At 43.9% G+C, this 56,856-nt stretch carries 55 protein-coding genes and 1 pseudogene (1 of these 56 running past the window's edge); 26 read left to right on the top strand and 30 right to left on the bottom strand.

The genetic code is table 11. The features are described 5' to 3' along the window. The first annotated feature begins 100 nt into the window (after positions 1 to 100). Complete coding sequence (locus NIES593_RS01300) at positions 101 to 1,921, top strand: ABC transporter ATP-binding protein (RefSeq protein ID WP_073597848.1); 1,821 nt, start codon at positions 101 to 103, stop codon at positions 1,919 to 1,921. 633 nt (positions 1,922 to 2,554) lie between these two features. Then, a complete protein-coding gene (locus tag NIES593_RS01295; RefSeq protein ID WP_073597847.1) occupies positions 2,555 to 3,511 on the top strand; it encodes an RNA polymerase sigma factor, RpoD/SigA family in 957 nt (318 codons plus the stop codon). 99 nt (positions 3,512 to 3,610) lie between these two features. On the opposite strand, the gene NIES593_RS01290 is transcribed toward NIES593_RS01295, so the two are convergent. Further along, entirely contained in the window at positions 3,611 to 3,904 is a 294-nt protein-coding gene (locus tag NIES593_RS01290) for a hypothetical protein (protein WP_073597846.1), read from the bottom strand. A 325-nt stretch (positions 3,905 to 4,229) separates the two neighbouring features. Between NIES593_RS01290 and NIES593_RS01285 the strand changes: the two genes are divergently transcribed. Together NIES593_RS01285 and NIES593_RS01280 are read left to right on the top strand one after the other, a co-directional pair. Further along, positions 4,230 to 4,493: a ParB N-terminal domain-containing protein gene (locus tag NIES593_RS01285; protein WP_015145996.1), complete on the top strand. Its 264-nt coding sequence runs from the start codon at positions 4,230 to 4,232 to the stop codon at positions 4,491 to 4,493. A gap of 39 nt (positions 4,494 to 4,532) precedes the next feature. Then, positions 4,533 to 5,219 (top strand): helix-turn-helix domain-containing protein, encoded by a 687-nt coding sequence (locus tag NIES593_RS01280; protein WP_073597845.1) that lies wholly within the window; start codon positions 4,533 to 4,535, stop codon positions 5,217 to 5,219. A 148-nt stretch (positions 5,220 to 5,367) separates the two neighbouring features. Here the strand turns inward: NIES593_RS01280 and NIES593_RS01275 are convergent, their stop codons facing one another. Next, the gene (locus NIES593_RS01275) at positions 5,368 to 6,144 is read right to left on the bottom strand and encodes a DUF1350 family protein (protein ID WP_073597844.1); all 777 of its coding nucleotides are present in this window, start codon (positions 6,142 to 6,144) and stop codon (positions 5,368 to 5,370) included. Between the two features lie 161 nt (positions 6,145 to 6,305). On the opposite strand from NIES593_RS01275, the gene NIES593_RS01270 reads away from it, so the two are divergent. Continuing rightward, positions 6,306 to 7,403, top strand: a complete 1,098-nt coding sequence (locus NIES593_RS01270; RefSeq protein ID WP_073597843.1) for a SpoIID/LytB domain-containing protein — start codon at positions 6,306 to 6,308, stop codon at positions 7,401 to 7,403. Here NIES593_RS01270 and NIES593_RS01265 read toward each other — a convergent pair. The 3 genes from NIES593_RS01265 to NIES593_RS01255 all read right to left on the bottom strand — a co-directional run bounded on the left by NIES593_RS01265 (position 7,387) and on the right by NIES593_RS01255 (position 11,916). Further along, positions 7,387 to 8,052, bottom strand: a complete 666-nt coding sequence (locus NIES593_RS01265; protein WP_073597842.1) for a globin family protein — start codon at positions 8,050 to 8,052, stop codon at positions 7,387 to 7,389. The two genes, NIES593_RS01270 and NIES593_RS01265, sit on opposite strands and share 17 nt — an antisense overlap. A 673-nt stretch (positions 8,053 to 8,725) precedes the next feature. Next, on the bottom strand, positions 8,726 to 10,441 hold the full coding sequence (gene pckA, locus NIES593_RS01260) for a phosphoenolpyruvate carboxykinase (ATP) (RefSeq protein ID WP_217651778.1): 1,716 nt from the start codon (positions 10,439 to 10,441) through the stop codon (positions 8,726 to 8,728). Between the two features lie 554 nt (positions 10,442 to 10,995). Then, positions 10,996 to 11,916, bottom strand: coding sequence for a ribonuclease D (locus tag NIES593_RS01255; protein ID WP_073597841.1), 921 nt, complete (start codon positions 11,914 to 11,916; stop codon positions 10,996 to 10,998). Positions 11,917 to 12,045: 129 nt separating this feature from the next. Between NIES593_RS01255 and NIES593_RS01250 the strand changes: the two genes are divergently transcribed. Further along, positions 12,046 to 12,690: an LON peptidase substrate-binding domain-containing protein gene (locus tag NIES593_RS01250; RefSeq protein ID WP_073597840.1), complete on the top strand. Its 645-nt coding sequence runs from the start codon at positions 12,046 to 12,048 to the stop codon at positions 12,688 to 12,690. A gap of 4 nt (positions 12,691 to 12,694) precedes the next feature. Here NIES593_RS01250 and pheA read toward each other — a convergent pair whose 3' ends face one another. Beyond that, a complete protein-coding gene (gene pheA, locus NIES593_RS01245) occupies positions 12,695 to 13,543 on the bottom strand; it encodes a prephenate dehydratase (RefSeq protein WP_073597839.1) in 849 nt (282 codons plus the stop codon). Between the two features lie 239 nt (positions 13,544 to 13,782). On the opposite strand from pheA, the gene NIES593_RS01240 reads away from it, so the two are divergent. Continuing rightward, positions 13,783 to 14,379, top strand: coding sequence for a DUF1997 domain-containing protein (locus NIES593_RS01240; protein WP_073597838.1), 597 nt, complete (start codon positions 13,783 to 13,785; stop codon positions 14,377 to 14,379). A gap of 23 nt (positions 14,380 to 14,402) precedes the next feature. Here NIES593_RS01240 and NIES593_RS01235 read toward each other — a convergent pair whose 3' ends face one another. The 3 genes from NIES593_RS01235 to NIES593_RS01225 all read right to left on the bottom strand — a co-directional run bounded on the left by NIES593_RS01235 (position 14,403) and on the right by NIES593_RS01225 (position 18,612). Beyond that, positions 14,403 to 15,020: a ribonuclease HII gene (locus NIES593_RS01235; RefSeq protein ID WP_073597837.1), complete on the bottom strand. Its 618-nt coding sequence runs from the start codon at positions 15,018 to 15,020 to the stop codon at positions 14,403 to 14,405. Between the two features lie 95 nt (positions 15,021 to 15,115). Beyond that, positions 15,116 to 17,017, bottom strand: a complete 1,902-nt coding sequence (gene rne, locus NIES593_RS01230) for a ribonuclease E (protein WP_073597836.1) — start codon at positions 17,015 to 17,017, stop codon at positions 15,116 to 15,118. A gap of 593 nt (positions 17,018 to 17,610) precedes the next feature. Next, the gene (locus NIES593_RS01225) at positions 17,611 to 18,612 is read right to left on the bottom strand and encodes a Gfo/Idh/MocA family protein (RefSeq protein WP_073597835.1); all 1,002 of its coding nucleotides are present in this window, start codon (positions 18,610 to 18,612) and stop codon (positions 17,611 to 17,613) included. Positions 18,613 to 19,024: 412 nt separating this feature from the next. On the opposite strand from NIES593_RS01225, the gene NIES593_RS01220 reads away from it, so the two are divergent. After that, a complete protein-coding gene (locus NIES593_RS01220) occupies positions 19,025 to 19,318 on the top strand; it encodes a ferredoxin (protein ID WP_015145983.1) in 294 nt (97 codons plus the stop codon). A gap of 109 nt (positions 19,319 to 19,427) precedes the next feature. Here the strand turns inward: NIES593_RS01220 and NIES593_RS01215 are convergent, their stop codons facing one another. Genes NIES593_RS01215 through NIES593_RS01205 form a run of 3 tightly spaced genes read right to left on the bottom strand, consistent with a single transcriptional unit; the run spans position 19,428 to position 21,874 of the window. Beyond that, entirely contained in the window at positions 19,428 to 20,354 is a 927-nt protein-coding gene (locus NIES593_RS01215; RefSeq protein ID WP_073597834.1) for an ATP adenylyltransferase family protein, read from the bottom strand. 18 nt (positions 20,355 to 20,372) lie between these two features. After that, positions 20,373 to 21,029, bottom strand: a complete 657-nt coding sequence (locus NIES593_RS01210; RefSeq protein ID WP_073597833.1) for a hypothetical protein — start codon at positions 21,027 to 21,029, stop codon at positions 20,373 to 20,375. Positions 21,030 to 21,058: 29 nt separating this feature from the next. Beyond that, entirely contained in the window at positions 21,059 to 21,874 is an 816-nt protein-coding gene (locus tag NIES593_RS01205) for a Tab2/Atab2 family RNA-binding protein (RefSeq protein WP_073598044.1), read from the bottom strand. A 345-nt stretch (positions 21,875 to 22,219) separates the two neighbouring features. On the opposite strand from NIES593_RS01205, the gene rimM reads away from it, so the two are divergent. Next, positions 22,220 to 22,843 carry a ribosome maturation factor RimM gene (rimM, locus tag NIES593_RS01200; RefSeq protein ID WP_073597832.1) on the top strand — a complete coding sequence of 208 codons (624 nt, stop codon included), beginning with the start codon at positions 22,220 to 22,222 and terminating at the stop codon, positions 22,841 to 22,843. Positions 22,844 to 23,002: 159 nt separating this feature from the next. On the opposite strand, the gene NIES593_RS01195 is transcribed toward rimM, so the two are convergent. Then, positions 23,003 to 24,664 (bottom strand): aminotransferase class I/II-fold pyridoxal phosphate-dependent enzyme, encoded by a 1,662-nt coding sequence (locus tag NIES593_RS01195; protein WP_073597831.1) that lies wholly within the window; start codon positions 24,662 to 24,664, stop codon positions 23,003 to 23,005. A gap of 427 nt (positions 24,665 to 25,091) precedes the next feature. Here NIES593_RS01195 and NIES593_RS25420 point away from each other — a divergent pair. From NIES593_RS25420 to NIES593_RS01150, 10 genes and pseudogenes are all read left to right on the top strand, one after another. Then, positions 25,092 to 25,319, top strand: a pseudogene (locus NIES593_RS25420) (transposase); the annotation flags it as partial. Continuing rightward, positions 25,316 to 26,911: a hypothetical protein gene (locus tag NIES593_RS01185; protein ID WP_073597830.1), complete on the top strand. Its 1,596-nt coding sequence runs from the start codon at positions 25,316 to 25,318 to the stop codon at positions 26,909 to 26,911. The pseudogene NIES593_RS25420 and the gene NIES593_RS01185, both read left to right, overlap by 4 nt. Then, the gene (locus NIES593_RS01180) at positions 26,908 to 27,543 is read left to right on the top strand and encodes a GNAT family N-acetyltransferase (protein WP_217651777.1); all 636 of its coding nucleotides are present in this window, start codon (positions 26,908 to 26,910) and stop codon (positions 27,541 to 27,543) included. The genes NIES593_RS01185 and NIES593_RS01180 overlap by 4 nt, the downstream gene beginning before the upstream one ends. 161 nt (positions 27,544 to 27,704) lie before the next feature. Then, on the top strand, positions 27,705 to 28,649 hold the full coding sequence (locus tag NIES593_RS01175; protein ID WP_073597829.1) for a lysylphosphatidylglycerol synthase transmembrane domain-containing protein: 945 nt from the start codon (positions 27,705 to 27,707) through the stop codon (positions 28,647 to 28,649). A gap of 112 nt (positions 28,650 to 28,761) precedes the next feature. Next, the gene (locus tag NIES593_RS01170; protein WP_073597828.1) at positions 28,762 to 29,592 is read left to right on the top strand and encodes a glycosyltransferase family 25 protein; all 831 of its coding nucleotides are present in this window, start codon (positions 28,762 to 28,764) and stop codon (positions 29,590 to 29,592) included. A 112-nt stretch (positions 29,593 to 29,704) separates the two neighbouring features. Next, positions 29,705 to 29,848 (top strand): hypothetical protein, encoded by a 144-nt coding sequence (locus tag NIES593_RS23840; RefSeq protein ID WP_175560999.1) that lies wholly within the window; start codon positions 29,705 to 29,707, stop codon positions 29,846 to 29,848. Between the two features lie 97 nt (positions 29,849 to 29,945). Further along, positions 29,946 to 30,419, top strand: coding sequence for a GNAT family N-acetyltransferase (locus NIES593_RS01165; RefSeq protein ID WP_073598042.1), 474 nt, complete (start codon positions 29,946 to 29,948; stop codon positions 30,417 to 30,419). Positions 30,420 to 30,503: 84 nt separating this feature from the next. Next, positions 30,504 to 31,262, top strand: coding sequence for a HEAT repeat domain-containing protein (locus NIES593_RS01160; protein ID WP_073597827.1), 759 nt, complete (start codon positions 30,504 to 30,506; stop codon positions 31,260 to 31,262). Positions 31,263 to 31,265: 3 nt separating this feature from the next. Beyond that, on the top strand, positions 31,266 to 31,907 hold the full coding sequence (locus NIES593_RS01155) for a flavin prenyltransferase UbiX (RefSeq protein ID WP_217651776.1): 642 nt from the start codon (positions 31,266 to 31,268) through the stop codon (positions 31,905 to 31,907). 101 nt (positions 31,908 to 32,008) lie between these two features. Continuing rightward, on the top strand, positions 32,009 to 32,776 hold the full coding sequence (locus NIES593_RS01150) for a LapA family protein (protein ID WP_073597826.1): 768 nt from the start codon (positions 32,009 to 32,011) through the stop codon (positions 32,774 to 32,776). Between the two features lie 69 nt (positions 32,777 to 32,845). Here NIES593_RS01150 and NIES593_RS01145 read toward each other — a convergent pair whose 3' ends face one another. The 5 genes from NIES593_RS01145 to typA form a co-directional block, all read right to left on the bottom strand. Beyond that, positions 32,846 to 33,031 (bottom strand): PCP reductase family protein, encoded by a 186-nt coding sequence (locus tag NIES593_RS01145; protein ID WP_073597825.1) that lies wholly within the window; start codon positions 33,029 to 33,031, stop codon positions 32,846 to 32,848. Between the two features lie 316 nt (positions 33,032 to 33,347). Then, positions 33,348 to 34,163 carry an inositol monophosphatase family protein gene (locus NIES593_RS01140; protein WP_073597824.1) on the bottom strand — a complete coding sequence of 272 codons (816 nt, stop codon included), beginning with the start codon at positions 34,161 to 34,163 and terminating at the stop codon, positions 33,348 to 33,350. A 3-nt stretch (positions 34,164 to 34,166) separates the two neighbouring features. Next, positions 34,167 to 35,213, bottom strand: coding sequence for a histidinol-phosphate transaminase (gene hisC / locus NIES593_RS01135; protein ID WP_073597823.1), 1,047 nt, complete (start codon positions 35,211 to 35,213; stop codon positions 34,167 to 34,169). 582 nt (positions 35,214 to 35,795) lie between these two features. Further along, complete coding sequence (locus NIES593_RS01130; RefSeq protein ID WP_073597822.1) at positions 35,796 to 36,059, bottom strand: hypothetical protein; 264 nt, start codon at positions 36,057 to 36,059, stop codon at positions 35,796 to 35,798. 308 nt (positions 36,060 to 36,367) lie between these two features. Next, complete coding sequence (typA, locus tag NIES593_RS01125) at positions 36,368 to 38,161, bottom strand: translational GTPase TypA (protein WP_073597821.1); 1,794 nt, start codon at positions 38,159 to 38,161, stop codon at positions 36,368 to 36,370. Positions 38,162 to 38,395: 234 nt separating this feature from the next. Between typA and NIES593_RS01120 the strand changes: the two genes are divergently transcribed. After that, positions 38,396 to 38,746 (top strand): hypothetical protein, encoded by a 351-nt coding sequence (locus NIES593_RS01120; protein WP_073597820.1) that lies wholly within the window; start codon positions 38,396 to 38,398, stop codon positions 38,744 to 38,746. A gap of 94 nt (positions 38,747 to 38,840) precedes the next feature. On the opposite strand, the gene NIES593_RS01115 is transcribed toward NIES593_RS01120, so the two are convergent. From NIES593_RS01115 to NIES593_RS01100, 4 genes are all read right to left on the bottom strand, one after another. After that, the gene (locus NIES593_RS01115; protein ID WP_073597819.1) at positions 38,841 to 39,083 is read right to left on the bottom strand and encodes a DUF4327 family protein; all 243 of its coding nucleotides are present in this window, start codon (positions 39,081 to 39,083) and stop codon (positions 38,841 to 38,843) included. Between the two features lie 271 nt (positions 39,084 to 39,354). After that, positions 39,355 to 39,597 (bottom strand): DUF4327 family protein, encoded by a 243-nt coding sequence (locus NIES593_RS01110; RefSeq protein ID WP_073598040.1) that lies wholly within the window; start codon positions 39,595 to 39,597, stop codon positions 39,355 to 39,357. Between the two features lie 244 nt (positions 39,598 to 39,841). Then, entirely contained in the window at positions 39,842 to 42,055 is a 2,214-nt protein-coding gene (locus NIES593_RS01105; RefSeq protein ID WP_073597818.1) for a pentapeptide repeat-containing protein, read from the bottom strand. Between the two features lie 183 nt (positions 42,056 to 42,238). Next, positions 42,239 to 42,562, bottom strand: a complete 324-nt coding sequence (locus NIES593_RS01100) for a hypothetical protein (RefSeq protein ID WP_139253597.1) — start codon at positions 42,560 to 42,562, stop codon at positions 42,239 to 42,241. 342 nt (positions 42,563 to 42,904) lie between these two features. On the opposite strand from NIES593_RS01100, the gene NIES593_RS01095 reads away from it, so the two are divergent. Both NIES593_RS01095 and NIES593_RS01090 read left to right on the top strand, forming a co-directional pair. Next, complete coding sequence (locus tag NIES593_RS01095; protein ID WP_073597816.1) at positions 42,905 to 44,224, top strand: MFS transporter; 1,320 nt, start codon at positions 42,905 to 42,907, stop codon at positions 44,222 to 44,224. 40 nt (positions 44,225 to 44,264) lie between these two features. Beyond that, positions 44,265 to 45,545, top strand: coding sequence for a glycosyltransferase (locus tag NIES593_RS01090; RefSeq protein WP_073597815.1), 1,281 nt, complete (start codon positions 44,265 to 44,267; stop codon positions 45,543 to 45,545). Positions 45,546 to 45,965: 420 nt separating this feature from the next. On the opposite strand, the gene lspA is transcribed toward NIES593_RS01090, so the two are convergent. The 3 genes from lspA to NIES593_RS01075 all read right to left on the bottom strand — a co-directional run bounded on the left by lspA (position 45,966) and on the right by NIES593_RS01075 (position 48,110). Continuing rightward, a complete protein-coding gene (gene lspA, locus NIES593_RS01085) occupies positions 45,966 to 46,421 on the bottom strand; it encodes a signal peptidase II (protein ID WP_015145956.1) in 456 nt (151 codons plus the stop codon). Positions 46,422 to 46,496: 75 nt separating this feature from the next. Further along, positions 46,497 to 47,156 carry a biotin transporter BioY gene (locus tag NIES593_RS01080; protein WP_083602260.1) on the bottom strand — a complete coding sequence of 220 codons (660 nt, stop codon included), beginning with the start codon at positions 47,154 to 47,156 and terminating at the stop codon, positions 46,497 to 46,499. Between the two features lie 294 nt (positions 47,157 to 47,450). Next, positions 47,451 to 48,110, bottom strand: a complete 660-nt coding sequence (locus NIES593_RS01075) for an SDR family oxidoreductase (protein ID WP_073597814.1) — start codon at positions 48,108 to 48,110, stop codon at positions 47,451 to 47,453. A 151-nt stretch (positions 48,111 to 48,261) separates the two neighbouring features. Here NIES593_RS01075 and NIES593_RS01070 point away from each other — a divergent pair, with 151 nt between their 5' ends. Then, positions 48,262 to 49,023: a DUF1997 domain-containing protein gene (locus NIES593_RS01070; RefSeq protein ID WP_073597813.1), complete on the top strand. Its 762-nt coding sequence runs from the start codon at positions 48,262 to 48,264 to the stop codon at positions 49,021 to 49,023. A 392-nt stretch (positions 49,024 to 49,415) separates the two neighbouring features. Here NIES593_RS01070 and NIES593_RS01065 read toward each other — a convergent pair whose 3' ends face one another. The 4 genes from NIES593_RS01065 to sufB all read right to left on the bottom strand — a co-directional run bounded on the left by NIES593_RS01065 (position 49,416) and on the right by sufB (position 54,458). Then, complete coding sequence (locus NIES593_RS01065) at positions 49,416 to 50,678, bottom strand: SufS family cysteine desulfurase (protein WP_073597812.1); 1,263 nt, start codon at positions 50,676 to 50,678, stop codon at positions 49,416 to 49,418. 76 nt (positions 50,679 to 50,754) lie between these two features. After that, positions 50,755 to 52,104, bottom strand: coding sequence for a Fe-S cluster assembly protein SufD (gene sufD, locus NIES593_RS01060; protein WP_073597811.1), 1,350 nt, complete (start codon positions 52,102 to 52,104; stop codon positions 50,755 to 50,757). Positions 52,105 to 52,131: 27 nt separating this feature from the next. Continuing rightward, complete coding sequence (sufC, locus tag NIES593_RS01055) at positions 52,132 to 52,920, bottom strand: Fe-S cluster assembly ATPase SufC (RefSeq protein WP_073597810.1); 789 nt, start codon at positions 52,918 to 52,920, stop codon at positions 52,132 to 52,134. Between the two features lie 95 nt (positions 52,921 to 53,015). Continuing rightward, on the bottom strand, positions 53,016 to 54,458 hold the full coding sequence (gene sufB, locus NIES593_RS01050; RefSeq protein WP_073597809.1) for a Fe-S cluster assembly protein SufB: 1,443 nt from the start codon (positions 54,456 to 54,458) through the stop codon (positions 53,016 to 53,018). A gap of 256 nt (positions 54,459 to 54,714) precedes the next feature. On the opposite strand from sufB, the gene sufR reads away from it, so the two are divergent. From sufR to NIES593_RS01035, 3 genes are read left to right on the top strand one after another with little or no spacing between them, the layout of a single operon-like run. Further along, a complete protein-coding gene (sufR, locus tag NIES593_RS01045; RefSeq protein ID WP_073597808.1) occupies positions 54,715 to 55,383 on the top strand; it encodes an iron-sulfur cluster biosynthesis transcriptional regulator SufR in 669 nt (222 codons plus the stop codon). Positions 55,384 to 55,400: 17 nt separating this feature from the next. Beyond that, the gene (locus tag NIES593_RS01040) at positions 55,401 to 55,643 is read left to right on the top strand and encodes a hypothetical protein (protein ID WP_073598038.1); all 243 of its coding nucleotides are present in this window, start codon (positions 55,401 to 55,403) and stop codon (positions 55,641 to 55,643) included. A gap of 33 nt (positions 55,644 to 55,676) precedes the next feature. After that, positions 55,677 to 55,871: a heavy-metal-associated domain-containing protein gene (locus NIES593_RS01035; RefSeq protein WP_073597807.1), complete on the top strand. Its 195-nt coding sequence runs from the start codon at positions 55,677 to 55,679 to the stop codon at positions 55,869 to 55,871. 34 nt (positions 55,872 to 55,905) lie between these two features. Here the strand turns inward: NIES593_RS01035 and NIES593_RS01030 are convergent, their stop codons facing one another. After that, a protein-coding gene (locus NIES593_RS01030; RefSeq protein WP_073597806.1) for an ABC transporter ATP-binding protein crosses the window boundary here: on the bottom strand, positions 55,906 to 56,856 show its 3' portion. Its footprint extends 132 nt past the window's final position; 951 of the gene's 1,083 nt are visible here — the last part of the coding sequence; its start codon lies beyond the right edge, outside the window; the stop codon is at positions 55,906 to 55,908.

Raw genomic sequence — 56,856 nt, 5'->3', positions numbered from 1 at the left:
GCAACCAGTTAACGCCGTGAGATGGCAGGATCTGCGGCAGCATAGGCTACATTTAAAGAATGTGCGTTATCTTATCTATCGCATTACCTAACAATTTTTAATGGCAGATTCCTCCCCTTTAGCAGAACCACAGCTTAGACGTAGACCCCGCGAAAACGATTGGCGGCTGTTGCTGAGGCTAATTCCCTATGCTCGTCGCAACCGGACTCTACTAATAATTTCTATTATTTTACTAATTCCTGTCTCAATTGCGGGAGCAGTTCAACCGCTGATTGTCGGTCAGGCAATTTCTTTGTTGCAGCAAGAACCAACTTGGTCTTTTTTGATAAATGTTTCTCTGGCACAAGGATTAAATATTCTCATCGTCCTACTATTGATGACGATTGTCGTTCGCTTAATTTTTGCCTCGGCCCAAGGATATTTGGTACAAAAAGTCGGACAGGAAATCACGGCAGCAGTACGGGATGATTTATTCACCCACGTAACATCCCTATCGACCCAATTTTTTGAACGCACGCCTGTAGGACGCTTGGTCACTCGCATCACTAGCGATGTGGAGGCATTAGGAGATGTTTTTGCCAGCGGCGCGATCGGCGTTATTAGCGATTTTATTTATATATTAACGATTGTCGTCGTCATTTTCCTGCGTCAATGGCAGTTAGCATCGATATTGGTGTTGATGCTGATTCCAGTGACGGCTTTGATTATTTACTTCCAGCGGCAGTATCGCAAGGCAAATTATCAAGCGAGAGAGGAACTTGCAAAATTAAACTCCATGTTGCAGGAGAATATCGCTGGAATCAATGTGGTGCAGTTATTTCGTCGAGAACGTTTCAATAGTGAAATGTTCCGATCGATCAATCTACGCTATCGCAAAGAAGTCGATCGCACGATTTTCCACGATTCCGCCGTTTCTGCAACTTTGGAATGGATTTCTTTAATTGCGATCGCAGGCGTTCTCTGGTTGGGTGGCATTTTGGTGCTCAACAAAACTATCGATCTGGGAACTTTATCTGCCTTTATTCTTTTTGCCCAGAAATTGTTCAATCCGCTGCGACAATTTGCAGAAAAATTTACGATTTTTCAATCGGGTTTCACCGCGATCGAACGCATTAGCGAATTGATGAGCGAACCAATAGAAATTCGCGATCGAAAATCGTCTTTAGCAAAGGACAAAAGACAAAAGACAAATTACACAGGAGAAATTCGCTTTGAAAATGTTTGGTTTGCCTACCAAGAAAATGATTATATTCTAACTAATTTAAACTTTACAATCCGTCCAGGAGAAAAGATTGCTTTAGTAGGACCGACAGGTGCGGGAAAAAGTTCGATTATTCGGCTTTTATGTCGCCTTTACGAACCGACTAAAGGACGAATTTTAGTCGATGGGGTTGATATTCGAGATATTCCTCAAGCTCAATTACGCCGCTATATCGGAGTTATTCTTCAGGATAGCTTTCTCTTCACTGGCGATATTAAGCGCAATATTACTTTAGGAGAAAATTATTCTCTAGAACAGATAAAAGCAGCAGCTAGACTGACCAATGTCGATCGCTTTATCGAAGAATTCCCTCAAGGCTATAACACTCAATTGCGCGAGAGAGGAACAAATTTATCGGGAGGACAAAAACAGCTTTTAGCCTTCGCTCGCGTTGCTATTCGCAATCCTCACATTTTAGTCCTAGACGAAGCGACTTCTAGTTTAGATGTAGGGACAGAAGCATTAATTCAAGACGCTTTATATCGTCTATTGGAAAATCGAACGGCAATTATTATTGCTCATCGCTTATCAACTATTCGTAATGTTGATAGGATTTTAGTGCTTAAAAAAGGCCGATTGGTTGAAACGGGCACTCATGACGAGTTACTCGAACAAAATGGATTGTATGCCAGCTTGTATCGATTACAAATGTTAGGATAAATCAAATCCCTTTTGACTAAGTTAACCCGACCTAAGATTATTTCTCTAAGATATATCTTTTGGTAGATGGCAATGTTTTCTATATTACCATTCTGAGCGAGAATCTACTCTAAACTCTCAAAGCAGTAAAAAAAACAGAATAGTTTTCCTAGCCTAGAAGTCGTAGTCTTAGCAGTAAAAAATAATTTTTTAATTTTGTTTCTTAGGATGCATACATTTAACTTTAATGTGGGTACCTTGATACTATAAGCGCTTTATCTTTAAACTTTACGCGATCGCAACTGCGATCTCCAAGCCATTGACCCCGACATCAAAAGTTTGCCAGATTCTCACAGAAACTTTACAAAGCTTAACAGATAAGCTAAGATTGTTAAGCAACATTTAGAACATGCCCACCAAAAAATCAAACGGTTTCATCTCGGCATGCGCTTACCAAGCGCCTGTAGGATAAGGATTTTTATCCGCACACACCTCTTTATCCCCCTACCGTCTTCACAATTCACTGGCTCCTTTGAGTTACAAAACTATAAGTAAAGATTATTTTTAGCTCGATCTTTTCAGTCATTCAATCGACCAACTGTCCTACAAATCTCATCTTATTAGCTCAGATCAACCCCTACTCGACCTTTACTTATGAGAACCGACAAGAACTTTACCGACCCAGTCCGCGCCTATTTAAGGGAAATTGGTCGCGTTCCCTTGCTCACTCACGAAGAGGAAATTCACTATGCCAAACGAGTACAACGATTAGTTGTCTTAGAAAACCTAAAAGAATCTCTGAGGCAAAAACTTGGCAAAGAACCAACTGATTCCGAGTGGGCAGCCGCCGCTGAGTTAACAGAAGCCGAACTGCACAACCTCATTGCAGCCGGAGATGCGGCTAAACGTAAAATGGTTGAAGCCAATTTACGCCTGGTTGTATCGGTTGCCAAAAAATACCTCAAGCGCAATCTCGACTTACTCGATTTAATCCAGGAAGGTACTCTCGGAATGCAGCGAGGCGTGGAGAAGTTCGATCCGACTAAAGGCTATCGCTTTTCTACCTATGCATATTGGTGGATTCGACAAGCTATTACCCGCGCTATTGCCGAAAAAAGCCGTACTATCCGCCTGCCCATCCACATCACAGAAAAACTTAATAAAATCAAGAAAGCCCAGCGTCAGTTGGCTCAGGAGAACGGACGAGCTGCTACCATAGCAGAATTGGCTCAAGAGCTGGAATTAACTCCCAAACAAGTTCGAGATTATCTCGAACGCGCCCGCCAACCTCTGTCGCTAGATTTGCGGGTAGGAGACAATCACGATACAGAATTGGGAGAACTTCTGGAGGATACGGGACCTTTGCCAGAGGATTATGCTATCCATTCCTCGCTCCAGTTAGATTTAGAGAAATTGATGGCGGATTTGACCCCGCAACAGCGAGAGGTTTTAGCGCTGCGGTTCGGATTGACCGACGGAAAGCCTCTAACGCTAGCTAAAATCGGCATTCGTCTCAATATCAGTCGGGAACGAGTCAGACAGATCGAACGGGAAGCGCTCTCGAAATTGCGCCAGCGCAAAGGAAGTATTCGAGAATATTTGGCTAGTTAAACACTAATCGGATAGCAATTAACGGGCAGTCAGAAAGTTTCTGGCTGCCTGTTTTATGTGGAGTAAAAAACGTCGCCCGTCTGCGGGCGACACCAGTTATTAGAAAAGAGACTTCAAGACAGAGATTCCAACACCGCGAGCAATATCTAGCGGATCGACTTTTTTGCTGTGGTGCTTGTCGTATTGTCCGACATCTGGCTGCCAATATCGCGAGCCTGGAGCGCCTTTAATTCGTCCAATACATCTGCCACTTTGGTCATAGCATTTATAACGTTGCCCATGTTTATTGCTTTTTGTTTCTACGTGAACTGTACTTGGTGCATTTTGAGCAATCAGACTTTGTACTTCCTGCGGCAAATGAGGAAATCTATTATTAGAAACTTCGTCGTTCATACTGGTTTTCGTAGTTAGCTAAAAATTCTCAGAGTTACACTCTAAGAATTCCCTCAAAATTCATACAAATTAACAGAGACAAAAAGATATTCATGCACCCATCTGCCCCCAAGGGGTCTAGGGACATCCCGTCCCCAGTAAATCAAGTTATACCATTTCTAAAAAAGAACGCTACAAATGCTCGATGAACAAGCCTTACACCCAGAACTGTTGACTAATTGCGAACTGATAATTGCGAATTGGTATTAGGAATGCGCTTGCAGATCAAAGTCATAACGAGTATGATTTATAGAGTAAGAAAAATATACAATCGAGCGAACTCAAGATGATTAGGATCGAAGAAATTCCCGTATCCCAAATTCGTCGTCCCTTACCGCGACAAACCAATCCTGAAAAAGTGGCGATGCTAATGGAGTCAATTGCTCAAGAGGGTTTAAGAGAACCCATTGACGTATTAGAAGTCGATGGGCAATACTATGGCTTTTCTGGTTGCCATCGCTACGAGGCTCACCAGCGCCTCGGAAAAGAGACAATCAAATGTAGAGTGCGTCGCGCTCCTCGCGCAGTCCTGCAAAAACATTTAGCATAGTTTTTAGATCTTCCTCTCTCCCCTTCTCTCATTCGCTCTATGTCCGCCGATCGATCTATCTACCTCAAAAATCATCAACTCCTGCTTCAACTGATGGAGCGGTTAGGGATTGCTAGCTTGAGCGAACTAAGTCAACGGTCAGGGATTGCCGAACTGCAATTAATACGTCTCCAATACGGCTTGATGCCCAAAATGCCGATCGAAATTCTCCTGAAACTATCTCAAACTTTACAGGTTCCAGTCGATAAGTTACTGACGCTATTTTGCCCAGAAGATTTGCAGCCGAGCGATCTCAAACAAGAAGACGATTCAGCCACTAGAGACGCTCTTAGGCAGGAATACCAGCGGCTGCAACAACAACTAGAACAACAGCGAGAAACGATCGCGAGAGAATTTCAGCAAGCGAGCCTGCAACGATTGGAGCCTTGGCTATTACAATGGCCCACGGCTGCGTCAGTCGCACAGCAGAATCCTCAATTGCCAGCCGTGAAATTGCTGCCACTGATGAAACCCATACTGGATTTATTAGAATCTTGGGCAGTAGAAGCGATCGCGTCTGTTGGCGACAAAGTTCCCTACGATCCTCGATGGCATCAACTTATGGAAGGATCTGCCGAACCGGGCGAGATGGTTAAAGTCCGATATGTAGGCTATCGACAGGGAGAAAAGCTGCTCTATCGCGCTAAAGTCAGTCCAGCTAAGGAAGTAGAAGAGACGGGAGACTGAGAGTCTTCTGAGACTGGGAGAAACGGGAGTGTGGGGAGGGCGGGAGACAAGGGGGATAAGGGGACAAGGAAGAGTGGGGAGATGGGGAGACAATTAACGACTAACCACTAACCACTAACCACTAACAAAGGACTTTTGACCAATCCCCTCACTGGTAACTCATAACTGGATTGAGCCAGCGAAGAATTTCCTGTTTGAGAAGATTGAGATCGCGTGAAAATCCTTGTTTTACCCATTGTCCGATCGCGTCTATGGGGGTGAATATTTCTGATGGTTGCCAGTTAATCTCTTGTCCGAGTGGGGTTAGGTGGTTGCCAGGAAGCGTCAGCGAAGCAACCATGTTGGGAAAGCGGTCTTGCAGGACGGGGCTTAGAATCGTTGTTTGATCGATGTCATCATTAGTAAAACGGATCAAAAGATTGCGACGCACTTCATAATTTTTGGCAATCAACAGATTGGTTTCTTCTGGGGAAGGGGTAAATTCTAAATTTAAGGTAGCGTCGAGTTCTAACTGTTCGATAAAAGGAATAGCCCGACGAACGGGATAGTTATTAAAAGACATCAAAATGTTACCCGCCCGTTCGACAGAATAAAGGCTGCCGATCAGCAAATGTAGCTTGCATCCCATACTGTGTCCGACTCCATAGATAGGAAGATAGCTTTGACCGAGGGCATTAGTCGCCTGCAAACGCTCTAGAATATTCTCGAACCGATTGAGAACGCTACGGGCGATCGCGGCATGATCGAGAGTATTGACAAACGGAGTCGCGATGATGGCATAACCAGCTTTTCCCAATTGTTCTAACAAGCAACGATAGGTCAGGTTGGGTGCTGTTCCTACAAAAGCACCGCCGAGAAAATGAACGACGCCAATCGGTCGTCGAGGAATCAAAACCCAGCTACCGGAAATCTCTTGCCAATTCATAGTTCATACGTGTCACCTAAATTGATTATGACCGATCGGCAAGACTCTGTGGCTAGTTAGAGCGATCGCGCTCAGCCAATCAAAATTCTTGTCTTCTCCGACATAGCAGGTTACTATCGGCAATAGTGACAAATTGGAGAGAAAAGCACTAGAGTTTCTGCATGGCTAAAAAATTCCACCTACCTAAAATTTTTAATCGTTTAGGAGTCTCGACGATCCCTTTTGTTTCGATCGTTTTATTTTTGCCGATCTTTCTGACTTACGGGCTATCGTCAAATTCACCGACAGAAACTTCTCAGGAAAGTCCTTCAGTGCGATCGCTAAAGCGAATTTCTTCTTCTGAGTTGGAAGAATCTCTCGTTAGTAAAGATTCCGCTATCTCTGCTTCGACAACTCCACAGAAACAAAAGCCTCAACAGCCAACTCAAAAGACTCCGCCTCAAGCACCCATTAAATCTTCACAGCCTTCAACAAAGCAACAACCTGCTAAAAAAACCCAAAATCCATCCTCAAGCGCAACGCCTTCTTATAAGCCTCCCAAGCTGGAAATTAAAGTAGCCCTTCTGAGGGATGCAGAAAACGCCGTCGTGGGAACCTCTACGCAAGCGTCCATTGAGGATAGAAACGGTCGAGTGCTGAAAACGATTGCTGCCAATCAGGGGATTACAGTATATCCTAACGGTTCTAATTTGACGCTTGGCAATTCCCAATTACCTTACGCCGTTTGGGTGAAACCCAAGGCAGGGGGATTTGTTTATGTTGGCGATCGCTGGTATCGGGGAAAACTCTTGCTAGTCTCTCAAGGAAACACGCTACTAGCAGTTAATCATGTCAATTTAGAAGAATACCTCTACAGCGTCGTTGGCAGCGAAATGCATGCTACTGCCCCTCTCGAAGCGCTAAAAGCACAGGCGATCGCGGCTCGTTCTTACGCTCTCGTCCACATGATTCGTCCGGCAAGCGAATGGTATCACTTGGGAAATACCGAACGCTGGCAAGTCTACAAAGGACTGGCAAGCGAGTACGACACCACTCACAAAGCCGTCAACGCGACGGCAGGACAAATTCTCAGCTACAACGGTGGCATCGTAGAGTCTCTCTATGCTTCCACCGACGAGATCGTCTCTAACGTTCATCGAGGTATAGGGATGAGTCAGACTGGCGCTTACGATCTAGCGGCTCAAGGTTACGACCACCAGTGGATTCTAGGTAGATACTATCCCGGCGTAGGTTTGTCGCGGCTTATCTTGCAGCAGTAAAACTTATATTAACTGGAACATTCATCCGCTCTAAGCTTTGATTATTATTATTATTTTGGGAAGCATTTCCCCAACTCATGAGTAGAATTCCCAAACCCAGTAGCCCAATAGCGCACGTAGCTATTATAGCTACTACCGTCCGATTAGTCCCCGAAGATTTAGGTTCAGATTGCACTGATTCACTCTCAAGGGATTGTTCGTTGGGCTGCTGAAGTGACTCTTCTGATGCAAGGGTTGTCTCATGACGCTTTGCCCCTTCCAGCATCAAGTAAGAAATTTCCTCATAAGCATCTGTCCAAGCCTGTTTAACTTCTGGTGTCCAATCTGCTCCCAAATAAGCTTCAAGGGTTTTCAGCAAAGCAGCGCCCACAATAGGATAATGTTCTGCTTTTGCTCCGTAGGTAGCATGCTTTTCTCCCATCTCCCTAAGAACCTTCGTCAATTCTTGAGGATAGCGAAGATTAGTGACAACATACACTAAAGACATAATCAACTTCTGTTGCTGCTTTTCCATGTCCGTATTGGCAAACAGCGGTTTAGCTTCGGGACAGTCGGTAAATAAGGTCTCATAGAAACTTGCAGCAAATTCGTTGGCATGCGGTTCAACAAGGTTGAAGCTTTTCTCTAGAACATCAGTATTGAGAGGCATCAGCTATTTTCCTCAGTCGATAATATTTTCGTTTTTTTGGGCTTGCTTACTTAGAGGAGATCTGAAAAGTCAAAAATGTCATGCAAGGGCGAAGCGATTAGCTAGATTCTTCGTTTCGCTACGCTTTACTCAGAATGACTAAGAATCTTTTTCACACATCCTCTTAACCAGACCGATCTTTTTTTACCATAAATCGTCTCATATTCCTAAACAATTCGCTTTCGATAGGGGCGTTACTTTGTCAGATTAACTGATAATTCATCTTGCGATCGCTGTTCGCCGAAAAAGCCGATCGCTGATGAATTCTCGCTCGCTTTTTGTCTTTTCATTAAATGGATAAAGATGGAGCGAGGTAATAGCAGACGCGCCCTACTGTTAGGATAACTGCATAAGTTTTATGGAATTATTTGCTAATTAAATAAATATAAGATTGTATATCGTTATTACTTAAATGAGTTGTACGTATTACTTCTCACTCTAATTTTCATTTAACAGAAGTTTTCCGATATCTTTTTAATAGTTTGAATTTAGAACAATTAGCAGTTAGAATAATGTGAAAATTAACATGCAGCTACGATAGAATCTCCAGTAGCTTAAGTAATGCTAGGTAAGGCGAGTACATCATAATATACTCGCCTTTGTAAACTTTCTGTTTAATTAATTGTTGTCTATCTTAAGAATTATTTGGACCCGCTTCGACAATTTCTTTACGGGCATCGGCAAACTGCTTAAAGTTTTCCACAAAACGACGGGCTAATTCCTCTGCTTGTTGGGTATAAGCTTCGGGATCGTCCCAGGTATTTTGTGGATCTAAAATTTTGGAGGGTACGCCTGGCACTTTTTCGGGAAGCAAGACTTTGAAAATTGGATGAGGCTTAAAATTAACTTTATCCAACTTTCCATCGAGGGCAGCCGATACCATCGCCCGCGTATGTTTGAGGGAAATGCGATGACCGACTCCGTAGGGACCGCCCGACCAGCCCGTATTAACCAAGTACACGCTCGTCTCTGGGTGTTGCTGTAACCGTTCCCCTAACATTTCGGCATATAAGGTTGGGGGTAATGGGAAGAAAACCTGACCGAAACAAGCTGAGAAAGTCACTTGAGGCGCAGTGATACCCCGTTCCGTGCCTGCTAGCTTGCTGGTATAACCCGACAGGAAGTGATACATTGCCTGCTCCCTAGTGAGTTTTGCAATGGGAGGAAGCACGCCAAACGCATCAGCCGTTAGTAAGATAATGGTTTTAGGATGGGTGCCAATACCAGAGAGAGCGCAGTTGGGAATATATCTTAACGGATAGGCGGCTCTGGTATTTTCTGTCAAGCGATCGTCGTCATAGTTGGGCATGCGGGTTTCTGGATCGACGACGACGTTTTCTAGCAGCGCCCCAAACCGAAGCGCCGACCAAATCTGCGGTTCATTTTCAGCACTCAGGCGAATGGTCTTGGCATAGCAACCGCCTTCAAAGTTAAAGATGCCTTCATCCGACCATCCGTGTTCGTCGTCTCCGATCAAGCTACGTTCTGGATCGGCAGATAGTGTGGTTTTGCCCGTTCCCGACAAACCGAAAAATAGAGCTGTATGACCGTGTTTGTCGATGTTGGCAGCGCAATGCATCGGTAGCACGTTCTGCTTGGTCATGAAGTAGTTCATTAGGGTGAAGATCGATTTCTTGATTTCGCCAGCGTAGCGAGTTCCCCCGATCAGTACGAGTTTCTTAGCTAGGTGCAGAACGATGAACGTTTCGCTATTAATGCCATTTGTTTTGGGGTCGCCGTGCAAACCGGGTACGGCAATGACAGTAAAATCCACCTTATGCTCCGATAATTCTGCGGTTGTCGGTCGCAGGAATAGCTGATGGGCAAAGAGATTTTGAAACGCTAATTCTGTAATAACTCGAACCCCACAACGATATTTTGGATCGGCTCCGACATAACCGTCAAAAACATAGAGGTCACGACCTTGAACGTAGGAGAGAACGCGCTGGTACAACTGCTCGAATTTTTGTTCGGAGATAGGAACGTTATCTTTATTCCAGTCTATGTCGTCCCGACTACTAGGCTCGTCAACGAGAAATTTATCTTTAGGGGAGCGACCCGTGTATTTTCCAGTTTCGACCGCTAAGGCACCGCTGTCGGTCAGTATACCTTCGCCTCTGGCAAGAGCGTGTTCGACTAACTCAGGCACCGGCAGATTGTGGTAAACTCGACCTACGTTTGTTATTCCTATTTGCTCTAGTTGCTCGATCGAACGACTGTACCAAAGTTCGTCTTCAGTTAAGCGATCGCAATAGGTGGAGGCTTCTCTGCGTTCTAATAAATACTGAGATTGTGGCGACATATGTAAAGTTTGTAATTCATTTCCAAGTAATTGAGCGATATTATCCATTCCTAGAACCTCCAAGTTCATTGATGTCTGCACGCTCTCACTTATCCAAGTGTAGTTCGTCAATTGGCTCAAGTTCTTGCCAAGGAAAATCGAGCAATAATTTTTAATACTTTCTCAAGATGAAAATTCCACTTTTGTCTTAATTGCTACTGAAATTATTACAAAGTACGATCTTATCTTTACAAATAGTATCCGGATAAAATTTTCACTGTTTCAATCGCTAGGCGATCGGCTTTTCGTTTCTCAAAGTCAGCGACGAGCAATTCGATCGAATTTGACTGTTTTCCATGACTCGAATAGCGATCGCTAAGGCTATTTTTTCCTCTGCCCAAATCGCATCTTTAGATTCTAGGGTTGGAATTTTCGAGGGCGATCGCTCTTTTCTCTCTTGATGTTATGCTAGATACAATTTGCTATTTTAACTTTAGTATAGCAATCAACAATACCAAAATAGAAATCAATGGGGTATTTTTTACCAAAAAACAAAGAGATTTATCTTTCGTGGAAAAAAGGCAAAAGTTGACAAATTAGTCTTTAAATCGACTATTTAATCGCTAAAAAGGCAGGTTTTCATCTTCTAGTTCGCTAATTTTAAGCTGTAAAATTTTTTCAACATCTTCTTCGATGGGAATATTCTCGATAATCTCTGGCATTTGTTTCTGAAGTTCCTGCGTTAGTCTAATCGGAAAATTTAATTCAATTCCAGATTCTTGCACGAATTTTGCCAGGTCATTAAAAGCGACTTTTTTGTATTTTCGTTCTTGAATTGATAGCTTAAATCCATCGATTTCCGAGACATTTTGGGTTGCCATTGCCTGTTTGAGTCGCTCTTTAAGGTGCTTGAGTTCTGTATCTAGCACTTTCCAGCGATGCTCGATATGCCGATAGCGAAGGGTCAATGCAGCAATATCTTCTGTGGCAGGATCTATTTGTAGGCGCTGGGAAAGTTGCAGAAGTCGTTCGTGCGCGCAGGCAACATAAACTGCATCCATTTTGGCATATTCGAGTTGTTGCTCGGTTAAGGGTCGCTGGCTCCAGTCGCCCCCTTGCTCGGTTTTATTAACTTTGGAAAAATGGCAGAGCTGTTCTGCTAGCGTAGCAAGTTTATAATTTGATAATGGCAAGATATAATATGGGATTTTTTGTGCCATTTCCAGAGTGCACGTGACATTTCTAACTCTGCTTCTTCCCAAAAATCTGCAATCGAAGCTGGCATTGTGAAAAACTTTTTCGATCGCCGGATTCGCCATAATCTTGTCGATAAACTCATCGATAAGTTGAGTTCTATCCAAAACATCTAAAATCGCAACGCGATCGCCTTTAACATCCGTTGGGTCGTCCAACACTTGCACGAGAGACAATCTTGGCTTTTTACTTTGGTAATCCGCAATTTCTGTATCTATCCAGAGAATTTTCGCTTGAGCGTAGTTTGCAATGGCTTGGCTAATGCGATCGGGTTCGGTTAGGTATAGCATCGTTACAGGCAAAAAAAATTGAGTCGAATTTTAGCCTTCTTGTAAGTGTAACCTGCCCGCAGGGGTGGTAAATTTCCGAAAAATGCGCTAGATAAAAAGAGGACAGCTTATGCTTGGGAACAGAGTAACATGGCATCCTCGTCTTCAATTGCAGTCAGAGAACTTCCCCTGTTTCCCCTCCCAGAGGTAGTTCTATTTCCCGGTCGTCCCCTTCCTCTCCACATTTTTGAATTCCGCTACCGAATGATGATGAATACAATTTTGGAGGGCGATCGCCGTTTTGGAGTATTAATGGTCGATCCGATTAGCGGAGAAATAGCCAAGGTTGGCTGTTGCGCGGAAGTGATTCGCGTTCAGCGCTTGCCTGACGATCGCATGAAGATTCTGACGTTGGGACAGCAGCGTTTTCGAGTCTTAGAGTACGTTCGCGAAAAACCCTATCGAGTCGGTCTCGTGGAATGGATAGAGGACGAACCGCCAACAGAAGACCTCAGACCTTTGGCAAGGGATGTAGAAAAGCTCTTGCGCGATGTTGTCCATCTTTCTGCTAAGTTGATCGATCAAAAAATCGAACTGCCAGACGACTTGCCTAGCTTGCCGCTAGAACTCTCCTATTGGGTGGCAGGAAATCTCTACGGCGTTGCTTCCGAGCAACAAACTCTGTTGGAGATACAAGATACTATGGCTCGTCTGCAACGGGAGTCAGAAATTTTGACTTCAACTCGCAATCACCTAGCGGCTCGTACAGCTCTAAAAGATGTCTTAAAGAGTTAATCTGCTAGAGGGTAGAAATCGGCAAAACGTCGTAACTCCCAAAGATTTTTAGGACTTCGGTGTAGGGCGACAATTCCGCTAAAGCCTCTTGAGTTGAAGTTTCAGTAGCGCTAGCTTCCAGGTCGAGAAAGAATAAATATTCGCCTAGCGATCGCTTGGTCGGACGGGATTCGATGCGGCTGAGATTAATCCCCCGTTGGGCAAACACCTGAAGGGGTTTTACCAAGGCGCCGGGAACGTTGGCGGGAACGCTAAAAGCAATAGAAGTACGATTCCCGCTGGTACTAGGTGTCAATCCCATTACCCAAAAGCGAGTACAATTATCTGGATAATCGTTAATATCAGCTGCTAGAATCGGCACGTCATAGAGCTTTGAGGCACGCGGAGCCGCGATCGCACCTGCCTGGGGGTCTTGACTGATTTGCTGTACGGCTTCTGTCGTGGAATTGGTGGGGATGAGTTGAACTGAAGGGAGAAACCCTTCCAGCCATTTCTGACACTGTGCCAGGGCTTGTGGATGGGAGTAAACAGTTTTTATCTGTGACAGAGACTTGCTATGAGACAGCAGCGCGTGAGAGATGGGCAGAACTAGCTCTTGTTGGATTTGGAGTCGATCTAACTCCCAGAGAGTATCTAAGGTAATGGCGACACTTCCTTCGGTAGAATTTTCGACGGGGACGACTGCCAAATCTACCTTTTTGTGGACAACTGAACGAAGGGTCTGTGCAATGCTAGGGTAAGGAGATAAAAGCGTTTCTTGTCCCTTCTTTTTAGTCAACCAACTGGCATAGGCTAATGCGGCAGTTTCTGCATTGGTTCCCGTCGGACCCAAATGGGCGATCGCAATTGTCATAATCTACAACCTTACTCATACTATCTTTTTATCTCGAAAAAAGTTTTATCGGAGAGCTAAATGAAGCTTTTGTCAACTATAATCTAACTTTTTTCATTATTCTTATAAATTTGGCAAATAATCGTTAAAAATTGCTTTAAGGAGCCATAAAGCAGTAATATGGCGTAATTACCCTACTTAGTTTTTTAAGAAGTGTAAAGTAAGATTAAGAAAAGCGACGAATCTGAATTTTGTCTGGTATGGATATACGCTTTACTGCCTCAGAATCGCTAGAAATTGTTGTCGAAGAACAAACAGTTCCCATTCAACATTATTTGCGCCAACCGCAACGATTAGTAACTGCGATCGCCGATCCGAAACTAATGGAACAGCTATCGGAGTCGCGTTTTCGCCTGAAAATGCGTCCCTTGAATTTTATGGATATTTACCATTTTCAACCGACCGTTATTCTTAGCGTTTGGGCGGGAGCTAGCGGGATAGTTTATTTAAATTCCGAAGACTGCGAAATCCGAGGAATTGACTACATTAACGATCGCTTCTCTCTCAATGTTAAGGGAAAGTTATCTCCTCATCAATACGAGGGACAGACTTACCTGAAGGGCAAAGCGGATTTAGAAGTTAAAGTTGTCGATCTGCCACCTCCTTTGTGGTTGACTCCTAAACCATTATTAGAAGTCGCAGGAAACGGACTGCTTAAAAGCGTTTTAGTGCGAATTAAGCAACGATTGCTAAGTCAGTTGCTAAAAGATTACTACCAGTGGGCTAATGCTTATGCCGAACCCCAAAATGCGACTTATTCTTCGGCATTGCCAGCGGCAGACAATCCAATTACCTAGTTGTTAATATCTTCAAGGTTTTGTCAGAAACTTACTTGACAAGAGGCAAAAGACATTCGATGCTGGCGAGAAGCACCGTATTGTTGCAATGCTAGCAGATGTTTTGCAGTGCCGTAACCTTTATTGGATGCTAAATCGTACTCTGGATATTTTCGGGCGAGGCGGACGATTAATTCATCTCGCCAAACTTTAGCAACGATGCTGGCGGCAGCAATAACGGGCGATCGCTCGTCGCCTTTAATGATATTTTTTTGCACGATTGTTAGATTAGGAATCGCCTGTTTTCCATCTACCAAGCAGATTGCAGGTTGTACCTTCAATCGATCGACCGATCGCTTCATCGCTAGTAAAGATGCATGTAGAATATTTAAGCGCTCTATTTCCCGAACGCTTGCATAACCGACTTGATAAGCTGATACGAATTCTTTTATCTGTTGCGATAATTCTAATCTTCGCTTGGCGGAGAGTTGCTTGCTATCTTTTACGCCGATTTCTATCAATCGTGAAATCGCCGAGAGGGGAACGACGACTGCGGCAGCTACGACGGGACCAAACAAACATCCTCGCCCCACTTCATCCACGCCCGCTACTAGCGTCTCCGAACTAGAGAATGTATAGAGCCAAGAAGCATCAAAGTCCATAGTTTTTTCTTGTCATCAACGAAGCGATCGCCAATAAAAAATCCCCTGATTTAACAGGGGATAAACTCAAGTATATAACTTCGATCCTGTTAGACCTATGCCTCTTTAGCAGAGGAACGGCGACGACGACGACGGATTAATGGGCGCTCTTCCTCCCCATCTCCATTCTCTACTGGCAAGCTCGTCTCGATTTCGGAAACTGCTACAGTTTCTGCTACTGGTGCTGGAGTAGCAATTGTTTCTGATGGCAGCGTGTCGGATTCTCCAGGCGATTTGACAGAGACGATAACTGACTTGGGATCTTTGAACTCTCGATTGAGGCGTACTAGCGGAGAAATTCCCATTAATGCATATACGTTTTGCTCCATAGGAGTCATTTCGACAGATACTTTTTCTACAGGGACTTCTTCGCGTCGCGGGGATTTTTGCGGACGTTCCTTTCGCTCTTCAACTTCTGGCGCATCGACATCAAGAACTAACTCTTTAGTCGCCGCAATAGGGGCAGATCTTCCAGTTCCTCCCTCTTTTTCGATTCCATCGGTCGAGCGACGGCGACGGCGACGGCGATTGTTAGTAGCAGCAAGACCTTGTTCTTGGTAGCTGGGATGGTATAACAGGTCGAGTTGTTGGCCGATTTCGCCATTAGCGTACTCGAAAGGCGACTCGAAGAAAGGTTCCGGTTCTTCGATTTGCCTGTCTGCCGATCGCGTAACGGAAGGTAGCGGTGCGATCGCGGGCGTTTCCAAGGCGATTGGTTCTCCTTCTCCTGGTAGGCGAACCAAATGTCCCAATCCGCCACAAGTCGGACAAGTTTGACCGAATAACTCATAAATATTTTTTCCTTGGCGTTTTCGAGTCAACTCGACTAAACCCAGTTCGGATAATTGAGCGATTTGCGGTCTGGCTTTATCGGTTTTGAGCGCTTTATTGAAATGTTCTAGCAGTTTGAGCTGGTCGCGCGGCGAGTCCATATCGATGAAGTCAACCACGATCACGCCGCCGATATTTCGCAGGCGCAACTGGCGGGCAATCTCCGTTGCGGCTTCGCTATTCGTCCAGAGAACCGTTTCCCTGGCGGTGGCAGAACGAGTAAAGGAACCGGAGTTGACATCGATTACGGTTAGCGCTTCGGTTGGCTCGATGATGATATAGCCGCCAGAAGGCAGATCCACCCTGGGTTTTAAGGCTTCGCGAATTGCTGCATTGACCCGAAAATAGTCCAAAATCGGCTGGGGTTCGCGGTGATGGTCGATCAAAACCCCTTCTGGCGGTCGTCCCCCGCTCCAGTTCATTAACTGCTGTTTGACTCGCTTTACGCCTGCACTGGAATCTACGACAATACGATTGACATCGGCAGAATACATATCCCGCAGGACTCGCTGGATGAAGTCGTCGTCTCGGCTTAGCAGGGCTGGGGCGCGGGTGGACGTTGCCTGATGCTGGATCGATTCCCATTGCCTTTGCAGAGACTCCAGGTCTTCCATGATGGCTTCCTCTGCTTTGCCTTCGGCTTCGGTGCGCACGAGCAATCCCATGCCCGCAGGTTTGATCAGAATTGCTAAGGCTCTTAAGCGGCTGCGTTCGTTTTCATCTTTGATGCGCCTCGATAAATTCACGCCTTTGCCGTAGGGCATAAGAACGAGATAACGACCGGGTAGGGTAATGTTGCCAGTCAACCGAGGACCTTTATTACCCGTCGGCTCTTTCATGACTTGCACCAATACTTTTTGTTGTGGCGTCAAGAGTTCGGTAATCGCGCCCGCCGTTTTTTTCAGACGCAGGGGTCCTAAATCGGTAACGTGAATGAACCCGTTTCGTTCGGCATCGCCAATGTTGACAAACGCCGCATCGATTCCAGGGATGACGTTTTCAACAATTCCCAAATAAATGTCGCCAACCTGCTGATTGCCAGTTGCTACGACTAACTCTTGAACTCGATCTTCCCAAAAAACGGCAGCGATATGATGCTGCTCTGCAATAATAATTTGTTTTGGCATTCAATTTCCTCAAACTTCTCTATCAGATTGCAAAACCTTAGATAGATAAGGTTTGCGTCTCGATGTTGATTTAGGGACAAAAACTGTCTGGGTAAAAAATCTGGACTCGTGCTAGAGATGAGAAGAATACAAACTTTTCTCATCTCGGCTATTTTTACTAATCCCGACTGTTTAACTGGAACAATTGGGCTGAAGTTCTTGCTTTTTTTCCCTTTGGCATATCTTTCCCATTGGGGATAACATAGGCTTGCGTTTAATTTGTCAAAGAATTCTATGAGTAAATTCTCTTTGGCATCTAATGCTGTTTCTTAGCTGAGTAAACTGCTTTAGAAGCAAGGTTGCGATCGCCTGGCTCTAAATTGTTTAGATCGCAATGACTGAACATTCGGGTAGCTTTTGTTCAGTTTCAGACAGCTAGCTCGTCGCGAGCGTGGCTGCGTTTTGTTTTTCTTAAAACCGCCAATTGTCTGCGGCTAAGTATTAGACAATTTTAACCTGACTATAACTTGAAAGATGCGCAAATGACAAGAGATCGTTTTCGATCCAGAAATTTTAACAATGTTTATTTTGTCGTTGTTTATCATTGGCTCCTTCTATGACAATTCTATCGTTTTTCCTGTTATTGCCGATCGCTCGGCAGCCTCAGCCACTTTCAGGGCATATAAACTCGCTTCTGGATTGATGTATAGGGGCGTTCCTCGTGTTAAATAGTTTAAAACCATTTGCGTATCCTTAACGAATAACCCTTTACGACTGACGACTTCAATGGCTGTCTTTTCTTCTCCTCGGATCAGATTGCCCGTTTCTCCTTCAAAAATTAACGTTCCGCGATCGCCTCTTAATTCAAAGGTGCGATCGCTATCCCAGAATGCATCGCCTTTGCCATAGATGACATCTGCGATTAAACCATTGGTAAAGCGCAGTTGAGCATTACACAGACAAGCCGTATAGTAGCCCGATTCTGGCGCGTCCCAAAAGCGCGACTGACAGGTAACGGAAGCAACCGTTCCGAATAAGTCTGTCAGGCGATGAATGCGAGAAAGGGCAGCTGTCAGAGGAAACCCGAACATTTGATAATGAAACGTCCAGCGACGGGGTACGGGGCGTTGGGGGGTAATGGTGGCGTAGCGGGCATAAAAGACATCGCCAATTTCTGGCAGGGATTGACGCATTGCTTGGTGCAAACCGCCTAACAATTCGATATGTTCGATGTGTAGGAGTTTGTTTTGTTGTTGCGATAGAGCAAGGATTTCTTCGGCTTCGCGATAGCTGAGAGCGAGGGGATATTCGGTGACGACGTGCTTTCCTGCCAGCAGTGCCGCGCGGGCAATCGATGCGCGATCGCGATTAATATTGCTAATAACGACGACATCGACATCGGGATGACTGACGAGTTGCTGCCAGGAATCAATTGGCGCGACTGAATAAGCTTGACAAAACGCTTCGGTTTTTTCAGGCGTATTGCCTGCGACGACTATGACTTGAGCGCGATCGTCTGCTTGGAATGCTTCTGCTCTTTTAGACGCGGCATATCCGGTGCCAACAATGCCTACTTTTATGGGATGCGACATTGTGAAGGCGGCGGAGTTCTTCATTGAGCTTATCATCAAGGAATCGGATATTAGAATTTAAATAGAGTAGTAAAAAATTGTCTGCTAAGTACAAATCATCATTGATAGGTATAACTATAATTAATACTGATTAATTGTGAGGTACGGTCTCGACTTTAAGCCGATTCGATTATTCAATTACTTAATATTACGAGTTTATAAGGAATGTGTACATTCGCTAATCATCCGTGCCTTCGCTGGCAATCTTATATAAGAAAATCTTATTTTACATTTGATTAAGAATTTCATTGCTAATGCTCTTAAAACTCAGCAGCTTTTTCTCTTAGTATCAGAGATGAGGCTTACCAAAGCAAATATCTATCTATTTCAATCGATAAATTTTATCTGCTTGCGTAAGTCCAAACTGCCGTTTTTACTTGAGATATAGGAGCAACACATGGCAACTTACAAAGTTACTCTAAAGACTCCCGATGGAGAACACACCATCGATGTCCCTGATGACGAGTACATTCTAGACGCTGCTGAAGAGCAAGGTCTCGACCTACCATACTCCTGCCGTGCTGGTGCTTGCTCCACCTGTGCTGGCAAACTAGAATCCGGTTCCGTAGATCAGTCCGATCAATCCTTCTTGGATGACGATCAAATCGAAGCAGGATACGTCCTTACCTGTGTCGCTTATCCGACTTCTGATTGTACGATTATAACTCACCAAGAAGAAGCTCTGTACTAATCTACTTTTTACTTTTGGTAGGTTGGAGGGTTGACCCTCCAACAATGGCTAGAACGTCAGGAACGTTATTAGTAGCGTTCCTGTCTTATTATTTTAGCGATCTTATCGGTTAACTCGCGTAAGTGACGTTTTTTAAAATCGTCATCGGAGTATAGTTTTTAAGAAGTTCCAGTTGTTGGTGGTTGCGGACGAACATTGTACCAGCAAACCCGAGAGAGTTGACGGAAATTGACTCAAAACTTTCTTGCGATCGCGGTACGACGAGCATCCATTCTCGCGTTGCTAAAAGATTATAAGCCCCAGTTTGTCTGTCGCCCTCGAAGGGTAATCCTACTGCTTCTAGAAGGGTGCGATACCATTCTAAGGTCACTTTAGCAGCATCTAGAGGGGAATTTACCCAAGCCGGATCCAATTTGGCAAAAGCATGAAGGAAGGGAAACGCGGGAATTTTTCCCAGAGAACCTTGAAATTTAACACACGAGAGGGCAGGTTCGATAGGAATTGAATTTATACCGGGGACAAAAGGAAAAGGAACTAATTGTAAATGTTTGTGTCGCTGACTCGATCCGGCTGTCTTGCCACCATTGTAGAACGCTAACCCATTAATTTCTGCCAAACATGTCCATAATGCCTCAAAATCTTGTAAATTTAACCAACAATCTTGATCTTCAAAGTCGCGGGTAATAATGAGCAAGTGATGGGGGACAACATTGTATTTATTTAATATACAAAGATGGGTATCGGAAATATCGGCGACAAATAAATCTTTCTCATAGGGAAGGAAGGGATTAACTTCTTTTCCAGAAGTCGCGGATTCTTGTTCTTGTTGCTTTTTCGCTTCGTCTTTTCGTGCTAAGTTAGACGAAATCCGAACGAGAAAATTAATGCCATTTTGTTCTATAAATTCGTACTCTGTCGGAATCGTTTGCAGGGCACCACAGTGCATGGCATATTCGGTTTGTTCGATCGCCCTTTTCCATAAGGTACCGGGTTTGAGAACGATTGCTTTTCGTTCTTTTTGCTCTCGTTCAAGCATATTTATCGATCTTAATTATTATTGACTCATTTTAATCATCATTTTATCATTTTCAATCTGAATGCCTTGGATATTTAATTTAGCCAGTTCTTGTTCTAGATATCGATCTAGTTTATCTGGAGATAATCCAAATTTTGGGGCAATTTCATCAATAGAAAACGTTAACTTACCAACTTTTAGCTTGCTGTCTTTATCTAAAGTTAAACGACCGTTTTCAAATTTGGGTTGACCGACTATTCCCACGTATATATCGAGATCTTTAAGCTGAGGAAAAGTTTGAATTGTCTTGTCCAAGATGGCTTTTTGCGTTTCGTCTAAGCTATCTTCCGAGATTTCCGAAGGATTAAAAACTCCTCCAATTTCTAAAGTATCATTGTCCAGATTGGCTTTGATTGATTTTGCCGATTGAAGTAGCTGACTAGATTGACTATTTTCAGAAATCTTTTTGGCTAACAATTGGTTAAGATCTTCGCGATTGAGTTGTAGGGTAAGATTGTTACCAGAATCAGACGATCGCTGAATTTGGTTAGTTATTTCTAGGCGCTCATTCTTTATATTCGTGCTTTGATTTTTATACCAGTATGGCACCGCGGCAAACTGTCGCCAGTAATAAAAACCAGCCGCAAAACCTCCTACGATTGCTAATAAAAAGATAATTAATAATTTCTTGAACATATTCCCTGCCTCATCAATTCAAAATCAAATTACTCATCTTTTAACAACCAAAAACCAGTATAAGTCATTCCCGAATCGTCGGGTTGAACCAGAAAAAAATGCAATCCTAGACTAGCTTGCTTGCGCTGTTCGTAATTTTGGGCTGCCTTGGCGATTTCTTCATCTTCAAAAGTAGCTAAAATCCAGCGATCGACCAATCCCGATTCTAAAACTAATCCTCCTGACTTGCCAATTTCTGTTGGAATATAATTTAAGGCAATTGGTTTAGCTTCTTGCAACCATCTGGCTAAATATATTGATTTTCTTCCGCCATAAATAATGACACCAGGCACAGATACAGTAGAAGCAATTCCTAAATTAATTGGTAGAAGAGATTTTGGCATATCTAATATTGGAAGTGAGCGATCGCTAAAATAATCGACGAGATCGCCTGCCCGAAAAGTTGCAAAACGCCAACTTTCTCCCCAAAGATTTTCTGGTAATGCTTGTGGGGGTGGCTTTTCCAGTTTAACAGGGTCATAATTTTCGTCAATAACTCGTTTTCGTAATTCAGCTTTTAGCGCCCCAGTCCGCCGAGTTGCTTCAACTTTAACGCCTAGTTTTTCCGCTGCGATCGATAATAAACTAACAGACTGAGGACGAAAAACTTGAATGCGATCGGGTAAATTCCCTCGATTTACCTGTTGTAATTGAGAAATTAACCAATCAGAATTGGCTTGAGATTGCGGACATTTAGCTTCATGAATTAGATGACCTTGTGAATCGCAAATTAATAATTCCCATATAGGTTTTCCTTTTTCATCTTTGAGATTATGCTTATAAAAATCGGCTTGCCAAATTTTCATATTTACAATTTCCATATTTACTATCTAATTAATTAAAAAATATAGGGCTATTTTATTCTGGTAGATAATAGACAGAGAATAAATTCTCTGTCTTAGATGCTAAAGTCCGTTTAAACGGACTGAATATTGGGGGGACAAGAAATTGTTTCTGGTTCAACTAAAGTCACAATGAAATAACTCTAAACAAATATAGTAATTAAGTAATTTGATAAGAGCGGTTTACTACTAGAATAATATATGAAACTCTATTTCTGACTTCTGACTTGTGTACGGGCGGGTTTTGATAAGTACCTAGAGTTTCTAGATCGAACCGCCCCTACTTCTGATTTTTGACTTGCGACTTCCATGAATGATTGGCTCGAAATTGGCACTATTGTTACGCCCCAAGGGTTGAAAGGCGAGTTAAGAGTTGCTCCCAATTCAGACTTTCCCGAACGATTTGAGGAACCAGGACGGCGTTGGTTGCAAGCGCCATCGGGCGATCGCATGACAGAAGTAGAACTGTTAGGAGGGCGCTACATTCCGGGAAAGAATTTATATGTCATTCAATTGGCGGGAGTCGAAGACAGAAATAGCGCAGAGGAATTGCGAGGCTATAAGTTACTCGTTCGCAGTTGCGATCGCCCCCAACTAGCAGAAGATGAATATCACGTCTCAGATTTAATCGATCTAGAGGTTTATAACCAGCTTACTGGAGAAAAGTTAGGGATCGTCAGCGATATTTTTTGGGCGGGCAATGACTTATTAGAAGTCAAGCTAGAACGGCAGCCCGTTAATGAGAATATCGAAGAAACTTCGGAATTAGAACCAACTGAGAGTAAGAAAAAGCACAAAATCAAGCACCAAAAACCGCGATCGCTAACAGTGCTGATTCCCTTTGTCAAAGAGATCGTGCCCGTAGTAGACCTTGAGAAAGGGCTCATCGAGATTGCGCCCCCACCTGGATTGTTAGAAATTAATAATTTTTAACCTTCACAATCGCCGCCAGCCACCTTGCTGCGAAAAACGATGTATTGGTAGAAGTAACAGATAAACGAGAGGCTGCTGAAACAAACCAGTTCTGGCACTCGATTCTGACGAATAACCTATCTACCATTATTGGTATTTCAGCAGACATTTCTCTAATTTTTAATCCGTTTGCTCCGAAAGCTTCTGATACTCATCGGCTAGGATATCTACTGTAGAGCGAATTTGCTCTTCTGTATGAGTGCAATTGATAAAGAAACGCAGTCGAGCGGCATTTTGAGGAACGGACGGATAGATCATGAAAGGAACGTTAATTCCTCGATGAAAGAGGTTTTGAGACAGTTGGATAGATTTTAATGAATCTCCCACGATAATTGGAATTACTGGAGAGCCTTTGCTCATTCCCGTGTTGAGATTGTGTTTAGTCGCGAGTTCTAAAAACAATTGGGAGCGTTCTTGGAGAAGCTTTACCCGTTCTGGTTCGGCTTTGAGAACTCGTATGGCTGCCAAAGGCGCGGCTGCGTTAGGAGGAGAAATTCCCACGCTAAAGAGAAAGCCTGGTGAGGTATATTTGAGATATTCTACTAAAGCCTTACTTCCGGCAATGTAACCGCCGCAACTAGCGAAAGATTTACTAAGTGTTCCCATCCATAGTTCGACATCGGCGCGATCGACATCATATAGTTCTCCGATGCCGCGACCGGATGCTCCCAGTACCCCAATAGAGTGGGCTTCATCGATCGTCAGCCAGGCTTGGTGGCGCTTCTTGACCTCAATAAACTTGGGTAAGTCTGGGATGTCGCCGTCGGCACTGTAAACGCCTTCGATCGCAATGAGAACTCGTCTATAACGGTGGCGGCGTTCTTGCAGGAGGCGATCGAGGGTTTGCCAGTCATTGTGGGGAAAAGCAATCAAACTCGCACCGGAGAATAAGCTTCCCTGGACGACACTATTGTGACTGAGAGCATCGTGAAGGATCAAATCATTGCGTCCGAACAGATGGCTGATAGTCGTTACGTTAGTCGCATGACCGCCAACATAGACGATGCTGTCTTCTGTGCCGATAAAATCTGCAATTTCTCTTTCTAGTTCGCGGTGAATCGGTCTTTCTCCTGAGAGGAGGCGACTGGCGCATACGGAAGTTCCGTAGCGATCGATCGCTTCCTTGGCAGCTTGAGAGACTTTGGGGTCGCCACACATACCCACGTAGTTATAGTTGGCATAGTCAATGAGTTCTCTTCCCCCAACCCTGGTGGTATTGTTGACAATGCCTTCTTGAGGCGTAAAGAAAGGATTGCCAAGACCGAGGGATTGGATTTCTTCTTGCTGCTGTTGAATTTGACGATACTCTGGATATAGCTCGAAACGATAATACTCTTCTGGAATTTCTGAATGAGTAGAAAAAGTGTCTGCTGTATCGAGTTGTTGATGGTTTCCATCTAATAGCGATGACGGATTGAGCAGTTCTTTTGTGCTAGGCTCTTCTTCCGAATTATCTGAGGACAAATACTGAGATAATTCTTCTACAGTCGGGTATTCCCAAACAATGGTAGGAGAAAGCCGACGACCAAGAAAATTTTCCAGATCTCCTGATAAATTGACGGCATCAACAGAACTTAACCCATAGTCGGTTAAATCTTGTTGGAGGTTTATTTCGTCGGGATCGAGTTCTAGCAATTCTGCTAGCCTAGCCACCAGCCAACTGGCAATTTCTGCTTCTGAGGGAGATGACTGGAAAACATTAGCGGAAGACTCTGCGTTTGTCCAAGCATCAGATTGCTGTTGATTCTCTTTCTCGTTCCAGACTTGGTTCAACAGTGTCATGCTTCACTCCTTAACCACATTAAACGCCCGCATCGCTTTGGTGGCGATGAAAGCACTCGGCAAGTAACTAGCCGCCCAAGTAATAATAATTGGCTTATCATAGCACCTTTAGTCTGAAGTCTTGGTTAGACGCTTTTAACCAAAAGGCAGATTAATACGCATAACTATCTTATTTTCTAAGTAGCGTCAAATAATGATACGTTATTTGTGTTAGCACGCGATCGCTACTCTTTTGTCCTTCATATTAAAGACGCAGGCGCGATTGAAAAGTTTTCTTAACTTTGATGAGTTTTGGCAAGACTGGTTAGCGCTAGCGATCGCTCATCAGGATTACGCGAGTAAGTATCCCAAGGATTGCGCGAGCATCTTGCTCGCGTCTGATTTCAAAAATCTACTCGCGTCTAACTCAAAAAATCTAGTTACATCTAAAGCGACCTCAGAATATTGGTCAATTGGAAGTATGTTACACAGTATTAAAAGTTATAGTGCCAAGCAAATTCCTAAAGTGATGAATCACATTGGCAAAGTTTGGCAAGATGGTAGGTACGATGAAATGATTAGAGATGAAAGAGAGTTTCAGATTAAATGGGAATATATTAGACAGAATCCTTATAATTGCCTTATTCTCCCTGTTAGTCCAAACTCCCCTACATGAGTCGAGATTTATTTGCTTTTGAGGCGATCGCGCAAATTCCCAAACTCTTAACCCTTCAAGATCGTAACCCCCACAGCCCTACCTACGGATGTTTTGACCGCAATTTCTGGCAGTACAAAATCATCGATTTTCCTAGCGGGATGTCGCAGGAGTTCGTCTATCCCCTCGCCCTCGCTTACGACACAGATATTCCCAATAATCCCTTTTACCGCCAACCCGCCATTCGCGACTGGGTAGAAGCAGGCATCCTCTACGCCGCCCGCAGCGCCCATCTAGACGGTTCCTGCGACGATTATTTTCCTTTTGAGAGGGCAGGAGGGGCAGCCGCTTTTTCGCTGCTTGCCTGTATTGAGAGTTATAGATTGCTGGGACTAAATAATCAAACTGCGATCGACTTTTTTGTCAAACGGGCTGACTGGTTAGCACACCATCAAGAAAGCGGACGATTAACCAATCATCAAGCGTTAATTGTTCTTTGTTTGGAATTATTATCAAAATTACTTAAAACCGATAGATGGAACGCCCAAAAAGAACAACGATTAGAGCAAGTTTTATCGTGGCAAAATCCCGAAGGTTGGTTTATCGAATATGAAGGCTGCGATCCGGGTTATCATACTTTAACAATTTCCTGTTTGGCTCGCGTTTACGAATTTAATCCTACCAATAATCGACTAAAAGATGCGCTAGCAAAAGCTGCTATTTTAGCTTCTCATTTCGTCCATCCCGATGGTTCCTATGGCGGAGAATATACCAGCCGCAATACCTATAATTTCTTTCCCCACGGGTTTGAATTAGTCGGAAAATGGTTGCCAGAAGCATTAAACATCAACGATCGCTTTTTAAAAGGACTAGCAAATGGTTTAGCCCCATGTTACGCCGACGATCATATTATTGGTCATCACACTTGGAATTATTTATTAGCTTGGAGAGATTTTGTTCTCCATAGACCTCCTTTTAAACCGCGTTCTGACAATCGTTTTTGGCTACAAGAAGGCGGAATTTTAATCGATCGTCGTCAAGGGACAGAACTCTATTTAGCTCTCAATAAAGGAGGAGCTTTTAAGTTATTTAGAGATGGTAAATTAGTGGCTTCAGATACGCAATTTTCTCTTCAGGTAAAAGAAGGTAAAAAGATTAAAAATGCTGTCGGTCATTTAATGGGCAATTATAAAATTAAAGTTGATGAAGATGAAATTACGATTCAGGGTTCGCTGGGTTGGGCAAAACAAAAACAAATGACCACTCTAAATTTAATCATTCTGCGAGTAGTTATGTATACTTTTGGACGTTTCTTTCCCAATTTAATTCGTAAAACTCTGCAAAAAATATTGATTACCGGGAAAAAGATCGCACCTTTTTCTTTTTCTCGTCAGTTGCGATGGGAAAACGGACAATGGAAAATCATTGATGAATTGCATTCCACATCCTGGGATAATGTTATTTCAGCAGGAATTGGCTGCGATCAAACTTCAATTTATGTTGTTATGAGTCGTACTTTTCAGATAGGACAATTGCAGCCTTGGGTAGATTTAACCGAGCAAGTTAAGCAGCTTAAAGCTGGTCAAAGTTTAAATTTAGAGCGAAAGTTATGATTTTTTCTTTTGCGCAGAATAAAAAAATAAAAGAACGAGCAATGTTTAAGATTTTTCTAGAAACAGAGAGATTAATTCTGCGTGAATTTACTGAAGGTGATGCAGACAATTTATTTGCTTTAGATAGCAACCCAGAAATAATCCGTTGGGGCAATGGAGGGAATACTATTAATTACGAAATTATTAAAAATCAATCTTTGCCCAAAATGATGAAATACTACGAAAAGTACGATTGCTATGGAATTTGGGCTGCAATTGAAAGAGCCAGTAATAACTTTATCGGTTGGTTTCACTTCTACCCAGCAACAGAAAATAAATTTGCAGTGGAATTAGGAATAGTAGCAGATGATGAAATTGCCCTCGGTTATCGATTATATCCCGATAAATGGGGAAAAGGTTATGCAATTGAAGGGTCACAAAAATTAGTGTCTAAAGGGTTTAAAGAATGGGGCGTACAAAAGGTAGCTAGTTGGACATTGGCAGATAATCAACGGTCAATTCGAGTTATGGAAAAAGTTGGTTTAAAGTTTGAAAAAGAATTTTTATTTACAGACACTCAACTACCAAATCTAACAAAAACTGAAAGAAAGGCTGTCAAATATATCTTAAACAAAGAAAATTATTTGAATTGAGATTCAGTTATCGGCTGATATAATCTTCCCAGCTAGCGATCGCCCAAGTCTGTGTCGGATTAAGATTTTTAATTTTGACGTAGTTAACTTATCATCGCCTTCTGAGTAATCTAATTGTAGCCTTGGAGTTTTCTCAATTTATTAAGCCATAATTATTCAATATGAAACGATTGATTTCCATAGCTATCAGCGTTGCAATTCTCTTAATTATCTATTCAAAAATTGATTTCCAAGGTTTAATTCAGGTTTTTAGAGATTGCGATCGCGTTTGGATGACAGTTAGTCTCGGTATGGTTATTCCTATCACTATGGTTACTTCATGGCGACTGCAACAACTGATGCCGCAGGAAACTAGCTTGGGATTTATCGAAGCCAACCGATTGATTTTAGGGGCAAGCGTTCTTAATATGGTGCTTCCCTCCAAAATGGGAGATATTGTCAAAGCTTATTTTATGAGAGATAGAGGGCATTTAAGCGGTTCTTTGTCGCTGTCTTTAGTAGTGTTTGAAAAAGCTTGCGATATGCTGTCTCTGCTTTTATGGTGCGTCTTTGGCTTATTTGTTTATCCAGAAAAAGACGGTCTATTTTGGACGATGACGCTAGCAGTAACTGTGGGGTTAATCTTTGGATTATTGTTACTTGGTTCGCGTCAATTTGCTCAAATATTTTTTGTTAGTGCCATCAAAATAGCACCGAAAAAATTAAGACAAAAGCTCCAAAACTTACAGATTTCCTGGCAGGAAATGCATGATTATTTTTGGGGCGATAAAAAACAATTATTAATCGTTTCAGCTACTTCCATTTTTACCTGGTTTTTGCACCTATTACAAATTTGGTTATTTATCCTCGCACTCAAAGCTTGGACACCATTTATAATTAACATAGCTCTCTCGCCCCTGGCAATTTTAGCCGGATTATTACCCCTGACTTTCGCGGGAGTAGGAACGCGCGACGCTGCATTAATTTTCTTTTACCAATCTTATTTTGATGCCCAGACGGGAGCGGCACTGGGTTTATTGTGTACTTCTCGCTATTTCCTGCCAGCAATTATCGGCTTGCCTTTCTTGGGGCAAATGATGGGAGCAGCGAGAAAATTGAAGCAATAGTATAGAGGGGAGCGTGAGAGAGGGGGGGATGAGGGAGTGGGGAGACAATTAACAACTAACAACTAACCACTAACTAATCCCCTTCTCACCAATGACAAAGGACTTTTGACCAATGACAACTCGGTTAAGCGATCGCATCACTCAAGTATTTATTATTGCTTATAAAGAGTCAACGGAGCTTCTCGAGCAAGCCTTAAAGCAAGAAGGCTTACAATGCGAAGTTCTCAGACAAGAACAAAAGGAAGAATATAATAATTATTCACCGAGTTATCGTTGTCTCCTCAACCACAAGCGAGCATGGGAAAGCGCCGTACAACAAGACAAACTTACTTTAATTGTCGAGGCAGATTTCGTGCCCGTGCTGGGATTGGGAAAACTTCCTCTCCCCTTCAACCCTGACGATAACACTGTAGGAGTGGCTTGGTTGTACGCTTGCGCTCCTCAAGTTTATAGCGTCTCCCAAGAAGGTTACGCTCAAGGATATTCGACTTCGATGGTTGCTTACATTGTCACTCCTCAAGGTGCTCGCTGTCTCATAGAGCTAGCCAAAGAAATCAAAGAAAAAATCGGAGCTACTAATTACTCTAGCTGGGATTCTGGTGTCGATTCTTTCCTACGCGCTAGAAAACTCAAAAACTACATTCCCTTCCGAAATTATGGAGAACACGGGGGAATGCCTAATATCGAGCATTATAAAAATGGATTAAGCCTGACTCATAGAGCTGATGTTCTTTATGGAAAACTGGCTTTTACACCTTTGTATGTCACTGGTAAGAGTGAAGGTAAACTTACTTTTCTCCAGACAAGACTACAAGCTCGTTTAAAAGGGATTGCTCGTCTAGCAACGGGAAGATTTTTGCGCCTGCCAGTCCTCAAAGGTTCCAGCGTACCGCTTAGACTTCTAAGGTTTGCCGTTGGCAGACAATTATCGATGAAGCTATAAAAGATAGCTTGCGAGTTACATCGAACTGGGGCAAATATTCTAAACTAGACACAGATAGCTCGCTAAGCTTGAGCTACTTTGTCAGAAAACCCGATCGCACTCTTCAACTCAAATGGCAATTTTTCGTCAGTACATCGCTCCCTTTCTCATCGTTCTAGTATTTTTAGTCGCATTAGTGGCAACTAGCGCCCGTATTTTCCTGCCTTCGGATATGGCAGCCCCCGCACCGATTGAAACAGCGACCAGTGACCAGTGATTCGATTTTGGATGAAAGGATTTTAAATTTTGGATTGGAGATTGGTTAGTTGTCATTGGCTAGTTCTCCCAGTCCCCGTCCCCTTATCTTTAACAAAATGGCTCATAGCTTGCCAGATGGCTATCAGTTTCGCATTGGCTCTAGCCTGGATAAAGCTCGACTGAGCAAGTTCATGACGCTAACTTACCGGGAACTTTTTCCCGATCGCGAAGACTTTTCTCATCTAGTGCAAACAGTTGAGAATTACTTGTCCTCAGATACGCCTTTGTGGTGGGTTGAATGGACGCGCGAAGCATCTGAGTCAGTCACAGTCGCTTGTTTGTGGATGGGAAATGCTATAGATTTAGTTAGCGGCGATCGCTACGCCTACATTTTTTTGCTTTATGTTGCGCCAGAACATCGCCGTCGCGGGATTGCTAGAGCTTTGATGCATCGGGCTGAAACTTGGGCGGCTGCAAGGGGCGATCGCCAAATCGGTCTTCAAGTCTTCTCCCACAACCAAGTTGCCCTCGACTTTTATCGCCGTCTGGGTTACGAAATTCAATCTTTTTCTGTGGGCAAACCGCTTTAAAAGTTAGAGAGATTCATCTTTCCTCGCCTTATCTGTTCCCTGCCTTCTTCATAATTGGGATTCGATGCGATAATCGATCTTAGTATGTATAACGAAGATGACCTCAGCGTAATTGAATCGGAAGAACAGCTAATCAGTTCGCCAGATCCTCTTGAATCGGAAGAGTTGGAATCCCAAACTCCACCTCCCGATCCAGAAGCGATGCTGAGACTGTTGACCAGTTCGGAAACGCCACAACGAATGCTGGCGGCAAGAGCGTTTTGCGAGCTTCGCGACGAACGCGCTATTCCTCACCTCATCCGATTGCTAACCGATGTTTGCCCCTTGGTGCGGGTAAGTGCTGCCTATGCTTTGGGGCGCAATACCAGTCCCGATGCTGTCGAACCTCTGATTGCTGCTCTCAATAACGATTGGAATGGCTACGTTCGCAAAGGAGTTGTTTGGGCATTAGGGAACTGTCGCGATCGCCGTTCGCTTCGCCCGCTGATTCACGCTCTCAAAACGGATATTTCTGCGGTGCGTCTCTGGGCAGCCAGTAGCTTAGCTCAAGTCGCTAAACTAGAATATGAAGACATTATCGCTGCCATTCCTCCTGCGATCGAAGCTTTAAGGCGAGATCCAGTCGCCGCTATCAGAAGTAACTGTGCTTGGTCGATCGGGCAATTGTGTCGCGAACTACCTTTGAATGTTATTTATGCAACGGCGATCGACGCTCTCCTAGAAGCCTTAGTTGAAGATGAAGATTTGGGCGTAAAAGAAGATGCTAAGGCAGCCTTATTAAAGGTAGGCGATCCTCGCGGTCTTCAAATGATTGAAGATTTAGAACTAGAAGGGCTAATTTAATCGGTGACCAGTAACCAGTTACCAGCGATCGGTTCAAAGACTCGTCCCTTAATTCTCGGTATTAGTGGGGCTTCGGGATTAATTTATGCAGTTCGAGCCATCAAGTTTCTTTTGGAAGCCGATTATGCGATCGATGTCGTCGCCTCAAAAGCGACTTATATGGTTTGGCAAGCGGAAAACAATATCCGCATGCCGCCAGAACCAGATCTACAGGAGCAATTTTGGCGAGAGCAAGCAGGAGTTCCTTCTAGGGGCAAGCTTCGCTGTCATCGTTGGGGAGATGTAGGTGCGACCCTTGCTAGCGGTTCTTTTCGCACGCTGGGGATGCTCGTCATCCCTTGTAGCATGAGTACGGTGGCAAAACTGGCGGCAGGTTTGAGTTCCGATCTTTTGGAAAGGGCGGCTGACGTTCAACTTAAAGAAAATCGCCCTCTGGTAATCGTTCCCCGCGAAACCCCTTTTAGTTTGATTCATTTGCGCAATCTCACCACCTTGGCAGAGGCAGGCGCTAGAATAGTTCCGGCAATCCCTGCCTGGTATCACAACCCACAAACGATTGAAGATTTGGTCGATTTTGTGGTAGCTCGCGCCTTAGATCAACTAGATATTGACTGCATTCCCATCAATCGCTGGCAAGGACATTAATCTAAGGGCGGAGGGAGGAGCAAGGGACAAGGAGACAAGGGAGTGTGGGGAGACAACTAACCACTAACTACTAACAACTATCCATTAACCACTAACTGATTATGCGGTTACTAATTTTATTGCTGGTGCTGGGTGTTGGAATTGTCTTTTTCTTGCAAAATCAGCAGGCGGTTACGTTAGTCTTTTTTGGCAATCTCGCTAGGGTGACGCTGCCGATCGCGGGTTGGGTTTTATTATTTATCGCTGCGGGGGCTTTGACTAGCCTTTTCTGGCGGCTGTTGTCTTCTTTAGGAAAACCATCCGTTCCCCGAAATTTTGAGGCAACCCGATCGCGATCGTATTCTCCGCCGCCGCCTTCCCCTCAGTCTCCCCAGATGTCTTCGGACTATCGTCTGCCACAAGATGATTCGCGATCGCCCGCACAGACTCCCCCATCTTCTTACAGATCGGATTGGGAGAAGGATTACCAAGAGGAGTGGGATGATTGGAATGTTCAAAAGCCTGCTCGCGAACCCATTATACGAGAACCCGTCCGCGATTTCGTTCGCGAAGTTCCCCGCGAACCCGCACGAACAGAGGAACGCGCAGTCGAAGATAGCGCTCGCCAGCTAGAAGAAGACAAATCTACTGTTTTTGAGGCAGAACAGCAACCCAAATCAGCAACCCGCACGGGTTCCGTTTATTCCTACGTCTATCGAGAACCCAAAGATAGGCAAGACAAGGAGGAAAGCAAACAAGATAAACAAGATAAAGAGGAAGACAAAAGCGATCGCGTGTACGATGCTAACTACCGAGTGATTCTCCCTCCTTATCAGAACGCCCAGGAGCAACAGACGAGAGAAGACGAGGATGAAGAAGACTGGATTTAATTAAAAGTTTTGTTATTTTTTATTTAAAAAGATTGAGATCGCAAATAAAAATTCTAAATCGTGCCTTTTCTACTGACCGAATTCAGTTCTTGCCTGCTCTACAATTTCAACCGTAACCTTATCTAAATTCGCAGCGCGAGCTAGTTCTTCTATCCTTTGACGAGCTTGAGTTCTAACAAAAAAGGGGATGTTTTTTAGCTTTGCCTTAGCTTCAGTCGTCCAAGGCAGAGTATCGCTAACATCATATTCGCTCATAACTTTCCTTCACTAGTTATCTTATTTAATTTTATCGATTTTTAATTAGTATAATCTTTTTCTGTCGTTTTTTGTACGGGCGGTTAGGAGCAGGGTTATTTCATTCTGATTGCAGTTAACCAAGAAATGAATTTCTTGGCTCAAAATTTAAGTCCGTCTTATAGGACTTAAGGGATTAGACAGAGAATTGATTCTCTAGCTTTCGAGAATGAAATAGCCCTGGATTAGGAGCAGGTTTATCTTGTTTTGTGATATTTTGTTTCTATTTTTTATTAAACCTGCCCCTACGATACCCAATCGGATGAATTTACTATTATTACTGAATATTTCTAATAACTTCAATAGTTTGTTCCCACAAAAAATGATTAGAAGTTGCTAAAACTTCAGTCGATTCATGGTTTAGTTTGTTGCCCGACCAATCTGTGATAACTCCTCCCACGCCTTCAATAATAGGAATGAGAGCGCAAAAATCATAATAGTTCATGTCGGATTCTAGAACGACTATAGGCATCGAAGACCAGCCCGAAGCTAGTGCCGCATAATTATAACAATCGCCGCCAAAAGCAGTGCGCTGGCAGACTTTTTGCAGGCTTTTTGCTATTGCTTTTTGCCTATCTGTAATAAACATAAAAGGAGTGGTAGAAATCAAACAAGCTTCTGTTAGTTTGCTATCTCTATCTCGTGCATAGGTATTGACAAGCGATCGCTGATTAAATAGAGTCGATTTTCCTTTTATGCCAATCCATCTTTCTTGCATAATTGGCTGATTAATAACACCAATTAATGGCTCATTAGTTTCTAAGTTAACTAACCCGATTAACGTCCCAAAACTTGGAATTCCTCTAACAAAAGATGCCGTTCCATCAATAGGATCTAGTACCCAATATCGCCCATTTTGAGAGGGAATATTTTCTCCCTCTTCTCGAATAATGCCATCATTTGGGGCTTCTTTTAAAATGATTTCTACCATTGCATTTTCTGCTTCTTTATCAGCAATCGTGACAATAGAAGAAATTGCTCCTGCTTTAGTTTCTGCTTCGATGCGAGGCTGTCTGAAGTATTGTTTAATGATTTCTCCAGATATATCGGCTAATTTTTCTGCTAGCTCGATTAGTTGAGTTAAGTCATCCATTATTTATTTTTGTGCTTTTATTTGCGCGATCGCTGTCAATAAACGATCTATCTCTTCATCGGTTCCGATAGAAATTCGCACGTAGTTTAAAATGCGAGGATGCTTAAAATACCGAACTAAAATTTTGCGTTCTTTTAATTGAGCATAAAGTTCTGCGGCACTCATCCATTGAGGCGAAGCTAGGACAAAGTTAGAGTCAGAATCAAACACAAAAAATTCTAGATCTCTTAAAGCTGCGATCGCGCGGCTTCTCGTTCGACGAACTTTTTGCCAGATAGTTTGAAAATAAGAATGAGATTCAAGAGCAGCCGTTGCTAAAGTTTGCGATAGGCGATCCAAATTATAAGAATCTCGAACTTTGTTCATCTGTTCGATTAAACTTTGGGAAGCCATGCCAAATCCTACTCGCATTCCTGCCAAACTATAACTTTTTGACATGGTACGGCTAATAATTACGTTGTCATATTTTTGGAGAAAATCGAGATGATTTTCATCTGAAAAATCAACATAAGCCTCATCAATTACGACAATTGCTGTCGATTGAGCGCAGGTTTTTTCAAGATAGTCGCGGTTGAGATGTTTTCCGACGGGTGGATTGGGAGAAGCTAGAAAAATTAGCTTTGCTTCGGGGCAAATAATCGGTTCGCTTAACGCAAAGTTTTCATCGGTAGGAATTTCTATAATCGATGCGCCGTGGATTCTTGCTAGCGTGTCATATAAGGAATAGGTTAGATCTAAAAATGCGATCGCTTCCCCAGGATTGACAAAGGTGCGGATGGCGATACTTAAAATGTCATCCGAACCATTCCCGGCGATAATATTATCCGCAGATACTCCAAAAACAGCCCCTGCCGCTTTTCTAAGCTTTGTCGAAACTGGATCGGGATATAATCTTAGCTTGGGTAATTCCGCCTGTAGCGCATCAAATATCTCTGGCGGCGGAGGATAAGGATTTTCATTCGTATTGAGTTTAATGAAATCATTGGTTTGGGGTTGTTCCCCTGGTACGTAACCTGGTGTTTGGAGTACGCATTCTCGAATCGGTAACATTCTATTTTTTTATCGCTGCGATCCTGAGTATATCTTCAAACAGAACCGACTGGAATCTAAGAGGACACCCCAAAAGTCCATTTTGTCATTCCCAGTCCAGTAAAACGTAACGAAGAATCTCTGTTTGGAATTGGCATGCTAATATTATTTCTAAAGAAGAACGCTACAGATGCTCATTAAAAAAGCTTTACACCGAGAACTGCTGACTAATTGCGAACTAATAATTGCGAATTACTAATTGAGATAAGATGTTTCGCTTCGCTACTGCTACGCTCAACATGACAAAGTGCTTTTCAGACTCCGCCGCTTACTTGGCGGAGTACCTTGCACATTCTTTACTTTTGGGACAACCTGTAATCCCCTTGTAGATTTTCGATCTCCCTTGACAGGGCAAGCTATTTCATTCTAGTAGCCGTTAAACTGGTTTTCCTTGAGGAAATTAATAAGAGGGCGATCTCAGCAGTTTAATAATACACCCCCATTTTTTTTAAATTCTCTGTAAAAAGTAGCTGTAAAAAGGGATTTTTTAGTGATGCAATCGCCCTCAATGCTGACTACAATCGATCGACCTCACTTGCTCTCCTATACCACCCACGATTGAATCAGCTTAAAAAGCCCCGATTCTTCTTCACTGTCCCATGCTTGAGGCGGATCGGAAGCCACTTCGCACATAACTATCAGCTTTCCAGTTTTCTCTTGAAAAACCGTTTCAAACTTATCAAATTTGCCCGATAACTCTTCTTTTTCCAATTCCTCTTGTAGGTCTACTGTAATCGTGGCGCGACTGCCAGATTTATCCCGATCTATTGAAACTAAATCTTTTAATTCAATAGCTTTAGTCAACATATATTTTCCCCTCCCTTTAATAATTTCCCTTTTACTAAAATTTTACCTATTGAACCTTTCTTTTTGTTCTTTTTTTTACAAGATTTGATATAAAAAATGATCGAAAAGCAAGAAAAAATATTTTTTATATTCAGCTAAAAAATCTTATATTTCTTGCTATTTGTCGATATTTTTGGATTTTAGTAGCCATTTATTTACATTATGGAAAAGAGCGATAGGCTACTGCCTCTAAAACAACAATCGCGTTAAAATAAAACACAAAACCCGCCTGAGCGGGCTTTGTTTTAGTAACGGGGTTAACCGATCGCTTATCGCTTGGCTAGTTTCTTTGCTGCCATCTTCCGCAAGCGAATCGACTTCGGCGTGATTTCTACTAACTCATCGGGTCCGATATATTCTAAAGCCCTTTCTAAACTCATTTCTACAGGCGTTTGCAACTGGACTAATTCGTCTCCCGTCGCCGAACGGTGGTTAGTTAGCTGCTTGGTTTTGCAGACATTCAACTCCAAGTCTTGCGGGCGATTGTGTTCTCCAACGATCATGCCTTTATAGACTTTTGTGCCGGGAGTAATAAAGAATACTCCTCGATCTTCCGCATTTTTCAGGGCGTAGAAAGTGGCAACTCCCTCTTCAAAGGCAATCATAACTCCGTTGTAGCGGGTTTCTACTTCGCCAGAGAGAGGACGATATTCGAGGAAACTATGGTTCATAATGCCTTCCCCGCGCGTTAGGCGGATGAATTCGCCTCGGAAACCGATCAATCCTCGCGCTGGAATGACAAACTCTAGTTGAGTGCGTCCGTTGCCACCAGCTTGCATATCTTGCATTTCTCCCTTGCGCTGTCCGAGGCGTTCGATGCAAGAACCAACTGCTTCGTCGGGAACGTCTAGAACGAGATATTCAAAAGGTTCGCAGGGCTGACCGTTGATTTCGCGGTAGATGACTTGAGGCTGGGAGACTTGGAATTCATATCCTTCCCGACGCATGGTTTCAATGAGGATGCCTAGATGGAGTTCGCCCCGTCCAGAAACCATAAATTTGTCAGCAGAGTCCGTTTCTTCTACTCGTAGGGCAACGTTGGTTTCCAGTTCTCGGAAAAGGCGATCGCGCAGTTGTCGAGAAGTAACAAAGTTCCCCTCTTGTCCGGCGAAGGGAGAATCGTTGACCGAGAAGGTCATCTGTAAGGTAGGTTCGTCTACCTTAATCAAGGGCAATGCCTGCGGATCTTCGGGAGAAGTAATTGTCTCGCCAATATTGGCATCGGCAAACCCAGCTACTGCGACGATATTACCCGCACTGGCTTCTGTCAACTCGACGCGTTTTAGACCTTCAAATCCCAGCAATTTTGTGATTTTGGCTTTGATAATCTCGCCCGTATCTTTGATCAGTGCCGCTTGCTGTCCTGCTTTGAGTACCCCGTTGTGAATTCTGCCAATGACGATTCGCCCTAAATATTCAGAATAGTCCAGGGTGGTCACTTGCAATTGTAAGGGTTTGTTGGGATCGCCGGCTGGTGGGGCTACGTGGTGCAGGATGGCTTCAAAGAGGGGCTGCATATCTTTCCCTTCGTCTTCTAGGTTCTCTTTGGCGAAACCCGCTAAACCAGAAGCATACAGAGTCGTAAAGTCGCATTGATCGTCATCTGCCCCTAATTCTACGAATAAATCGAAGACTTTATCAACTGCCCGGTCGGGTTCGGCTTGAGGGCGATCGATTTTGTTAACGACGACGATAGGACGCAAACCTTTTTCTAGGGCTTTTTTGAGTACGAACCGAGTTTGGGGCATGGGACCTTCATTGGCATCGACAATTAGAATGCAGCCATCCACCATTCCCAAAACCCGTTCGACTTCGCCGCCAAAATCGGCGTGTCCGGGAGTGTCAACGATATTGATTAAAGTATCCTTGTAGCGAACGGCAGTGTTTTTTGCCAGAATTGTGATGCCCCGTTCCCGTTCGAGGTCGTTGGAGTCCATGACGCAAGTAGGCACGTCTTCCCCTTCGCGGAAAATTCCGGACTGTTTGAGAAGGGCATCGACAAGGGTAGTTTTGCCGTGATCGACGTGGGCAATGATAGCGACGTTGCGAATGGGAAGAGACATAGGAACTATGGGTTAAAAGTTATGTATTGAGAAGTATAGATTTCTTAATAATTCTATCTAAAAAATAGCCTGTTATTGTAAAGCCTTCTTGAGTGACAGCCAAAATTTACTACAAATGTAGTACTTTGAAGGTTTCGTTACAAAGATTAATTAATAGGGCAGACAACAAGCGATACAATGCTAAATCCCTAGAGATTGTCTTTTGTTAGGCTTGGCGTACTTGGATACATTCTCATGACTCAGATAACGCTTAATCTCGTCCAAGGTTCGGTCTCGTTTAGTTTTACCCCTGAAGCAGCTAGAAAATTGAAGCAGGAGATCGATCGCTTAATGCAAAGTCTCAAAGCGATCGCGGTTAATACTTCTAGTGGCGGTAGGCCGACTCCCCAAAAGTCTATGGAATACCGCTACACTGGCGATGTTTTTTTAGAAGTTTTCTGCAATCCCAATATTTACCCCAGTCCCTTTGCTGCTAAAGTGCTTCTAACCGTTCGCGACGATCGCGTGCGACTGATGACGGAAGCAGAACTAACTCGCCTCATTGAAGATGTGGAGAGGTATTTAGACAATTTAGGGCAAACTTGATGCCTGCCCTCATAAAACAAATCGTTTGGGGATTAAATTTTTTTGATCCCGTTTCTTTTTTAGAAACAAAATCTGGTTTTTCTAGTCAAAACTCTTAATCGTTTTCCCAGCTCTGATGGCTTAAAAGATCGCCGATGCGATCGCGCAGCAAATAGTCGCATTGTTCCAACTCGCACTCCACGCATACCCACTCGCGAGCGGGAATATATTGGCAGAGGGTATAGATAGGCTGTTTGCGGCTAATAATTCCTTTTTCTACCAGTTGACGAGCCTCTTCTCTAATGACTTCAATGGTATAACGAGTGGGTTGAGAGGTAGATAACGTACCAGTACTCATAGGAAGCCTGACTTTTTCGTTAAGTAGGGGCTAAAGTTAATAATAATCGAATCGGACTATCAAACAATCATTTTTCTGCTGTATCCTTAGTTACAATTTTCGGAGATTTTTAAACAAAAGTTACAGGATTGATTTTTTTCTTTACAAACACGTAAGAGAAAATATATGCTCTAGTCAGTTAGACTAGGGCTATCTATGGTCTATTCAAGACTAATAACGGTAGTTTTTCTAAAGTGTTCGACAAAGATCGGCAGAGCTTGAACTTTAAGGGTTAGTCGTTTTCCCAGACTTCGCAAGCAATTAAATCTCCAATGCGATCGCGCAATAAAAAATTGCACCTGTCTAGCTCGCATTCAACACCTACCCACTCGCGAGCGGGAATGTACTGGCAAAGCGTGTAAATCGGCTGCTGACGGCTAAGGACTCCCTTCTCTACCAGATGACGAGCTTCATCTTTAAGCGTCTGGAGCGAATAATGATTTGAGGCAGGCGATGGTAGGGTGTTAATACTCATAGGAGGTTTCATATAAAAGAACAAGGCATATGACTAATTACCTACGTCCAATATAATCCAATTCGCGTGAGCAAGAAAATGAATTTCTGCTGTATATTAAACTACATTTTGTTATCAATTTCTCGATTGATATAGACTGCTCCCTTACCTGTCAAGAAAAACAGCAGTCAGCAAAGGGATTTCAAAAAGTCATCAAATATTGACAAAACGCGATCGCTTTTGATTGAAAGTCAGAGATCTGAGCTTATTTTGGTTTTATCGAACACCGAGGATGATAGCCGCCATTAGTGCAAATAAAATTAATTTGACTATCGCTTAAATTTTTCACGTCTGTAAAATCGACTCCCTCGATATTCGCTTTTGATTCGACGGAAGAGGAAGCGTTCAGAAATGGTTCGGAACTGGTGGAGGGATGAGTGACAAACAAAACGCCTTGAAAATTAGCTCTGGCTAAATTAGCGCCTCGCAAATCGGCATTGCCGAGATTGGCGTTAGCGAGGTTAGCATTTTGCAATTGAGCCTTCTGTAAATTGGCTCCTGCCAACTGAGTCGAACTCAAATCTGCGCTTTCGAGATTGGCTTGGCTAAAATTGACCTCAGACAAATCCGAACCACTCCAGTCAGATTGAAACAGATTAGCCGAAGCAAAATTTGCCCCTAGCGCCCGAACCCGACCTAATTTGGCTCGTCGAAGATTGGCGCGAACGAAGGTCGATTCCGCCAAATCTGCCCCCGTTAAACTGGCGCCTTCTAAATCCGCCTCAGTTAGATTGGTTTCTAGCAGTTGTGCGCTGCTGAGATTGGTTTCTAGCAGTTGAGCGCGAGATAAATTGGTGCGGTTGAGCGTCGCTAGCATTAAATTCGCGCCTTGGAGAGGAACATCGCTTAAAAAGGCTTCTGCCAAATTGGCTTCTCTAAGGTCGGCACCGCTGAGATCGGCGATCGCATCGTCGAACGTACTCAAAAGCCTATCTTCTCCAGCACTGGCGAAGATAGTGCCCCGAAAGCTGGCTTGACTTAAAAGTGCGCTGCGCAAATTCGCCCCCGATAAGTCGGCTCGATCTAAAATTAAAGCAAAATCGCTAGATTCCGTTACCATCCCGCCGAGATCGATGCGCTGGAGATCGGCGCTGCTAAGCCGACCGCTAGAGAGAACGAGCAAGCGAGCGATCGCTCCTTTCGTCGCTCTCAGGCGCAAGGCAACCAACCGTCGTTCTTGTGGGGCATTCTCAAGAGAAAGCGATTGAAGCTGGTTGGATAGAGATTGATTTAACTGCCGCAGGGCGGGTAGTGCCTTCAAGCCCACACTTTCCATGGCTCGTCCAATCGCATCCATTAAAGCCGGATTGGTTTCCTGTCCCAATAAATCGACCAGTAAGGAAAGGGCGCGAGGATCGTCGAGTCTTGCCATTGCCAGAATAACCGACTTGCGTTCCTCCAAGGGATCGGTCGCAGTGGAACTCAAGCGATCGACCAGCGTCAGAAACGCTTCATTCTTGTCCGCTTCAGACTGTCGCCGATCTGCCTTGTCTTGAATGTAAACTTGCGTGACGACAAAGGTCGCCAACACGAAACTCATCCCTGCCAAGGTAAAAATTAACAAAGTCGTCCCTGGATGTTGGCGCATCCACAACCAAAATCCCTTTTGACGTTCCTCGCTCTCTGGCGGCAGGACGACGGCATTGAGGACATCTGGAGGCAGACGGCGATGGCTGTTGTCTGCGATCGCTTTGGGGTTATAAGGCTTGACTTCTACCGTTACAGACCGATTGGGCGGTCGAACGCGCTGGCGGCGGGAGGAAGCTTGGATATCGACGACAACGGTTTTGGCAACTCGGTCGTGCAGGGGACGACGGCGAGAAGAGCGCAAAAGGATTCCGCCTTCGATCGCGATCGCGACTCCTGCCAACCCCGCCAGCAGTCCCAAATTGGGAAATGCCCCAGAGTATCGCCAGAGCAAGTAAGCGGTTCCCAAGGGCAATCCCCATTTACCTGCTCCTTCGCGCACGACTGCCCGCAATAAACCGGGTGGTTTACCAGAATCGGCGATCGCTCGCACGCCAAACCAGCGCTTGGGTAAAGTTTGACCGGTTTTGCCCAAAATATAGAGCTGCCAGCTCGTCAGGACGACGGGGCTAGTTAAGGCGACCCACCACAACAAATTGGTTAAAGGAGCAACTTCGGGTTGACTCTGACGGCGAGGCAATCCCAAAGTCTGCGCGATCGCTTTCTCTGCGTTGGCTAGCACGGGGTTGAGCGGCACGCGATCGGCACTCGAATGAGATTCGATGTAAACGCCGAGGCTATAGGGGATAACCGCGCTAGCAGCCACTAGATAAACTTCTAGCGTCCATGCTGCCAAGCGTCTTGGAAGCAGGGGAATGGCTTGTAGTAACAACAGATAAATTGGTTTTCCTTTAGCTCGATCTTTACCTCTTTTGATGGGTGGGCTAGCCATAAATTCAGTTATCAGTGATTCGATTTTGAATTTTGGACGTTGGATTTTGGATTGGTCAAAAGTCTTTTGTCATTTGTCATTCGTTATTGCTTAGTAGTCGGTCTTGTTCTCCTTCTCCCTTGTCCCCAACTCTCCCAACTCTCCCAACTCCCCCCACACTCCCCATACTTCCCATCTCTCCAATCACTGGTTGGGAGAACGGGAAGTCGTCAAGAACCTGTAAACCAGATAGAGAATGACGGCAAAGACAGCGGTACTCAATAGAGAGGTGACTATCTGAAAAATAGTACTCACAATGGAAAACGCGATCGTCAGCGCGACAAGGGTTACGATTAATCTCCCAGCAGGCGGTAGACCGTCGAACCATACTTTGATCCGGTTAAAGGCGTTTTCTATCTCCCCAGAAGCGTTCGTTGAATTGACAGAGGACGGGGAAGAATCGGGATCGACTTCAACTTCTACATCTTGAAATTTGCGCTCCCAATCGGAGTTATTTTGAGAACTCATAAGCATTTTTGGATAGAGGTTTCTAAATCCACTCTAGATCGACCGTCCTCTCGTTGAATCAATATTGCTAAAAACTGTTATCTAATCGTCGATCGCGGCAAGCAGTCAGCGAGAAAAACAAGTTTCGCCAAGCTAGACGCGCGATCGTCGATAGCTAGAGACGATGGAGCCAGGAGGATTTGTTCCTGCCATAGCGGGATCGGGCGGAACGAACCGAGCAATCTCTAGCCTAAATAGATATCGGATGATAAATTGAGAAGCAATAAATTGGGGATAAAATTAAGACTCAGCTTTTTCCTCTGAAAAAATATTGGGATTCGCTCTTAGCGAGCTGCCTTATTTATGCGAACTTTTCTTTTCATTTGGATAGGACAAGTTGTCTCTTTATTAGGTTCCAAACTAACCGAATTTGCTCTCGGCGTCTGGGTGTATCAGCAAACGGAGTCATTAACCCAGTTTGCTTTTGTGGTTTTGTGCATGTACCTTCCCAATCTGCTCGTCTCTCCCTTTGCCGGAGCGATAATAGACCGCTGGGATCGCCGTTGGGCAATGATTTTGAGCGATTTGGCGGCAGGAATTAGCACCTTGACGGTCATGGGGCTGTTATGGACGAATAGCTTGCAAGTTTGGCATATCTATCTAGTCGTGATGGTTGTCTCTTTTGCCGATGCCTTTCAGATCCCCGCTTATACGGCTGCAATCGGACAACTCGTTCCCAACGAACACCTCAGCCGCGCTAATGGTATGGTACAAATTTCCAAAGCGATCGCCAAGATTGCTGCCCCGTTCGTTGCAGGTTTCTTAATCGAACTCGTCGCCCTCAAGGGCGTTCTCCTGATTGATTTCTGTACCTTTACCGTTGCCGCCTTCACCTTGCTATTAGTTCGCTTCCCCACTCTCAAAACTGCTTCTACCTATCCAATCGAGTCACAACGACTATGGCAAGAGATCGTTTCTGGCTGGCACTACATCCTCGCTAAACCTAGCTTACTCGGCTTAACGAGCTACGTGGCGATGATTTATTTCACCATGGGAATGCTTGAGGTTTTATTCTGGCCCTTTATTTTAGATTTCTCCTCTAGTGCCGATCTCGGTCGCGTTCTCTCGATTGGCGGTTGCGGGATGCTTCTCGGCGGTTTGACCATCAGCATTTGGGGAGGACCTCAACGACGAATTTACGGCATTTTTGCTTTCGTTCCCGTACAGGGAATGGCTTTGCTATTGGGAAGCTTGGATGCTTCTCTCTATCTTGCTGCTCTGGGCATTTTTGCTTATTTATTCGCTCAACCGATTATTATCAGTTGCAATCGCGCTATTTGGCAGAGCAAAATCCCTCTCGGCTTACAAGGTCGGATCTTTGCCTTACAGCAAGCTCTAGAGCGATCGCTCTCCATCCTAGCCTATGTCATTGCTGGTCCTTTAGTAGAGCGCGTCATCAGTCCGTTTGTGGCTTCCGATGGTTTCTTAACCACTGGTATTGGTAGACTCATCGGTACGGGAATGGGACAAGAAATTAGACTTCTGTTATTCGCGATGGGAAGCATCCTGATTTTTGTCACGCTGGTTGTCTGTCAACTGCCTCAACTGAGGCGCATAGAAGCCGAGTTACCCGATGAAGGAGATGCGGCTCTTGCAATGGTTAAAGCGCGATCGACGATTTAATTTATACTCGATTGCTAGCCCAATTTAGTCAAGTTACTCGATGAAAATTGCGATTATTACCTCTGGCTTTCTCCCTGTTGTTGATGGAGTGACGGTTAGCGGACTCTACAGACTGCAAAAGCTGAGTCAGTGGGGACATCAGGTTCTATTATTCTGTCCCGATTACAGCGCGTTGGCACACATTTACCCAAATTGGAAAGACTACACGGGCGAAATTTTACCCGGCGTGAGAGTTATTAATCTAGAGAGTACGCCTTTTGTAGACTTAGACTTCGAGCGAAATGTTAGTCGCAATTCTTACCAAACGCTCCGACAAGAATTAGAAAAGTTTAAACCCGATATTGTCCACGTTGACGAACCAGAACGCTTATGCGTCGGATTTTGGCGCATTCCTGGCATCGATTATGCAAAAAAAGCTGGCATTCCCTGCGTCGGTTTTTTTAGAACTAATTTTTTAGAATATCTCGACGATTTTGCCGCTTTTCCCATCGGCGGTATGACAGTTGCTTTGCCCGATTGGGCTATGGCGTTCGTAAAATTCCTGTTTAAAAAATTCCTCTGCTGGGTTTACAATGCCTATGACGCTACCCTGATTCACAATACCGTCATCCATCAAAAACTGATCGAAATTGGTATTAAAAATACGATCTACGAAAATTTAAACGGTTTCGATCCCGATAAATTTACTCCCCATCTGCGCGAAGAAGGATTTTTTAAGAAGAATTTTGGCTTAAGCGAGTGCGATCGCAAGGTAAAATTAGTTTTTTTAGGACGTCTAACGCCGGATAAAGGCTGGAACTTTACTATCTCTGCCTTTCCCAAAGCAGCGCGATACATAAATCCCCAAGACATCGCGCTTCTGATTATAGGCGACGGTCCCATGCGAGAGGAAATTGCTAGCCGACTAAAATCCTTGCTTCCCCACACCCATCTTCTTGGCAGAGTTTCCCCCGAACGAATCCCCGCCCTTTTAGCCAATAGCGACATCTATGTCACGACTTCGGAAAAGGAAAATCGAGCGCTGACTATTATAGAAGCTTTAGCCTCTGGACTACCCATCTTAGCTCCTCGCGCTGGAGGAATACCGCAAGACGTTCGAGATGGTTGGAATGGATTTTTGTTTGCCCCACAAGATGCAAACGATTTTGCGAATAAGCTCAAAACGCTGGTAGAAAATCCTGCCCTGCGACAAGAAATGGGAGCCAAAGGAAGGCAATATATTGAAGAATACAACAGTTGGGATAAAACCGTACAAAATTTGCTCGCGATTTGGGAAAAACAAATTGCCAAGAAAGCCAAAGCTATTGCTAAATTTAATTAAAACTTTTTAGAAAAAGGATGGAACAAAAGGGAGACTTCTGCGACGGGGGAACTGGGGTGTGGGGAGTTGGGAGAGTTGGGAGAGTTGGGGACAAGGGAGACAATTAACTACTAATACCATTAATACCATTGTTCATTCATTAATGACAGAGATGGTCGATCGCCCTCACCCCCAACCCCTCTCCCTATTTGGGAGAGGGGAGAAGAATGTCGAGCGCGAAAACCTGAAAATTGGTATAACTACTAACCATTAACTACTTCCCAATCCAAAATCTGCGGAACGCAGTCGCCGCACGCCGCTGGAATTGACGAAGTGCTTTTCAGGCTCCGCCGCTCACTTGGCGGAGTACCTTGCACTTCCAGCACAACGGCGACCAAAATCTAAAATCCAAAATGGGATCGCTAGTAACTGATTTCAAAGTTATCTTCTTGCTTCTCGAAAACTAGCGATTAAAAGAAAGATAATCCCAATATTAATAAAAATATCGGCTAAGTTAAAAACAGGAAATTGAATCAATCGAAAATCGAGAAAATCGACGACATAGCCAAATAAAAAGCGATCGATTCCATTGCCGAAAGCCCCAGCCAAGACAAAGCCCCAGCCCAACTGTTCGATCGCTTTTAGTCTTGGTCCCCACCAAGCATAGCCAATCAACCCCAAACTAACCGCCAGAGATAGCCAGCGCAACCAACCCGATCCTCCTGTAAAAAAACTAAAAGCTGCTCCTGTATTTCTTACATAGGTAAAATGAAAAACTCCTGCCCACAAAGACCAGGTTTCATGTAGTTCGAAATTCTGCTCCACCCAGTATTTTGTTAATCGATCTAAAATCAGACCAACAATTGCAACAATCCAGAAAAAACGATTTTTTAACATTTTAAATTGAGAATTTAGTGTTGGTTGCAAACGATTTAAAGACTACTAACCAACAACTTTTAATTAATCATTAACTCAATAAAATAATACCCGACGCAAAACGAAAGCAATAACTGAGACAACGCAGATAAGAACCATTTGACCCGGTAAAGGTGCAATAGAGTAGCGATTAATCAATTGTGGCAAATTTTCCAGAGAAACGAAGAGATCGCCTGCCGAATCAAAGAAAGATAAACCGACCAGATAGATTAACCCGCAAAAATGGATCGCCAACAAACCGCAGAGGGCGCTACCTGCCAAAGACTCTAATTTTGTCCTGTGACGAAATGCGATCGCACCGCACAACCAAGCGCCAGGAATAAATCCTACTAGATAGCCAAAGCTAGGCTCTCTAACATATTCTAGACCGCCACCGCGACCAAAAATTGGCAACCACAACAATCCAAGGACAACATAGACAATTTGAGAAAGCGCTCCGGCATTTTTCCCCCCCAAGCATCCTGTCAGCAGGACTGCACCAATCTGGCAGGTAGTACCGAGAGACTGAGAAAACATCCCTCGATCCGCCCAATCCCAAGGCGGATTAGTAATAAATGCTTCAATAAACGTCCCGAAAATGGTCAACAGCAGACCAATTAGCGCCCAGAGAAGCTCGTTGAGTCCTGACACGTTGATGATTAGTTCTCGATTCTGAAAGAGATGTTTTCTAGCGTGGGTTCGTCGGTTGATCTTCACCAGGAATTAAGGCTTGACTGCTTTGCAGTCTTAGGGATTCTAGCACAGCATGCTCCTCTTCTGAAAATTGTTCCAACAGTATTGAGGCAGCGTCCGATTAGCATGACATTAATTCCGGTTTTTAGTTCCGCGAGCCTGGTTCTTCTTTTATTAATTGCGAACTGATAATTGCGAACCGACGCGGACTCCCACGAAGTGGAGGAGCATCGGCGAATGGGTTAATTCTTGCTCTCCAGAATCTTGACTCGAACAGCTTCCTCAGAGAAGTTGTACGTCGCGTTAATCTAGCATCCCTTAAGCGACAGTGGCAAACAATTGTTCCCAATCCATTGGCGCTGCATCGGGTCGAGCGACTATCTCTACGATTTTATTGCGTGCTGTGGGTTGCATCAGAGATTCTACGCAAACTTGTGCTACCTTAGTCCGCGAGATACTGCCATCAAACAGGGTATCTGCTGATGACATCACAATTGAATCTGCGTTATCTTCATTTTTAAGACCGCCGGGGCGAACGATTGTATAAGTTAAGCCGCTGTTCTGGAGATACATTTCTCCCTGTTTCTTCCAATAGAGAATTAACCAAAACAAGTTAAGAGGATGAAAAAATTTGGAAGTGCACAAAGAGGAAACCAAAACAAAATGTTCGATTCCTTTGGCTTTGGCAACATCAACCAAATTTTTTACGCCTTGATAATCCACTTGATAAGGGCCGGTGGGATCTAAGCTGGGTTTAGCTCCCGTTGCACACAGAAGAACTGTACTGTCGGCAATGGCTTCTCCCAAAGTTTCTGGCTTGAGGACATCGCCAAGGACTAGCTCTGCCTGTGCTGGCAAAATTTCTTTTCCTGCCTCCAAATCTCTTACCAAAGCTCGAACGGGAATATTCTTAGCGACTAAAGCTTGTACGATTCGCCGTCCTGTTTGTCCGGTTGCTCCTGCTACAAATGCTTTCATGTCAATTTCCTGTACTCTTGTCTAGTTTTAATCTAGCGAAGATCGCTGATTTATATTTGGTTTTTACGAGTCAAGGAAAGCTTATAACGAATAGCCGGAAAATGCCATTCATCAATTGAGGTAAACATAGATTGTTGTTAAAGGGGATTTTATGCAGTGCAAAGCGACTAACCATCAAGCAATTGATTTCTCTCAAAAGCCTTATGATGAAACCTTAAATTTAGAGGAATCATCAACCACTCTAGAAGTAGCAAAAGCTGCGACTGTCCGCTTTCAAACGCATTTTGAAGGTCATATGGAAATGTACGGCGATGCTCGATTGGTGGCTGAGTATCTCGATGCCCATGAAGAATGGTTCTGTCGTTGCGCTCGACCGATGAAGGTAGAACCCATTGAAGACAATGGCTATATCCTGACAATTGGTAAATTTGGGGCTTTTGGCTATGAGGTAGAACCCAAAATTGCCGTCGTCCTTCAGCCTCCAAAGGACGCGATTTATAAGATGAATAGCATTCCAGTGCCGGATTACCAATCTCCCGGCTATGAAGTTGATTATCAAGCTTCGATGGAACTGGTAGAAATCCCCGTGGATTTATCAGAGTCGGGAATTGCTGCGGCTTTTAGAAAGAAAAGCATATCCAAACTGCCATCGGTTATTACTAAAGTTAGATGGCAATTGCACATGGATGTGGCAGTACAGTTTCCCAAGTTCATCTACAAGTTACCTTCATCTCTCATCCAAAAAACGGGCGATCGCCTACTTGCCCAAATCGTGCGTCAGGTTTCTCCTCGTCTAACTCAAAAAGTCCAGCAAGATTTCCACGCTCGCTTTAATTTACCCCTACCGCCCAAAAACGCCAGTGACTTGCAGAGAATTTCAATTTCTCAAGAAGAAGAGAATATGGCAGCTTAAGGGCGCTGTTTAGCTTTGCCCAAACAAAAGCGATCGCGCGGCTGCGCACCCACACATATTTGCTGATGCGCTTAACACATGTACATCAGCTTATACCATTTCTAAAAAAGAACGCTACAGATACTCCTCCATGAAAAAGCCTTATACCATTTTTCATTCATTAATGACAGAGATAGTCGATCGCCCTCACCCCCAACCCCTCTCCCAAACTGGGAGAGGGGAAAAAGATGTCGATCGCGAAAACCTGAAAATTGGTATTACATAGAGAGCTGCTGCCTAATTGCCAATTGTGAACCGCCCCGCAGGACGTTAGTCCGAGGAGCGGCGAATTGGTATTCGCTTTCCCACCTCAAAAAATCTCTGCACCTCTGCGCCTGTGGGCGAAAAATTACTTACTCCATCACGCTATTAAAGAAATCAATCGTTTCTTTCAACACCTTAATAAAAACATCAATTTCCTCGCGAGTATTGTAAAAAGATAAACTCACTCTTGCACTTCCCGATGCTTCAAATAGTCGATGCAATGGTTGAGTACAATGATGTCCCGAACGAATTGCGATTCCCTCTTGATCCAACAAAGTAGATAAGTCACTAGCATGAATTCCTCTTACATTAAAAGATACTAGCGCTGCCCTTGTTTTTCCATCTTTTGTAGGTTTTGGTCCGTAGATTCTCAAGTTAGGAATTTGCTCTAATTTCTCAAACAGATAAGTCGTCAATTCCTCTTCGTAGGCATGGATTTTATCCATTCCTATTGCGGTTAAATAATCGACGGCTGCACCGAGCGCGATCGCTTCGCCAATGGCAGGCGTTCCAGCTTCGAATTTATGAGGCAATTCTCCACAGGTAAAGTGGTCTAAAAACACTTCAGAAATCATCTCACCTCCGCCTAAAAAGGGAGGCATTTCTTCCAATAATTCTTGCTTGCCATAGAGAAAACCAACTCCCGTCGGAGCGCACATTTTATGACCGCTAGCTACTAGCCAATCACACCCTATTGCTTGCACGTCAACGGGCATGTGGGGAACGCTCTGGCAGGCATCAATTAAGACTTTAGCGCCATTTTTATGAGCGATTGAAACGATCTTTTCGACTGGATTAATACAACCCAACGTATTAGAAACATGAACGATCGCAACCAGTTTTGTTCGATCGGAAAGTAACGAATTAAACTGCCCTAAATCTAATTCTTCTGTATCTGTCAGTCCCACATATTTGATAGCAGCGCCTGTTTTTTGAGCGATAATTTGCCAAGGGACGAGATTGCTATGATGCTCCATCACCGAGAGAAGAATTTCATCTCCCTCTTTAAGATGATTGAGTCCCCAACTATAGGCGACTAAATTAATCGCTTCTGTCGCGTTGCGAGTAAAAACAATTTCCTGACGCGAAGCCGCATTGACAAATTTAGCAACTTTATCTCTTGCACTTTCATAGGCTTCGGTTGCTCTGACGCTTAAAGTATGAGCGCCTCTGTGAACGTTAGCATTATCGCGCTCGTAATAATTGCGTAGGGTATCGAGGACCGCTAGAGGTTTCTGAGAAGTGGCGGCGCTATCAAGATAAATTAGTGGTTTTCCATTAACTTCCTGATGCAAAATTGGGAAGTCAGAACGAACTCGATCGGCGAGAATTTTTTCTTGAATTAGAGTCATTTGTCATTTGTCATTGGTTATTGGTTATTGGTTATTGGTTGTCTGAGCTAGGTAACAAACAACAACCAATAACGATTTAATTTTTTACTTTTTGAGCGATGAGTTGAGTGAGTTGTTGACGCAGAGATTCGATGGAAATGCGCTCCAAAATCTCCGCAGCAAAAGCATCGACTAGCAAGCGACGCGAATCCGCTTCTGTCAAACCACGACTGCGCAGATAGAAGACTTCATCGGCTTCTAGCTGACTCACGGTGGCACCGTGGGAACATTTAACATTATCTGCTGTAATTTGTAACTCTGGCTTAGTATTAACTCTGGCTTTAGGAGACAACAGCAAATTGCGATTTAACTGAGCTGCATTCGTCAGTTGTGCCGCTTTCGGAACAAAAACTTTGCCATTGAAAACGGCATGAGCGCTCCCATCAATAATACACTTATGCAGTTGATCGGTCGTTCCGTGGGGTTTAGTCAGAAAAATCGCGCTGTGGGTATCCGACACCTGTTCGCCAGAAATCGCCACTAACCCGTTTAGGTGCGTGGTCGTTTGTTCTCCCGTCTGAAATATATCTAAATTATTGCGATACAGTTTTCCACCCAGGTTAATCTCATTACAAGTGTAGCGGCTGTCGCGGGCTTGCGCGATCGCACTCTTGGCAATGTGGAATCCCTTCTCCGACTCCTGTTGAATGCGGTTGTGCCTGACTTGGGCGTTGTCTTGCACCCAAATCTCTGTTACCGCGTTGGTAAAGTAAGGTGTATTCTTCCCCACTGCCCCATAAAATTCTACCAATTCTAGGCTAGATCCCGTTTCAGCTACTACCAACAAGCGCGGCTGAGAAAAGCTAGGGGACGAACCAGAGACAGAAAGAAAAAGAACTTGAATTGGCGTTTCGACGATGACGTTGGGATTCGCCCAAATCACTGCTACATCTATTAATCCAGATGTATTAAGCGCAGTAAAGATTTCAGTTGCGTCTTCTTGTCGGGCTAAATACTTGACAATTTTGTTATTTTGTGCATCTGGCAAATCGACTAAGTTGCCAACGTAAACGCCTTCTGGCAATCCCGACACATCAGACAATTCGGGACAATAAAAGCCGTTGACGAAGACGATTCGACTTTGCTTGGCTTCTGGTAAAGTCAATCCTTCTATATCACCAGCAGCAATCGTTGCTTTTTCTGCTACTTGAAAGCTAATTTGTAGCCAATCCGATAAATCGGTGAAGCGCCATTCTTCATCTCTTTTGCTAGGTATTCGCGATTCTAATACTTGAGAAACGGCTTGTCGGCGCAATTCTTCTATCTTATCTGCGATCGCGATATTTTCAACCATTTTTTTCGCTTCGCATTTTTTCAGTAAATCTCTGAGGTAAGCATCACTTGTCAACCCCGTTTCTTCAGTTTTTAATATCGCTGTCGTACTCATTTTTTGATTTCTGACTTTTGACTTAACTTAAGTACCAACTTCTGAAAGAATTTTTTCTTCTACAAATTCGTAGCCGCGAGATTCTAATTCAAGTGCCAATTCTTTAGTGCCACTGGTAACGATGCGACCGTCATACATAACGTGAACGTAATCCGGCGTAATGTAGTTTAGCAGGCGTTGATAGTGAGTAATGACCAGGAAAGCATTATCGGGGGTTGCCAATTGATTAACGCCGTTGGCAACAATTCTCAGCGCGTCGATATCCAAACCCGAATCGATCTCGTCTAAAATCCCTAATGTGGGTTCTAATAACGCCATTTGTAAAATTTCATTGCGCTTCTTTTCTCCACCAGAGAAGCCTTCATTCAAACTTCTCTCTAGAAAACTAGAATCCATCTGCACGATTCCCAGTTTTTCTTGCACTAAATCTTCAAAATCGAACGTATCGATTTCTTCTAAACCGAGATGCTTGCGTCGGGCATTATAAGCTACGCGGAGAAAATCTAGATTGCTAACGCCAGGAATTTCTAACGGGTATTGGAAACCTAAAAATATTCCTTCTAACGCACGTTCGTCTGGTTCTTTTTCCAGTAAATTTTCCCCTTTATAAATGACCTCTCCTCCCGTCACTTCATAACTGGGATGACCTGCTAAAACTTTAGCCAAGGTACTTTTTCCCGAACCATTACGCCCCATAATCGCGTGAATTTCTCCCGCTTTAATTTCTAGATTGACTCCCTTCAAAATCGGTGTATCGTCTACATTAGCCGTTAAATTCCGAACCGATAAAATGACTTCGCTATTTTCTCTAATCATCAGTTTATTGTGAGTTATTAGTGAGTAGTTAGTGGTTAATGGTTAGTAGAAAAAACTAGCTTACGAATTCTAACCACTAACCCGAAACAATCCTTTTAGCCTACAGTTCCTTCCAACTTTAGACTTAATAGTTTATCAGCTTCTGCGGCGAATTCCATCGGCAATTTATTCAAGACATCTTTACAGAAGCCGCTTACCAACATTGACACTGCGTCTTCTTCAGAAATTCCCCGTTGGGCAAAGTAGAAAAGCTGATCTTCTCCAATCTTAGAAGTCGAGGCTTCGTGTTCTACCTTGGCAGAGTTATTATCGACCTGAATATAGGGAAAAGTATTAGCTTCGGCGTTGTCTCCAATCAGCATAGAATCGCATTGGGAATAATTCCTCGCACCCGTTGCTTTGGGTCCCATTTTTACCAAACCTCGGTAACTATTCTTGGAATTCCCAGCAGAAATTCCCTTAGAAATAATCGTGCTGCGAGTGTTTTTGCCAATATGGATCATCTTAGTTCCCGTATCGGCTTGTTGCTTGTTGTTGGTGAGGGCGATGGAGTAAAATTCCCCAACGGAATTATCTCCAATTAACACGCAACTCGGATACTTCCAAGTGATTGCAGAACCCGTTTCGACTTGCGTCCAAGAAATCTTAGAATTAACTCCCTTACACAAGCCACGCTTAGTGACGAAGTTGTAAATTCCACCTTTACCATTTTCGTCTCCAGCGAACCAATTTTGCACGGTGGAATATTTGATTTCTGCGTTGTCTAAAGCGACCAATTCTACCACTGCTGCGTGGAGTTGGTTGCTATCGTACATCGGCGCGGTACAGCCTTCTAAATAACTTACAGAAGAACCTTCATCGGCGATAATTAGCGTGCGTTCAAACTGTCCTGTTTCTCCGTTGTTGATGCGGAAATAAGTAGAAAGTTCCATCGGGCATTGTACGCCTTTGGGAATGTAGACGAAGGAACCATCGCTGAAAACGGCAGAATTAAGGGCAGCAAAATAGTTGTCGCCAACCGGAACGACACTACCGATATATTTCTCAACCAGTTTGGGATGTTCTTGTAGGGCTTCGGAAATCGAACAGAAGATGACCCCGTGTTCGGCGAGTTTTTCTTTGAAGGTGGTGGCGATAGAAACGCTATCGAAAATGGCATCTACTGCGACGTTCGAGAGTCGTTTTTGTTCCGATAGCGGAATGCCCAGCTTTTCAAAAGTTTCTAAAAGCGTGGGATCGACTTCTTCGAGACTTTTGAGTTTTTCTTTGTTCTGCTTGGGTGCGGAGTAATAAATGATATTCTGGTAATCAATGGGCGGATAGCTCACGTGCGGCCAAGTAGGTTCCGTCATCTTCTGCCATTGCCGATAGGCTTTGAGACGAAACTCCAGCATGAATTCCGGTTCGTTCTTTTTGGCAGAAATCAAGCGAATAATATCTTCATTGAGTCCGCGAGGAATGGTATCTGACTCAATGTTGGTAACGAAACCGTACTTGTATGGCTGGTTGACTAGGTTTTTGACTGTTGTGGCACTCATTTGACTTTAGTGTTCTCTCTCTTTGTACAAACAGGCGATCGCTGTTAGGATGGCAGGCAAGTGGTGACGGCTATCAGCAAAGCAACGGGGTTGTACGAGGTTCTAAGACTTAAACAACATTTTTGTTGTTTAATTTTATTCTAGAATAGATTAACAATAGTGTTGTTGTCAAAGTCGAATCAATTTTTTCAGGATCGGCTCAAGAGTGACCAGCGAACACTATTGACGATCGCGCGGCATTTCCCACCCTAGGAAGATGACGATTACTCAGCCCCCTTCCACCAAACAAGATATTCTTCAATATTTACTCAGAAACGGTCAAGCTACTGCCCAGGCTTTAGCTGACAACTTAGATATAAGTCCCCAAGCCATTCGCCGCCATCTCAAGGATTTAGAAACCGAGGAACTAATCGAACATCATGCCATTCAAGTTGGCATGGGACGTCCTCAATACATCTACCGTTTGAGCAAAAAAGGACGAGATCGCTTTCCTCAAGGATACAGCGAATTTGCCGTATCTTTTTTGGACACCCTGGTAGAAACGGTTGGAGAAAAACAAGTCGGCGAAGTTCTGCGCAAGCAGTGGGAACGCAAAGCCGAGGAATACCGACAAAGAGTGGGCAATGGAACTCTCAGAGAACGGGTAACTAAATTAGTCCAACTCCGTCAGGAAGAGGGCTACATGGCAGAATTGCTTTTGGTAGAGAACGATAATTCTAAAAAGGGGATTCCAGAGAAGTACATTCTAGCAGAACACCATTGCGCTATCTCTGAAGTTGCCGAATCTTTTCCCAGCGTTTGCGGACACGAATTAGAAATGTTCTCGGCTGTCTTGCCCGATTGTACGGTAGAACGCACCCACTGGATTAACAATGGCGAACATAATTGCGGCTACTTAATTCAAGCAAAATTTAAAATCGAATGACCAATGACCAAAGACAAATGACAAATCCTCAATTTTTAACCCCCGAAGAGTCAGCCGATGTTGATGCGGCTTTATTATCTTCGCCGGAAAAATTTTTGACCCGATTGACAATTTCTTCCTTAAGACTATTGAAAATTATTGCCGAAGATAGAGGCATTCCCATAGAAGAACTGACTCACAAACAGATAATTGAGTGGTTTGAAAAAGATGGAAAAATTCGACGCGATCGAGGAGTTGAGGCGGCTGTTTTAAAATGGTAGGTAGTTCCTCGTACAACATTTAATTAATTAACGATGACTATTGAACTGAAAGTGCCAAGTATCGCCTGCGAAGCTTGTGCAAAAACCATTACTGAAGCCATTAAAACGCACGAATCAGATGCAAAAGTGAAAGTTGACGTTGAAAACAAACTTGTCTCCGTTGAAACCGAGGCATCTGAAGAATCGGTTAGGCAAATCATTCAAGCAGTCGGACATACCGTCGAATAAGGTTTGAACGCTAAACTAGGAACTATTCTAGGTGTCAGTTCAAGCGATCGCGTTGGTGAAGGGGCAGATTACTATTAAAAGCAAACCAGTGAATCAATTGGTTTGGCAACATAACTTTAACCGTCTCTCCCTCCCAGTTTTGGTCGATAGGAAGTAAAGTACGTACCGTCAAATCTGACCCCCTCACGCGCACGCTAATTAACTTTTCTTTACCTAACGCTTCGACTAAATAAACTCGACCTTCTATAGTTTGGGAATCTTCGACTGGGTTGAGACTAATGTCTTCGGGACGAATGCCCATTACAATTTGCGAAGGCATGGTCGGGAAGGCTGGTAAGACAATTCTAAAATCGCCCAGGATGGCTGTATTTCCCTCACAAGAAAGTTCCAGTAAATTCATCTGCGGACTGCCCACAAAACCCGCGACAAACTGATTGGCTGGATGGGCGTAAATTTGATAAGGGGTGTCTAGCTGTTGCAGCAAACCGTCATAGAGAACAGCCACCTGATTGGATAAGGTCATAGCTTCGGTTTGGTCGTGAGTCACGTAGACGACGGGTTTTTGCTGATCTTTGAAAATCTGCTTGAGTTCTGAACGAACTTGTTCGCGCAAAAGCGCATCTAAATTGCTTAACGGTTCGTCTAGTAAAAACACGTCTGGTTCGCGAACCAATGCCCTGGCCAGGGCAACCCGCTGTCTCTGTCCGCCAGATAGCTGGCTGGGTTTGCGATAAAGCAATTCTTGCAATCCCAGCTTTTTGGCGACCGATTCGAGTCGAACCTGAATTTCTGTTCGAGGAACCCTACGAAGTTTTAGGGCAGCAGAGATATTTTCCCCAACACTCATATGCGGGTAGAGGGCGTAACTTTGAAAAACCATCGCAACATTGCGATCGCCTGGTGCTATCTTATTAACTGTCTTCCCGCCAATAACGACTCTTCCCTGGGTCGGTTGTTCTAAACCCGCAATCAACCGCAGTAAGGT

Source organism: Hydrococcus rivularis NIES-593 (assembly GCF_001904635.1).
In the GTDB taxonomy this organism is placed as follows: domain Bacteria; phylum Cyanobacteriota; class Cyanobacteriia; order Cyanobacteriales; family Microcystaceae; genus Hydrococcus; species Hydrococcus rivularis.
Note: the sequence above shows the minus strand (reverse complement) of the source record. Positions and strands in the feature narration are given on the sequence as shown.

Coding starts and splice junctions, on each gene's coding strand:
- NIES593_RS01300 (WP_073597848.1), top strand. CDS start 101: ATGGCAGATTCCTCCCCTTTAGCAGAACCACAGCTTAGACGTAGACCC.
- NIES593_RS01295 (WP_073597847.1), top strand. CDS start 2,555: ATGAGAACCGACAAGAACTTTACCGACCCAGTCCGCGCCTATTTAAGG.
- NIES593_RS01290 (WP_073597846.1), bottom strand. CDS start 3,904: ATGAACGACGAAGTTTCTAATAATAGATTTCCTCATTTGCCGCAGGAA.
- NIES593_RS01285 (WP_015145996.1), top strand. CDS start 4,230: ATGATTAGGATCGAAGAAATTCCCGTATCCCAAATTCGTCGTCCCTTA.
- NIES593_RS01280 (WP_073597845.1), top strand. CDS start 4,533: ATGTCCGCCGATCGATCTATCTACCTCAAAAATCATCAACTCCTGCTT.
- NIES593_RS01275 (WP_073597844.1), bottom strand. CDS start 6,144: ATGAATTGGCAAGAGATTTCCGGTAGCTGGGTTTTGATTCCTCGACGA.
- NIES593_RS01270 (WP_073597843.1), top strand. CDS start 6,306: ATGGCTAAAAAATTCCACCTACCTAAAATTTTTAATCGTTTAGGAGTC.
- NIES593_RS01265 (WP_073597842.1), bottom strand. CDS start 8,052: ATGCCTCTCAATACTGATGTTCTAGAGAAAAGCTTCAACCTTGTTGAA.
- pckA (WP_217651778.1), bottom strand. CDS start 10,441: ATGGATAATATCGCTCAATTACTTGGAAATGAATTACAAACTTTACAT.
- NIES593_RS01255 (WP_073597841.1), bottom strand. CDS start 11,916: ATGCTATACCTAACCGAACCCGATCGCATTAGCCAAGCCATTGCAAAC.
- NIES593_RS01250 (WP_073597840.1), top strand. CDS start 12,046: ATGGCATCCTCGTCTTCAATTGCAGTCAGAGAACTTCCCCTGTTTCCC.
- pheA (WP_073597839.1), bottom strand. CDS start 13,543: ATGACAATTGCGATCGCCCATTTGGGTCCGACGGGAACCAATGCAGAA.
- NIES593_RS01240 (WP_073597838.1), top strand. CDS start 13,783: ATGGATATACGCTTTACTGCCTCAGAATCGCTAGAAATTGTTGTCGAA.
- NIES593_RS01235 (WP_073597837.1), bottom strand. CDS start 15,020: ATGGACTTTGATGCTTCTTGGCTCTATACATTCTCTAGTTCGGAGACG.
- rne (WP_073597836.1), bottom strand. CDS start 17,017: ATGCCAAAACAAATTATTATTGCAGAGCAGCATCATATCGCTGCCGTT.
- NIES593_RS01225 (WP_073597835.1), bottom strand. CDS start 18,612: ATGAAGAACTCCGCCGCCTTCACAATGTCGCATCCCATAAAAGTAGGC.
- NIES593_RS01220 (WP_015145983.1), top strand. CDS start 19,025: ATGGCAACTTACAAAGTTACTCTAAAGACTCCCGATGGAGAACACACC.
- NIES593_RS01215 (WP_073597834.1), bottom strand. CDS start 20,354: ATGCTTGAACGAGAGCAAAAAGAACGAAAAGCAATCGTTCTCAAACCC.
- NIES593_RS01210 (WP_073597833.1), bottom strand. CDS start 21,029: ATGTTCAAGAAATTATTAATTATCTTTTTATTAGCAATCGTAGGAGGT.
- NIES593_RS01205 (WP_073598044.1), bottom strand. CDS start 21,874: ATGAAAATTTGGCAAGCCGATTTTTATAAGCATAATCTCAAAGATGAA.
- rimM (WP_073597832.1), top strand. CDS start 22,220: ATGAATGATTGGCTCGAAATTGGCACTATTGTTACGCCCCAAGGGTTG.
- NIES593_RS01195 (WP_073597831.1), bottom strand. CDS start 24,664: ATGACACTGTTGAACCAAGTCTGGAACGAGAAAGAGAATCAACAGCAA.
- NIES593_RS01185 (WP_073597830.1), top strand. CDS start 25,316: ATGAGTCGAGATTTATTTGCTTTTGAGGCGATCGCGCAAATTCCCAAA.
- NIES593_RS01180 (WP_217651777.1), top strand. CDS start 26,908: ATGATTTTTTCTTTTGCGCAGAATAAAAAAATAAAAGAACGAGCAATG.
- NIES593_RS01175 (WP_073597829.1), top strand. CDS start 27,705: ATGAAACGATTGATTTCCATAGCTATCAGCGTTGCAATTCTCTTAATT.
- NIES593_RS01170 (WP_073597828.1), top strand. CDS start 28,762: ATGACAACTCGGTTAAGCGATCGCATCACTCAAGTATTTATTATTGCT.
- NIES593_RS23840 (WP_175560999.1), top strand. CDS start 29,705: ATGGCAATTTTTCGTCAGTACATCGCTCCCTTTCTCATCGTTCTAGTA.
- NIES593_RS01165 (WP_073598042.1), top strand. CDS start 29,946: ATGGCTCATAGCTTGCCAGATGGCTATCAGTTTCGCATTGGCTCTAGC.
- NIES593_RS01160 (WP_073597827.1), top strand. CDS start 30,504: ATGTATAACGAAGATGACCTCAGCGTAATTGAATCGGAAGAACAGCTA.
- NIES593_RS01150 (WP_073597826.1), top strand. CDS start 32,009: ATGCGGTTACTAATTTTATTGCTGGTGCTGGGTGTTGGAATTGTCTTT.
- NIES593_RS01145 (WP_073597825.1), bottom strand. CDS start 33,031: ATGAGCGAATATGATGTTAGCGATACTCTGCCTTGGACGACTGAAGCT.
- NIES593_RS01140 (WP_073597824.1), bottom strand. CDS start 34,163: ATGGATGACTTAACTCAACTAATCGAGCTAGCAGAAAAATTAGCCGAT.
- hisC (WP_073597823.1), bottom strand. CDS start 35,213: ATGTTACCGATTCGAGAATGCGTACTCCAAACACCAGGTTACGTACCA.
- NIES593_RS01130 (WP_073597822.1), bottom strand. CDS start 36,059: ATGTTGACTAAAGCTATTGAATTAAAAGATTTAGTTTCAATAGATCGG.
- typA (WP_073597821.1), bottom strand. CDS start 38,161: ATGTCTCTTCCCATTCGCAACGTCGCTATCATTGCCCACGTCGATCAC.
- NIES593_RS01120 (WP_073597820.1), top strand. CDS start 38,396: ATGACTCAGATAACGCTTAATCTCGTCCAAGGTTCGGTCTCGTTTAGT.
- NIES593_RS01115 (WP_073597819.1), bottom strand. CDS start 39,083: ATGAGTACTGGTACGTTATCTACCTCTCAACCCACTCGTTATACCATT.
- NIES593_RS01110 (WP_073598040.1), bottom strand. CDS start 39,597: ATGAGTATTAACACCCTACCATCGCCTGCCTCAAATCATTATTCGCTC.
- NIES593_RS01105 (WP_073597818.1), bottom strand. CDS start 42,055: ATGGCTAGCCCACCCATCAAAAGAGGTAAAGATCGAGCTAAAGGAAAA.
- NIES593_RS01100 (WP_139253597.1), bottom strand. CDS start 42,562: ATGAGTTCTCAAAATAACTCCGATTGGGAGCGCAAATTTCAAGATGTA.
- NIES593_RS01095 (WP_073597816.1), top strand. CDS start 42,905: ATGCGAACTTTTCTTTTCATTTGGATAGGACAAGTTGTCTCTTTATTA.
- NIES593_RS01090 (WP_073597815.1), top strand. CDS start 44,265: ATGAAAATTGCGATTATTACCTCTGGCTTTCTCCCTGTTGTTGATGGA.
- lspA (WP_015145956.1), bottom strand. CDS start 46,421: ATGTTAAAAAATCGTTTTTTCTGGATTGTTGCAATTGTTGGTCTGATT.
- NIES593_RS01075 (WP_073597814.1), bottom strand. CDS start 48,110: ATGAAAGCATTTGTAGCAGGAGCAACCGGACAAACAGGACGGCGAATC.
- NIES593_RS01070 (WP_073597813.1), top strand. CDS start 48,262: ATGCAGTGCAAAGCGACTAACCATCAAGCAATTGATTTCTCTCAAAAG.
- NIES593_RS01065 (WP_073597812.1), bottom strand. CDS start 50,678: ATGACTCTAATTCAAGAAAAAATTCTCGCCGATCGAGTTCGTTCTGAC.
- sufD (WP_073597811.1), bottom strand. CDS start 52,104: ATGAGTACGACAGCGATATTAAAAACTGAAGAAACGGGGTTGACAAGT.
- sufC (WP_073597810.1), bottom strand. CDS start 52,920: ATGATTAGAGAAAATAGCGAAGTCATTTTATCGGTTCGGAATTTAACG.
- sufB (WP_073597809.1), bottom strand. CDS start 54,458: ATGAGTGCCACAACAGTCAAAAACCTAGTCAACCAGCCATACAAGTAC.
- sufR (WP_073597808.1), top strand. CDS start 54,715: ATGACGATTACTCAGCCCCCTTCCACCAAACAAGATATTCTTCAATAT.
- NIES593_RS01040 (WP_073598038.1), top strand. CDS start 55,401: ATGACAAATCCTCAATTTTTAACCCCCGAAGAGTCAGCCGATGTTGAT.
- NIES593_RS01035 (WP_073597807.1), top strand. CDS start 55,677: ATGACTATTGAACTGAAAGTGCCAAGTATCGCCTGCGAAGCTTGTGCA.